The following is a 49,488-nucleotide window of genomic DNA, read 5'->3' as shown; positions in this document are numbered from 1 at the left end:
ACCGGCGCCCAGACCCCCTCCGGCATCCCGGTCACCATCACCGCACCCGCATCCGACCGCCCCCGCCGCAGCGCAGCATCCTCCCGCGGCCGACGCAGCCGCCCCGCACAGGAACGCCGGCGTTCGCAGGGCATGGCCGCCTGACCGGGTCCGCCCGCCGTCGCCCCTCCTGTGCCACTCCGCCGTCCCCGCGTACCCCATCCAGTCTGTGAGGCATCATGCGCTTCGTCATCGCCCGATACCCCTTCGACCTCGAGAAGATCGAGGTCGAGCAGTCGATGAAGGGCGTCAAGCCCGAGCCCGTCACGGGGGCGTCCGTGATCATCAGCCGCCGGACCTATCCGGTCAAGCAGGTCGGCGAGGTCATCACCCGGCAGGACCGCCGCGACTTCACCGCCGCCGAGGTCACCCGGGCCCTGACCCGGCTCGGCTTCACCTGCCGCGACCTCTCCGCTCCCGTTCCGGCGCCCGCCCTCACCCCGATGCAGGCCGCCTCGGCGCTCCTCGGGTCCACGACCGGCGCCTGAGAGCCCTTGCTAGAGTCCGTGACCATGTCGATTCCCGATGACCTGCTCGTCGATATCGCCTCCATGGTCGAGGCGGAGCAAACCAATCAGATGTCCCTCACCGTCGTGGTGCACGGTGCCGTGATCACCGGACGCCTCGCGCCCGAGGGCGTCTGGCGCCGGCGCGTGGCCGAGGTCCTGCGGGACTCGGCACGGCTGGGCCCCTTCGCCGACATCTTCGAGTCGCGCGGACCGTCCGCACCGGCAGCCGCCGGTGCGTCCCCGACCCACCTGCACTTCCACGTCGCCCGGATCCTCCAGGGAACCCTGGGAATCCCCGAGACGGGTGGGATGTACCGGATCGCGCTGCAGGACGTCAGCGCGTGGACGGTCGGGGACTTCAGCTACTCGGACAGCTGATCTGCGGCTCGGCGGCGGGACCACCCGGTCCCGCCGCCGGGCCGCGGTCGCATGTGGGGCGGCATGCGCCCCGCGCCGTCCGGTCGGCGCTCCCGGCCCACCACCGGCCCGGCCCGCCACCGGCCCGCCTTGACGGGCTCCGTACGCCCGAAAGCGCGCCCTTCCACGGCTCCCTAACGGCCCTGCTGTTCGAGGAAGCGCCGCTGGTCGTCGAGGAGGCCGGGCGGGAACAGCGCGCGGGGGGCGAACACGGCCGTCAGGGCCAGCCGCCAGGAGGAGCGCTCGACCGGGGTGCGGACCAGCGAGTGGGTGGCGCCCGGGTAGCGGCGCACGGTCAGCGTGCCGGGCGCCAGCAGTTTCCGGTAGACGGCCTCGGTCTCGGCTCCGTCCACGTTGAGGTCGTCGGCTCCCGAGATCAACAGCACCGGGACGGGCGGCATCGCCCGCAGGTCGGCGCTCGCGTCCGCCGTGTGGTTCCGGCTGATGAACGACCACCGCTCCGCCGTGAGTTCCCGGTCCGCGCCCGGACTCGCCCGGTACTCCTCGTACGCCGCTCCGCGCCGCAGCAGCCCGAGGGTGGCCTCGCGGGTGCGCAGGGCGTCCGCCGTGCGCTCGGCGGACGCCCCCTCGGCGCGGAGTCCGGCGCGCAGGTTGAACTCCCCCTGGCGGTGCCAGTTCACGGCGGTGCCGACGGCGATGACGAAGCGGACTCCGGGCGCCGGGGCCCGCGCCACGACCTTGGGCATCACCCAGCCGGCCTGGCTGGCGCCCCACAGCCCGATCCGGGCGGGGTCGACGTCAGGGCGGGCGGCGGCCCAGGCGAGGGCGTCGGCGGTCTCGCGGGCCCGGTCGTCCATCGTCTGGTCCAGCCAGTCGGCGGGCTTGTCCAGGGAGAGCGAGGCGTACCCGGCGCGGGCGAAGGCCTCCCAGTACGGCCGGTAGAAGCCGTCGTGGGTGGCGTCGACCGGGCCGTCGCCGTGCACGAGGACGACGAGCGGGAAGGGGCCGGCGCCCCCGGGGGTGGCGAGTACTCCGGGGAGTCGGCGCCCGGCGGCGGGGACGGTGACGCGCTCCTCGCGCAGGTCGTAGTCGTGCTGCACGAGGACGACGCCGGTGAGGAGCAGGGCGGCGGCCAGAAGGGCCGCGGCGGTGCGCAGGAGCGCGGTGCGGAGCTGTCCGCGGGGGGTGCGGGGGGCGGCGGGCGTGCCGGGTGTGGCGGGCGGTTCGGGAGTGGCGGGCCCCACGATCTCCGCGGGTTTCCCGGGTGTCGTCGGCGGGTGGAGCGGTCGGGCCATGAGGGACTCCTAGCAATCGCTCTAAATTAAAACGATCGTATCCATGATGAGCGTATTAAGCTCGTACTATGACGACAGAGAGCGTGAACGTGCGGCGCGGGGTGCCCGAGGGCGCCGAGGAGCGTGTCGCCGAGCTGTACTGGGAGGCCTTCGGGCGCAAGCTGGGCGCCGCCCTCGGCCCTGAAGGGGACGGGCGGCGCTTCATCGCCGCCCACCTGAACGCGGACCGCGCGGTGAGCGCGGTGTCCGGCGACGGCCGACTGGTGGGCGTGGCCGGCTACCACCTCGCCGGGCGCGGCCTGACCGGCGGCGACGCGGCGGCGGTCAGGGCCGCGTACGGGCAGGTCCGGGGCTTGTACCGGGTGCTCCTGCTGGCCCTGCTGGAGCGCACTCCGGCGCGCGGGGAGCTGCTCATGGACGGCATCGCCGTGGATCCCGCCGAGCGGGGCCGGGGCATCGGCGGACTGCTGCTGCGGGAGGTGGAGGCGGTCGCCGCGGAGCAGGGGTGCCGGCGCGTCCGGCTGGACGTCGTCGCGGAGAACCCGCGGGCGCGCGCCCTGTACGAGCGGCACGGCTTCCACGCGGTGAAGGTGCAGCGGACGCCGTGGCTGCGGGACGTCCTCGGCTTCGGAGCCGTGACGACGATGCACAAGGCGGTGGCGCGGTGAGCGCGGTCGAGCCGCCCGGGTCCGTCCCGACGCGGATGGTGGTGCACGCGCTGGTCCGGGAGGACGGGACGGTCGAGGGCGGCGAGCTGTACCGGGTGGCGGGGCTCCTCGGGATGACCGACCAGCAGGTGCGGCTGTGCGTGAAGCGGCTGGCTGCGGAGGGGCGGTTCACCGTGCAGGGGCGCGGGCGCCGGGCCGTACTGCGACTGTCGGGGGCCGCGGGCGCCGGGCCGGTGCACGTGCCGGAGGTGGATTTCGTCCGGCACGCGTACCGGCAGGACGCCGGCCTGGAGCCCTGGGACGGCACCTGGCACGCCTTCGCCTTCGCCGTGCCCGAATCCGCGCGGGCGGCCCGGGACGCCCTGCGGGACGCCCTGACGGGGCTGGGGGCGGCCCCGGTGCAGGGCGGCCTCTACGTCACGCCGAACGCGATCGGCCCGTACGTACGGGCCCGCGCGGCGGAGCTGGGCGTACCGGAGGCGCTGACCTGCCTGACCACCCGGGACCTGGAGGTCGGCGGCGCCGCGGACCCGGCGGCCGTGGCGGCCCGCCTGTGGCCGCTGCCCGCGATCGCGGCCCGCTACGAGGCCCTGCACGCCCTGGCCGCCGCAGCCGGGGCACCGCCCGCCGGGGCGGCGGGCGCCGGAGGCGTGGGCGCCCGGGACGGGGGCGCCGGGGACCCGGACGGGGCGGTCGCGCTGGCGCGGGCCGTCGCGCTGGCCGCCGCGTTCTCCGACGCGATGCTCCCGGACCCCCTGCTGCCGCCGGAGCTGCTGCCGGCGCCCTGGCCCGGGACCGCGGCCCGGGCCGCAGCGGCCGCGGCCTGGGGCCGGCTGCGGGAAGCCGCCCCGGCCGGAGGGCCACGGCTCTTCCGGCTGTACGCGGAGGCCTCGGAGGCCGCCCCGCGGAGCCCCCGAACTGACCCAGCGCCAAAGTCTGGGTAGGGTATGGGTGGGTTCAGGAGGGTATATCCCCTTGGACAGCGCGACGACGCGCGCCCAGGGCAACCCCCGGGGTCACACCGTCGGAGGAGCGCAGCGCCATGCACCGAACCGAGCTCACAGACGTCGCAACGCACGAGGCCAGAGCCCTCTCCGGGTCCCTGTTCCAACGGCTGGCCACTCTGGACGAGGGGGGCGTGGAGTACTCGTACGTCCGCAACACCCTCGTCGAGCTCAACCTCAGCCTGGTGAAGTACGCCGCCCGCCGGTTCCGCGGCCGGAGCGAGCCCATGGAGGACATCGTCCAGGTCGGCACGATCGGCCTGATCAAGGCCATCAACCGGTTCGACCCGGCGCGCGGCGTTGAGTTCACCTCGTTCGCGATGCCCACCATCAGCGGCGAGATCAAGAGGTTCTTCCGGGACACGAGCTGGGCCGTCAAGGTCCCGCGCCGCCTCCAGGAGCTGCGGATCGACACCGCCAAGGCGCACGACGCCATGGAGCAGGACCTCGGCCGGGAGCCGACCGAGGCCGAGCTGGCCGCCGAGCTGCACGTCACCCCCGAGGAGCTCGCCGAGGGGCGCAAGGCGGCCCACGCGTACTCCGCCCGCTCGCTGGACGCCCCGGTGCAGGACGACGGCGACCGCGACGCCTACGCCGGGCGGCCCGCGCTCGGCGAGGAGGAAGGCTCGTACGACCGGATCGAGTGCATGGAGTCCCTCAAGCCGATCCTGGCCGGCCTCACCGAGCGGGAGCGGACGCTGCTCGCCCTGCGGTTCGGGCAGGAGCTGACGCAGTCCGAGATCGGCGACCGGCTGGGCCTGTCGCAGATGCACGTCTCCCGGCTGCTGAACCGGACCCTCGCCCGGCTGCGCGACGGACTGCTCGTCGACGAGGCCGATGAGGCGGACGGGGGCGACGAGACCCCCGCGGCTTCGGCCACGACGCCGGCTACGGCTGGCGGAGCGGCCCCTCCGCCGGCTCCCCGGGCGCTGCGGACGGCCCGTGAGTCCCGTCAGAGCCGTCAGAGCGCCCCGCCGCAATCTCCAGCCACACCGTCTTGCCGGGCGACGCGTCCGCGAACGGCTGCGCACCCCAGCTCCGCGCGAGCCGTTCCACCACGATCAGCCCGTGCCCTCCCGGCAGCGCCCGGTCTCCGGGCAGCCGCCGCCGGGGAATCTCGGGGCTGCCGTCACTGACCTCCACGCGCAGCCGCTCGTGGTCGTGCCGCAGCACCAGCTCGCGCGGGCCGCCCGCGTGCAGGCAGGCGTTGGTCACCACTTCCGACACCAGGAGCAGCACGTCCTCCGCCGCTTCCGCGCCGCCCGGCCAGGCCCAGTCGGCCAGCGCTCGGCTGGTGAAGTCCCGACAGCGGCTCACCACCCCTGACGTGGCTCCACCCAGGACCAGCCTCCGCGTCTGCTCGGCCACAGGGTCTCCCGTCTCCGCGTCTCTCCCGGCCGCACCTACCCCCGCCACCGGCAGCCAATCCCGATGTCCCGCCCCGTTGCACGCCTCACTAGCACCCCTCCAACACTTCCACATCTCGGAAACTGCATTCCGGCATGCGACAAACGGCGATCCGGTTCGTCACACACACACGCACACAGGATCAAGGACGCGCGGCGGAGGACAACGCCGGGGGCCACCTCACCCCGACCATCGGGGTGCCGTCGCGGACGCTTCCCCCGCCACCGCCGGGCCGTGTCCACCGGAGGAGGCTCCGCGTCCACATCCCGGACAACTACCCTCGATCCATGAACACAGAAGCCGACGCCCTCGCCGCTGTGAAGGAAGCCGACCGGAAGCACGTCTTCCATTCCTGGTCGGCCCAGGAGCTCATCGACCCGCTCGCCGTCGCGGGGGCGGAGGGCTCCTACTTCTGGGACTACCAGGGCAACCGCTTCCTCGACTTCTCCAGCGCCCTCGTCTACACCAACATCGGCTACCAGCACCCCAAGGTGACCGCGGCCATCGCGCGGCAGGCGGCCACCCTGTGCACCGTCGCGCCCGGCTTCGCCGTCGACGTCCGCTCCGAGGCCGCACGCCTCATCGCCGAGCGGACCCCCGGCGACCTGGACAAGATCTTCTTCACCAACGCCGGGGCCGAGGCCGTCGAGAACGCCGTCCGCATGGCCCGGCTGCACACCGGCCGGCCCAAGGTGCTGTCCGCGTACCGCTCGTACCACGGCGCCACCTCGGCCGCGATCAACCTCACCGGTGACGCCCGCCGCTTCGGCAACGACACCGCGACCGCGGGCGTCGTGCACTTCTGGGGCCCCTTCGCCTACCGCTCGCCCTTCTACGCGGCGAACCCGGCCGAGGAGTGCGAGCGGGCCCTGCGCCACCTCGAGGACACCATCGTCTTCGAGGGCCCGCGGTCCATCGCCGCGATCATCCTGGAGACCGTCGGGGGAGCCCCGGGCGTCCTCGTGCACCCCGACGGGTACCTGGCGGGGGTGCGCGAGCTCTGCGACCGCTTCGGCATCGTCTTCATCCTCGACGAGATCATGGTCGGCTTCGGGCGGACGGGCCGGTGGTTCGCCTCCGAGCACTGGGGGGTGACCCCCGACCTCATCTGCTTCGCCAAGGGCGTGACCAGCGGGTACGTCCCGCTCGGCGGTGTCGCCATCTCCGCGGCCATCGCCGAGACCTTCGCCCGTCGGCCCTACCCGGGCGGACTCACGTACTCCGGGCACGTACTGGCCTGCGCGGCCGCCGTCGCCACCATCAACGTCATGGAGGAGGAGGGCACGGTCGAGCAGTCCGCCCGCACGGGCGCCGAGCTGCTCGGCCCCGGTCTGCGCGCCCTCGCCGAGCGGCACCCCTCGGTGGGCGAGGTCCGGGGACTGGGCACCTTCTGGGCGCTGGAACTCGTACGGGACAAGGAGACCCGCGAGCCGCTGGTCCCCTACAACGCCGCCGGAGCGGACAACGCGCCCATGGCCGAATTCGCCGCCGCCTGCAAGAAGGGCGGGCTCTGGCCGCTCACCGCCGGAAACCGCATCCACATCGCCCCGGCCTGCAACATCGCGCCCGAGGACGTCGCCAAGGGGCTGGCCGTCCTCGACGAGGCCCTCGCCGTGGCGGATGCCCACACGGTCTGACCTGCACTTCTGTGGGGTCGCCCAAGCCGTGGGCGCCGGTGTTCGGAGGATCCGTACGGTGGCTCCCGCCCCGTACGCGTGCTGCAATCCGTGCAGGCCCCGTGACGAGGACGGGCCGAAGCACCTACGGACCGGGATGCACGTCAGTCCCGGGGCGGCCCCCCGGGGCCGAACGGCGGGGAGCGGGTGACCGCTGGACGCCGGGCGTACGGGATCCGGACCACCGGACTCCGTGTTCCCGAGTACCCGAGTACCCGAAGGAAGACAGCATGAGCAAGCACGTCCTGGCGCAGAACCAGTACGGCAAGGCCGAGAACCGCATCGTCAAGGTCACCCGCAAGGGCAGCGACGGTTCCTGGCACGAGATCCGCGACCTCAACGTCTCGGTCGCGCTCCGCGGCGAGTTCCGCGACGTCCACCTCACCGGTGACAACGCGAACTGCCTGCCGACCGACACCACCAAGAACACGGTGTACGCCTTCGGCAAGGAGCACGGCATCGCCTCCCCCGAGGCCTTCGGCATCCTGCTCGCCAAGCACTTCGTCTCCTCCCAGCAGCCGATCCGCGAGGCGCAGATCCGCATCGAGGAGTTCGCCTGGGAGCGGCTCCCGGTCCCCACCCGCAAGGAGCAGCACTCCTTCGCCCTCAAGGGCACCGAGGTGCGCACCGCGCAGGTCACCTACAGCGAGACGACCGGACTCCAGGTCCTCTCGGGCCTGAAGGACCTGACGGTGATGAACTCGACGAACTCCGAGTTCCACGGCTACATCAAGGACCGGTACACGACCCTCCAGGAGGCGTACGACCGCATCCTGGCGACCAAGGTCACCGCGCGCTGGGCGCACTCGGCGCTCGCCGCCGACGACGCCGGGTACGACTGGGACCAGTCGTACAAGAAGGTCCGCAAGAACCTGCTGGAGGCCTTCGCGGAGACGTACTCCTACTCGCTCCAGCAGACCCTGAACCAGATGGCCGAGCGCGTGCTCGACAACTGCCCCAAGGTCAACGAGGTGCGCCTCAACCTTCCCAACAAGCACCACTTCCTCGTCGACCTGGAGCCCTTCGGCCTCGAGAACGACAACGAGGTCTACTTCGCGGCGGACCGGATGTACGGCCTCATCGAGGGCACCGTCCACCGCGACGGCGTGCAGCCGGTGATCGCCACGTCCGACTGGATCGTGGCCTGAACGCTGTCCCGCCGGCCATCCGGGCCGCACGGTGGACGACTTTCGGCCTCGTCCCGGACATCTAGCCGAAGGTGCCCTTGTGCCGACCGCTGCCCCCAAGGAGGCTGTGCAGCCGACCGGTTGACGACGAGGGGGCCTGCAGCACATGCCGACGGCGATACGGGAATGGCGGGGCTGGACGGGCGCCGCCCCGCTCTGGCTGAACTCGCTCCTGCTGCTCCTGGCCCCCTTCACCGCCGTCACGCTGTTCGGCCAGATCGGCGTCATCGCCGCGCTGGCCGCCCTGGGGGGCCTCGCCCGCCACCTCTGGTTCGGTGACTACGGCCATCCGGCCGTGCACCTGGCCGCCGCGCTGATGGGCGCCGCGCTCATCGTGGTCTGACCCGCCTCCGCACCGGCCCGACGCCCCAGGCCCGGGGGCGAGGAGGGTGGTCGGCGCCCGGCTCCGCCGCCCCCAACCCGCCCGTACCCGGCTCACCGGGCAGCGCCGCACCCGCTGAGCCGTGGGGGGTGACTTCGTCCCCCGGTCGGGGGCTTCTCGGCCCCGGGACGGGAACCGTCCGGCGCGCCGGGGCAGACCCCTCGCATGATCGGCAGGCGGAGCGCACGGACGGCCCTCGCCGGGGCCCTGACCAGGGCCCTGACGACGCTCTGTGTCGTGCTGCTGTGCGTGTTCGGCGCCGGACCGGCCGGCGCGACGGCCGCCGAATCCCGTCCGGCCACCAGCGCGCCGGCCGAGCCCGTCGAAGGACACTCCGACCCCGCCGCCGACCCCGAGGCGCGGACCGCCGTCCGTGCGGTCGCACGCGGCACGGCCGGGGTACGGCGGCTGCCGCCGGCGGTGTTTCACGTGAAACACCCGGACCCGGGACCGGTCTGCGCCCGCTCCCGGGCCGCGGTCGTGGAACCGGCGGCGTCCCTGCGGGCGGTACGGAGCGTGGTCCTGCGCTGCTGAGGGGGCCGAGCAGCAGCGCGACCGCACACCCCCGAGCACCGTGGAGTTCCGCCATGCCCATCGACCCGTACGCCGCACTGAACGCCATGATCCGCGCCGAGGCGTCCCGCTTCACCCCGCCGGCCCGTCACGCCGAAACCGCCGCGTCACCGAAGGTCCCCGCCGAGACCGCGGCCGTCGAGCACGAGAGCGAACCTCGGCAGCAGGGCGCGCCCGCGGACTCCGCCGCGTAGGGCGGCGCCGGAGCCGTCCGGCCGGACGTACCGCTACTTGCGGTTGTAGAGCCGCATCGTGACGGGCCCGAAGACCAGGACCAACAGCCCGGCCCACCCCAGTGACCAGGCGATCTCGTCGGCCGGCCACTCCCCCGCCATCAGCCCGCGCACGGCGCTGGTGAGGTGGGTGACCGGGCTGTTGTTCACGAACGCCTGGAGCCAGCCGGGCATGGTCTTCGGGTCCACGAAGATGTTGCTGAGGAAGGTCAGCGGGAACAGCACCATCATGCTGACGCCCATGACGGACTTCTCACTGCGCAGCAGCAGCCCGAACATCGTCCAGACCCACGAGAACGCGAACGAGAAGGCGATCAGCAGCGCCACTCCGGCCAGGACGCCCGCCACACCGCCCGCGGGACGGAATCCGATGAGCAGGCCGACGGCCAGCATCACGGCGGAGGCCACGGCGTAGCGCAGCATGTCGCCCAGCAGATAGCCCACCATCGTCGAGGGCCGCCAGATGGGGAGGGTGCGGAAGCGGTCGAAGACGCCCTTCTCGATGTCGGTGTTGACGGAGACCCCCGTGTACATGGTGATCATCACGATCGACATGACGAGGATGCCCGGCAGCAGCGTCTGGATGTACGTCTGCGGGGAGCCGGCCAGCGCACCGCCGAAGAGGTACGTGTACATCAGCACCATCATGATCGGGAACGCGGTGACGTCGAAGAGCTGTTCCGGGACGTGCTTGATCTTCAGGACGGCCCGCCAGCCGAAGGTCAGCGAGGTCGAGAGCGCGCTCGGCCGGGGCGGGCGCCGCCGGGAGACGAGGAGCGCGGCGAGCCGGTCGGTCTGAGGGGCGGTGAACTCCGGCTCCTGCGCGTTGGCCGGGCCGGCGGCCGGGTCGGCGCCCCCCGGCCCGGGCTCCCGGGTGTGGACGCTCATGTCGCCGCCCCCTTGTCGTCGGTGAGCGCGAGGAAGACCTCGTCGAGGCTGGGCTGGCCCAGCGCGAAGGTGTCGACCACGATCCCGGCGCGCGCCAGCTCGGCCAGGGCCTCGGCGGCGCTGCCGGCGTCGTCGACGCGGGCGGTCAGGGCGACGGGGTCCGGATCGGGGGTGACGGTCTCGTCGAGCACGGCGGTCAGCAGGCGCACGGCCTCCGCCCGGCGGTCCGGGTCGCGGAGCCGCACGTGCACGCTGCCCGAGCCGACGGAGGCCTTGAGCTCGCCCTTGGTCCCCTCGGCGATCACCCGGCCGTGGTCGATGACGGCGATCCGCGAGGCCAGCCGGTCGGCCTCGTCGAGGTACTGCGTGGTGAGCAGCACGGTGGTGCCCTGGCTGACGACGGCGCGCACGATCTCCCAGACCTGGTTGCGGCTGCGCGGGTCGAGGCCGGTGGTGGGCTCGTCCAGGAACAGCAGGTCGGGAGTGTTGAGGATGGACGCGGCGATGTCGATGCGGCGCCGCATGCCGCCGGAGTAGTGCTTCACCTGCCGGCCGGCCGCCGCGGACAGCCCGAAGGCGTCCAGCAGTTCGGCGGCGCGCTCTCGGGCGGCGGGCCGCGCGTGCCCGAGGAGCCGCGCGAGCAGCACCAGGTTCTCGGTGCCGGTCAGGTCCTCGTCGACGGAGGCGTACTGGCCGGTGAGGCTGACCCGGCCGCGGACGGCGTCGGCGTCGCGGGTGACGTCCCGGCCGAAGACGCGGGCCTCCCCGCCGTCCGGGCGCAGCAGGGTGGCCAGCATCTTCACCACGGTGGTCTTGCCCGCGCCGTTGGGGCCGAGCAGGCCGTAGACGGTCCCTTCGGGCACCAGCAGATCGACCCCGTCCACGGCCCGGTTGTCCCCGAAGACCTTGACGAGGCCGGCTGTCTCGATCGCGTGGCCGGCGGGAGCCGTGGGACTCAGTCCTCGTGCGTGTAGTACCGGTAGAACGCCACCAGTCCCACGCCCACGCCGACGGCGAGGCCGATCACCGTGGAGCGGAGCACGCTGGCGTCGGTGAGGCTGTGGAGGTAGCCGGCGGCCACGCCGAGGAAGACTCCGTACGCGGTGGCGTAGGCCTCGCGGCGCATCCGGGGGCCGATCCGCGCGAGGGCGAACATGATGCCCGCGAAGATCGCGCCGCACAGAATCCCGTAGAAGACGTTGCCCGCGTCGACCGGGCCCGTCTGGCGCTCGATGAAGGCGGCCCAGACGCCGTAGACGAGTCCGGCGAGCAGGGGCCGCGCATAGGCGCTCCTGCTCGCGTGGTGGGCCGTGTCCGCCGTCCGCCGATGGTGCCGCCCGGAGGCGGTGGGTGCCGCATGTGCCATGACGGGCTCCTCTCTCCCATCATCCAGGGCACACCCGCCGCCCCCGGCCGGCAAGTGGATCAGGCGGTGGGACGATCCGCGCACCGCCCCGACGACGCACGTGCCGGGACGGACGACGCCGACGGGGCACAGGCCGACGGCCTGGAGGGCGGTGCGGAGGGGAGGGGGCCCGCCCCTCCGCGGGGACTCTCCCGGGCCCCGCCACCCGACCGCAGCAACACCGCTCGCGCGCCGGGCCGCGCCCGCATTCCCTGGTGACGTGCGCACCATCCTGTCGGCGGTACTCATCGCGCTCGTGGCCCTGCTGGTGCCCGCGAGCGCCGTCGCGTACTGGGCCGACCACGAGCTGGGCGACGCCGACCGCTATACCGCCGCCATGTCCCCGCTCGCCACGGACCCGGCCGTCCAGGGCGTCGTCGTCTCCCAGGCGACCCGCGCCCTCACCGGACAGATCGACGCCGGCCCCTTCCAGGGCGGGGTGGACGCCCTGCTCGGCGAGGCGGTGCGCTCCTTCGCCGGCACCCCCGCCTACCGGACCGCCTGGGACGCCGCCAACCGCGCCGCGCACGCGGCCTTCCTGAAGGCGCTCACCACCGGCGACGGGGACGCCGTCACCATCGACCTCGCGCCGGTCGTATCCCAGGTCAAGGACGATCTCGTCGCCGACGGCGTGCCCTTCGCCGATCGCATCCCGGTGACCCGCGTCTCCGTCAAGGTCATGGAGTACGACGACCTCGGCGCCCTCCGGAGGGGTTTCCGCATGCTCCAGATCGCCGGTGTCTGGCTCCCCCTGCTGACCCTGGTCCTGGCCGCCGCGGCCATCGCCGTCGCCGTCCGGCGGCGGCGCGCCGTGATCGCCACCGGCCTGGGGCTCGCGGTCGGGGCCGTCCTGCTGTGGATCGCGGTGGACCTGTGCCGCCGGTTCACCCTGGACGACCTGCCCGCCGACATCGACCGGTCCGCCGCCGGGGCCGTCTACGACGCGCTCACCGCGTTCCTGCGCACCACCGCCTGGGTGGTGCTGGCGGCCGGGCTCGCGGCCGCGCTGGCCGCCTGGGTGACGGGCCGGCTGCGCCGCACCCCATAAGCTCGGTAGGTACAGGTACCAACACATGCATTACGGCGCAGAAGCCCCCAGAAGAATCGATTCGCAAGCGGCGGCACGGAAGCGGGAATGAGCACCGAACGCACCGAACGGATACCGTCCCGGACCTCCCGGCACCATCCGCTGGCCCCACCCCACTGGCTGCTCAACGGCCTGCGGCCGAGCCGCGCCGCGATCCCCTGGGCCGCCGCGCTGCGCGCGGCCGTCGCCCTCGCCGTACCGCTGGCCGTCGGCTTCGCGTGCGACGAGCCCGAATACGGGGCGCTCGTCTCCATGGGCGCCCTCTCCGGAGTGATCGGCGACACCGCCGACGCCTACCGGATGCGCGTCCTGAACATCGCCGTTCCACAGTTCTTCGGCGCCGTCGGCGTCGCCCTGGGCACCCTGGTGTTCGGCCACGGCTGGGTGGCCGTCGGCGCCCTCACCCTGATCGCCCTCGTCTCCGGGATGATCTCCTCCATCGGCACGGTGGCCTCCGTGTCCGGGCTGCTCCTGCTGCTGAACGCGGTGGTCGGCGCCGGGCTCCCGATGCCCAGCCCCTGGTGGACGGCCCCCCTGCTGATGAGCGGCGGCGGACTGCTCGTCCTCGTACTCACCCTGCTGGGCTGGCCCCTGCGCGGACGGCAGCCCGAACGCGCCGCCGTCGCCGCCACCTACCGGGCCCTGGCCGACACCCTGGAGGCCGCGGGGGGGCCCGCGTACGAGGAGCGCCGCGTCGAGGTCACGCAGGCCCTCAACCAGGCCTACGACCTCGTCCTGGGCCGGCGGGCCCGGGTGCACGGCCGCAGCCCCTCCCTGGTCCGGATGCTGGCCCAGCTGAACGTGGTCATCCCGCTCGTGGAGGCCGCCCCCGCGGCCCACCTGCGCGGCCGGCCGCTGCCGCCCGAGGTGCCGGCGGCCGTCCGGGAACTGGCCGCCGCCGTCGAGGAGGGCCGCACCGGGACCCCCGACCTCGACCTGCCCGTACCGCACGGCCGGGCCGAGCGGGCGGTCGACGCCGCCCTGCGCCACGCCTCGACCATCGTGCTGCTCGCCGAGCCGGACCCGTACAACGTCGACGACCGCCTGGGCCGGCCCGCCGCCCTGCGGGTCCGCGCCCGGCGCGCGGTGCGCGACATGATGTTCTCCCGGGCCTCCTGGCGGTACGGGCTGCGCCTCGCCGTGTGCATCGGGCTCGCGCAGTCCCTCGTCTCCCTGATCGAGGTCGAGCGGTCCTACTGGGTCGCGCTGACCGTCACCTTCGTGCTCAAGCCCGACTTCGGCTCGGTGTTCTCCCGGGCCGTCCTGCGCGCCCTGGGCACCGCCGTCGGGCTGGTCGTCGCGGCCGCCGTGCTGGCCGAGGTGCCGCGCGGCTGGTGGGCCGTGCCGGTGATGATGGTGCTGGGCGCGCTGATCCCCGCCTTCTCCGTCAAGGGGTACGCCTTCCAGACCGCCGCGATCACCCCGGTGATCCTGCTGCTCTCGGACCAGCTCAACCACCAGGGCTTCGACCTGATCCGCCCCCGTCTGCTCGACAGCCTGATCGGCTGCGCCATCACCCTCGTCGCCGGATACCTGCTGTGGCCCGAGAGCTGGCGCACCCGGATCGGGGACCGGCTCGCCGACACCGTCGACGACGCGGCCCGCTACGTCGAGCGGGCCTTCGCCCCGCTCCCCGACGAGTCCGCGCTCCCCGCCGCCCGGACGGCCCGCCTGCAGGCACGGCGGCGCATCTACCGGGACCTGTCGGGCGTGCGCAGCGAATTCCAGCGGGCCTTGACCGAACCGCCCCCGACCGGGGCGCGGGCCGCCGCGTGGTGGCCGCTGGTGGTCGCCGTCGAGCGCATCGTGGACGCGACCACCGCCGCCCGGGTCCGGGTCAACCACGGGGCGCGGGCGCCCTCGGCCGCCGAGGTCGACCGGATCACGCGGCAGCTGCGGGAACTGGCCGAGGGGGTGCGCCGGAGCCCGGCGCCCACCCGCCGTGACCACGACGCCCCCGAGGACACCGACGGGGCGAGCGTCCTGGCCCCGGTCAGCCAAGAGGTTTCGGCGGCCCGCGCCCTCACGCACCCGTCTCCCTGACCGGTCCCGCCGGGAGGCGGCCCGGAGCCCTGCGGAGCCGGCCACCGGGACGGGCCCGCGGCCGGGCCCGGCAGGGCCCGGCAGGGCCCCTCGGGGGAGCATCGGTAACACGCGGCACCCCTGCACCGCGCCACCGCACTACCGGTCACGGCAGCCGTACGGACGGTGCAGCCGGGTGCGCCGACGTGCAGGGGCTCCGGAACCCGCCCCGGCTCACCGCCCACGGGCTGCTCACGGAAGGGAGTTGCTGTGCGAGGGGTGGTGTTTCACGTGAAACACCGTCCCGTGGCGGGTGTTTCACGTGAAACACCCGCCCCGGGACGGACACGGTCCCTTCACCGGGCCGATCAGACGCCGATGTTGCGGCCGTCCTTGCGCCAGACCGAGACGACGGCCGGACGGACGATCTTGCCGGGCCCGTCGGGCCACACCGACTGCGGCTTCTCGACGGACGCGCCGTCGATCTCGCCCGGGTGCTGGACGGCCACCAGGACGCGCTTGTCCTGGATCAGCGGTCCGCAGGTCTCGGCGCCGCGCGGGACGGTCAGGAACTGCTTCAGCTCACCGCGGCGGTCCCCGGCCGTGGCGACGCCGAACAGGCCGTCGTGGGAGCCGAGCTGGTTGCCGTCCGTGGAGATCCACAGGTTGCCGTGCGGGTCGAAGGCCACGTTGTCCGGGCAGGAGATCGGGCTGACCTTCTCCTTGGGGAAGCCCGCGAAGTAGGTCGCCGGGTCGTTCGGGTCGCCGGCGACCAGGAAGAGCCGCCAGGCGAAGCCGTCGCCGGCCGGGTCGTCGAAGTTCTCGGCGAGCTCCAGGATCTGCCCGTGCTTGTTCAGGTTGCGCGGGTTGGCCTCGTCCGCGCCCGCCTTGCCGGCCTTGCCGCGGTCGGTGTTGTTGGTCAGCGCGACGTAGACGCGACCGGTCCGCGGGGACGGCTCGACGTCCTCGGGGCGGTCCATCTTGGTGGCGCCCACCTTGTCCGCGGCCTGCCGCGTGAAGACGTACACCTCCTCGGCGGTCATGCCCTCGACGTGCGAGACGTTGCCCGTGGCCAGCTTGATCCACACGCCGGAGCCGTCGAACTCGCCGTCGGCGGGGAGCTTGCCCGAGCCGTCGAACTGCTCGACCGGGGAGTCGCCGGTGAGCTTGGCGACGTACAGGGTGCCCTCGTCGAGGAGCGTGAGGTTGTGCTCCTTCGCGGCGCGGCTGTCACCCTTCTTCATCTGCTTGGAGGAGACGAACTTGTAGAAGTAGTCGAAGCGCTCGTCGTCGCCCATGTAGACGACGGGACGGCCGTCCTCGGTCAGGCGCGGCTGCGCCGCCTCGTGCTTGAAGCGGCCCAGCGCGGTGCGCTTGCGCGGGGTGGAGTTCGGGTCGTACGGGTCGAGCTCGACGACCCAGCCGAAGCGGTGCGACTCGTTGGGCTCCTGCGCCACGTCGAAGCGCTTGTCGAACCGCTCCCACTTGCGCTCGGTGGCACCGGCGGTCACGCCGTAGCGCTTGAGGCGGGCGGCCTGGACCGGGTCGGTGACCTGGCCGGCGTTGGCGAAGTACTGGTTGAAGTTCTCCTCGCCGTGCAGGGTCGTGCCCCACGGGGTGGTGCCGCCGGCGCAGTTGTTGAGGGTGCCGAGCACCTTCGTGCCGGTGGCGTCCGCGGAGGTCTTCAGCAGGGCGCTGCCCGCGGCCGGGCCGGTCATCCGGAACTCGCTGGTGGCGGTCAGGCGGCGGTTGAGCTGGTGCCGGGAGACCGCGGTGAGCTTGCCGCTGCGGTGGTCCTCCTGGACGACGACCACCGAGAGGCCGTGCGCGGCCCAGGCGATCTCGACCTGCTCGCGCGTCGGGTTGGCCGGGTCGTACCCCTTGAACATCAGGATCTCGTCCGTGTACTCGTGGTTGGCCACGAGCAGCTGGCGGCGCTCGTAGTCGCCGCCGAGCGGGAGCAGGCTCAGGAAGTCGTTGTTGTAGCCGAACTGGCCGGCCTGGGCCGCGGCGGTCTGCCTGTCGGCGTTGAAGCCCGGCGCCCCCTTGAGGATCGGCTCGCCCCAGCGGATGACCACGTTCTGCTCGTAGCCCGCCGGGACGGTGACCTTGTCGTCGGTGTTCGGCGCGACGGCCGGGAAGCGCAGGCCGCGGGCGGCCTCGCCGGCCTTGCCGACACCCTTGGCGGCGTCGGCGGCGGGGCTGGCCTCGGCGGTGCCGCCACCGGTGCCGCCGAGCGTGACGGCCGTGCCGGCGGCGGTGGCGACCGTGACGACGGCGGCCGAGCGCAGCATGGAGCGGCGGGAGTAGGCGCGGGCTATGACGTCGCCGGCGTACTCGTTGTCGCTGGTGTTCGGCACCTCGTGGAAGCATGCGTCGCCGCAGCGGTAGCGGCAGGTGAGAGCGGAACGGCCGCTCCCATGCGGGTTGCCGATGAGCGGCAGGAGCTTGCGCACGAGTATCCTCCGAGGCTGCGTGGGCGCCGACAACGTGTCGGAATCAATCCAGCCGTGACGCTAGGCGCGGGTTGCGCCGATGCGGCGGCGGCGGGATGAACGGCCGGTGAACCCGGCACGGCGGGCGGGCAGTTCGGCTGCGGGACGGAAGATCCTCGGGAGTCGGGCGCCACGAAAGGCGCCCCTGCCGAAGTTCCAGCCGAGCGGCCGATAACCTTACGTGTCCACTCTGGGCAGGGATCATCCGCGCAGCACGGACAAATGACTCACGCACTCATGCGAAAGGCCTGGCCCATGGGTATTCGGAGCTTGTTGCGCAAGGTGTTCGGACGGTCCACGGAACCGCTTCCGGAGACGTCGGATTCCGCTTCCGCTGCCTTCCCGAGCCAGGCGGAACGCACCCCCCTGGACGCGGCGGCCGACTTGGTGGCGGCGTCCTTCGACAACCCCACCGTTCCCCCTCAGTCCGCTCCGCGGGACCGCGAGCAGGGCACCCTCCTCACGGCGACCGCCGTGGACCCCACGGTCCCGGAGGCCCGCCGCCCGTCGACCCCGGCGGTACCGCAGGACCCGGGGCCTTCCCCCGAGCCGGTCACGACCCCCGCCCCGGCGGTACCGGAGGCGGCCGAGGCCGAGCCGGCGACCGCCGAAACCGCACCGCCGGCCGATCCGGAGCCGGTCGCCCCCGCGGCCGACACCATCACGGCAGAGCCGGTCGCCCCCGCGGCCGACACCACAGAGCCGGCACCGGCCGAGCCGGTGGCCGCGGCGGCCGAGGCGGAGGCGACGCCCGCAGCCGCGGAGCCGGTCGCCGCCGAGCCCGCGGCCGTAGCCGCCGAGCCCGTCGCCGCGGAGCCGGAGCCGAAGCCCGTCGCAGAGCCCGCGCCCGTCGCGGAACCGGAGGCCTCGGAGCCCGTCGCCCCGGCCGTCGAGCCGGAGCCGGAGCCGGAGCCGACCGTGGAGCCTGAAGCCGCAGGGCCCGCGCCCATCGCTCCCGCCGTCGAGGCGGAACCCGTCGCGGAGCCTGAAGCCGCCGAACCCGTCGCCGCAACCGCCACCGCGGAACCGGAGACGAAGCCCGTCGCAGAGCCCGCGCCCGTCGTGGAGCCGGAGGCTTCGAAGCCCGTCGCCCCCGCCGTCGAGGCGGAGCCCGGCGTGGAGTTCGCAGCCTCCGAGCCCGAGCCCGTCGCCGCGCCCGAGCCCGTCGTGTTCCAGCCCGTCGCCGAGCCCGAGACCCTCGCCGCCGCGCCGGCCGTCGCGCCGCTCGACATCCCCGCCCCCGAGGCGCCGGTGGAGGCCGACGTCCCGCCCCCGGCCGTCGTGGCCGTACCCGGGGCCGGGACGCCCGCGCACGCGGCAGCAGCCGTGCGGCGGCGGGCGCCCGGAGTGGCCGGGGCGTACAAGGCCGCCGGCCAGGTGCTGCGCACCAAGGGCAGGACCGGCGCACGCGCCAAGGTGTACCTCGTCCTGGACCGGTCCGGTTCCATGCGCCCGTTCTACAAGGACGGCAGCGCCCAGCACCTCGCCGACCACGCCCTGGCACTGGCCGCGCACCTGGACGACGCGGCGACCGTCCACACGGTGTTCTTCTCCACCGAGGTGGACGGCACCGCCGACCTCACCCTCGACGCGCACAGCGCGAGCTGGGTCCAGGCCCGCCACGGCGAGCTCGGCCGGATGGGCCGCACCAGCTACCACGCGGCCGTCCAGGCCGTCGTCGAGCACTACCAGAAGGACGGCGGCGAGGGCCCGGCCCTCGTCCTCTTCCAGATCGACGGCGCCCCCGACAACCGCCAGCCCGCCCGGCAGGCCCTCGCCGAAGCGGCCGCCACGGCTCCCGGCATCCGCTGGCAGTTCGTCGCGTTCGGCGACCACGACGCCAAGGGCTTCGACTTCGCGCGCAGGCTGGACGCCGTGAACGCCGGCTTCTTCCACGCGGGCCCGGCCCCCGCCGAGCTGCCCTCGGCCGCCCTCCTCAAGGGCGTCCTGGACGGCTTCTAGCGCCACCGGACCGGCCCGGCCCGCCACCGGACCGGCCCACGACAGAAGGCGGCGCCCCCTCCATCGGGAGGGGGCGCCGCCTTCCGCGTACCGCGGGCCCACGTCGGGCCGGGCGTCAGCCGCGCGGCGAACCGGCGTCCGGAGCCACCGCGTCGGAGACCGGGCGCTCGGCGGACTTCGTCTCCACCGGCTTGCGCAGCGCGATGTTCAGCTCGCGCAGGCGGGCCTCCTCCAGCACCGTCGGCGCGCCCATCATCAGGTCCTGGGCGTTGCCGTTCAGCGGGAAGGCGATGGTCTCGCGGATGTTCGGCTCGTCGGCCAGCAGCATCACGATGCGGTCCACGCCCGGGGCGATGCCGCCGTGCGGCGGGGCGCCGAGGCGGAAGGCGCGCAGCATGCCCGCGAACTCGCGCTCGACGGTCTCGGCCTCGTAACCGGCGATCTCGAAGGCCTTCAGCATGACCTCGGGCTCGTGGTTGCGGATGGCGCCGGAGGACAGCTCGATGCCGTTGCAGACGATGTCGTACTGCCACGCCAGGATGTCGAGCGGGTCCTTCTCCTCCAGGTCCTTCATGCCGCCCTGGGGCATGGAGAAGGGGTTGTGCGAGAAGTCGATCCTCCCGGTCTCCTCGTCCTTCTCGTACATCGGGAAGTCGACGATCCAGCAGAAGCGGAAGACGTTCTCCTCGAACTGGCCCGCGCGCTTGGCCGCCTCGACGCGGACGCCCGCCATGATCTTGGAGACCTCGTCGAACTCGCCGGCGCCGAAGAACACCGCGTGGCCGGCCGCGAGGCCCAGGCGCTCGGTGAGGACCTTGACGTTCTCCTCGGTGAGGAACTTGGCGATCGGGCCGGTCAGGGCGCCGTCCTCGCCGACGCGGACCCAGGCCAGGCCCTTGGCGCCCAGCGAGACCGCGTACTCGCCGAGGCCGTCGAAGAACTTGCGCGGCTGCCCCGCGGTGTCCGGAACGGCCAGCGCGCGCACGTGCTTTCCGGCGAACGCCTTGAACTCCGAGCCCTCGAACACGTCCGTGATGTCGACGAGCTCCAGCTTGGCGCGCAGGTCGGGCTTGTCGTTGCCGTACTTCAGCATCGACTCGCGGAACGGGATCCGCGGGAAGGGCGAGGTGACCTCGCGTCCGTTGCCGAACTCCGTGAAGATCTCGGTCATCAGGCGCTCGATCGGCTGGAAGACGTCCTCCTGCTCGACGAAGGACATCTCCACGTCGAGCTGGTAGAACTCGCCCGGCGAGCGGTCGGCGCGGGCGTCCTCGTCGCGGAAGCAGGGCGCGATCTGGAAGTACCGGTCGAAGCCGGAGATCATCAGCAGCTGCTTGAACTGCTGCGGAGCCTGCGGCAGGGCGTAGAACTTGCCCGGGTTCAGGCGGGACGGGACGACGAAGTCGCGGGCGCCCTCGGGAGAGGTCGCCGTGAGGATCGGGGTCGCCATCTCGTTGAAGCCGAGCGCCACCATCTTCGAGCGGATCGAGGCGATGACGGCCGACCGCAGCATGATGTTGCGGTGCATGCGCTCGCGGCGCAGGTCGAGGAAGCGGTACTCCAGGCGCCGCTCCTCGTTCACACCGTCGTTGGTGTTGATGGTGAAGGGCAGCGGGGCGGACGCGCCGAGCACCTCGACCTCGGAGACCTCGACCTCGACGTCGCCGGTGGGCAGCTCGGGGTTGACGTTGTCCGCGCCGCGCGAGACGACCTTGCCGTCGATGCGGACGACGGTCTCCTTCGAGACGCTGCTGAGCGCCTCGTTCGCCGCGGTGCCGGGGCGGGCGACGAGCTGCGTGATGCCGTAGTGGTCACGCAGGTCGATGAAGAGGATGCCGCCCAGGTCTCGACGATTGTGGAGCCAGCCGCTCAGCCGGACGTCGGAGGCGACGTCGGAGGCACGGAGCTCGCCGCACGTGTGGGACCTGTACCGATGCATCAGTCATCCAGTTCTACGGGATACCAGGGTGGATTCAACCGTCCCAAGGTTACCGTCCGGACGGGACCCCGCGCGGGCACCTCCGGAGGGGGTGGTGAACAGGCACGTCAGCGGGATGACCTGTAAAGATGACCGGGTGCGCACCGAGGACGTCCTGGCCGCCATCGCGACCGGCCTGTGGCGATGGGACAACGCCTCCGGAACGGTCGCCCTGGACAGCGAGGCCGCCCGGCTCCTCGGGCTGCCCGCGCAGCCGGTCGTCCTGCCGGAGGTGGCCGTGCGCTCCCGGTTCCACCCGGTGGACTGGAACGAGATCAACGGCATCGTGAACCTGGCCGTCGCCGAGGGCACGCTCGCCGAGGCCCGGCTGCGGATCATGGACGAGGACGGCCGGGTCCTGCGGACCGTGCGCAGCCGCTCCAAACCGGTGGAGAACCGCTCGTCCGACGGCCGCGTCGACTACGAGCTCATCGGCACCATCCAGGAGATCGCCGAGCCGCAGCCTGGCACCACCGCCGCCCACACCCCGATCACGGGTGACTGGCGGCGCTCCCGCGAGGCCTTCCTGCTGGACGCCGGCCGGGCGCTCGCCGAGGCCAGGTCCACGGCCGAGGTGCTGCGGGTGGCCGCCTCGCTGTCCATGCCGGGTTTCAGCCCGGACGGGCTGGCGGTCTTCGGCGTGGTCGGCGACCGGCTGTCGGTCATCGGGCACCACGGGCACGGACCCGGGGCGGAGGGCCCCTTCGCGGACATGGGACTGGACACGGACTACCCGGCCGCGGAGGTCGTCCGTACCGGCCGGGCGATCTACCTGCCCTCACCCGAGGAGTACAAGCGGCGCTTCCCGGCCACCTGGCCGCTCGCCCAGCGGTTCGGCCGCGTCTCCTGGGCCTTCCTGCCGCTGATCGTGGCCGGGCGCACGATGGGGGCCTGGATGGCCGCCTTCAAACACCCCGTGTCCTTCTCCCCCGACGAGCGCTCGGTCCTGACGACCGTGGCCCGGATGCTGGCCCAGGCGCTCCAACGCGCCGGCGTGGCCGAATCCGAGCGGGAGCTCACCACCGGCCTCCAGCGGTCGATGATGCCGCACCTCGGCCCGGAGATCCCGGGCATGGCCATCGCCGCCCGCTACGTCCCCACGGGCGGCGGCCTCCAGGTCGGCGGCGACTGGTACGACATGATCCCGCTCCCCTCCGGACGGTTCGCTCTGGTCATCGGCGACGTGCAGGGCCACGACGTCCGCGCGGCCGGCCTGATGGGCCAGCTGCGGATCGCCGTACGGGCGTACGCCTCCGAGGGCCACCGGCCCGACGCGGTGCTCTCCCGGGCCTCCCGCTTCCTCGCCGGCCTGGGCTCCTCCCAGGGAGCCGGCGCGGGCTCCGACCCGGACTCCGGACCCGGCGCCTCCCCGCACGGGGAGGACCCCGACTTCCTGAGCCCGCGCTTCGCGACCTGCCTGTACGTGGAGTGCGACCCGGAGACCGGCGTGCTGGAGGTGGCCCGCGCCGGCCACCCCGACCCCGCGGTCCGGATGGCCGACGGCACGGTCCTGATGCGCCCCACCGCGGGCGGCCTGCCCCTCGGGATCGTCCCCGACACCGACTACCCCACCACCCGGTTCACCCTGGAGCCGGGCGAGACGATGATGCTGTGCACCGACGGGCTCATCGAGACCGGCGGCCACGACCTGGACACCGGCTGGGCCCGGCTGCGCGCCATCCTGGAGTCCGAGCCCCCGGCGCCCGCCGAGCCCGACGACGGGCGGTCCGGAGCGGGCCGGGACCGCGTGGGGCACCTGGAGAGACTGGCCGACCTGCTGGTGCAGGCCGTGCACGGGCCGTCCTCGCACCACACGACGGGCCCGTTGGCCGACCGCCGCGAGGACGACATAGCCGTGGTGCTGCTGTGCCGCGAGGGCGCGGACTGCGGGTGCGGCAGCGCGCCGGCCCACCCGGCCCGCCCCGCCCGGCGCACGATGCTGACCGTCGCCCAGGCCGAGCCGGAGCGGATCGCGGGCGCCCGCCGGCAGATCCGGGAGCTGCTGCACGACTGGGCGGACTCCGACCAGGTGGACTCGGCCGTGCTCATGGTCTCCGAGATGGTGACGAACGTCCTGATGCACACGGACGGGGACGCACTGCTGGTGGCGGAGGCCGTCGGCGAGCTGGGGGCGCGCCGGCTGCGCCTCGAGGTGGCCGACTCCAGTGACGAGCTGCCCCACAGGCGGCAGCCCGGCGAGATGGCGTCCAGCGGCCGCGGGGTGCTGCTGCTGGAGATGCTCGCCGACACCTGGGGCGTGGACCCGCGCGGCGAGGGCAAGTCGATCTGGTTCGAGCTGTACGAGCGGTCCAAGCCCGACCCCGACCCGCTGGACTGACTCCGGGGGCGGGGCGCCGCCCCCGCGGCGTGAAGCGGTGCGGGAGCGGGCGGGCCCCCGGCACGGCCCCCGGCACGGCTCCGGGCCCGGAGCGCCGGTGCGGCGCCCGGGCCCGGGCCGTCACGGAGGGGCGGCGGCTGCTGCTACCGGGTGCGCGCCGTGGTGGGGACGGTGCCCAGCCGGCCGGCCTGGAAGTCGTCGAAGGCCTGCTGGAGCTCGTGCTTGCTGTTCATCACGAACGGTCCGTAGTGCGCCATCGGCTCCCGGATCGGACGCCCGCCGAGGATGACGACCTCCAGGTCCGGGGCGTTGGAGTCCTGGGACTCGTCCGCCCGCACCGTGAGGGAGCCGCCCTCGCCGAAGACGGCGGTCTGCCCGACCTGGACGGGGCGCCGGTCCTCGCCGACCGATCCGCGCCCGGCCATGACGTAGGCGAGCGCGTTGAAGTCCTCGCGCCACGGCAGGGTGATCTGCGCACCCGGCGTGACGGTCGCGTGGATCATCGTGATCGGGGTGTGGGTGATGCCCGGGCCCTGGTGGCCGTCCAGCTCGCCGGCGATCACGCGGAGCAGGGAGCCGCCGTCCGGGGTGGACAGCAGCTGGACCTGGCCGCCGCCGATGTCCTGGTAGCGCGGGGGCATCATCTTGTCGGAGGCCGGGAGGTTCACCCACAGCTGGAGGCCGTGGAAGAGCCCGCCGGACACGACGAGGGACTCCGGCGGGGCCTCGATGTGCAGGAGGCCGGCCCCGGCGGTCATCCACTGCGTGTCGCCGCCGTTGATGACGCCGCCGCCGCCGTTGCTGTCCTGGTGGACGAAGGTTCCGTCGATCAGGTACGTGACGGTCTCGAAGCCGCGGTGCGGGTGCCAGGGGGTGCCCTTGGGCTCGCCCGGCGCGTACTCCACCTCGCCCATCTGGTCCATCATGATGAACGGGTCGAGGTACTGGTAGTTGATCCCCGCGAACGCGCGGCGCACCGGGAACCCCTCACCCTCGAACCCGGCCGGGGCCGTGGTCACGGCCAGCACCTTGCGCGGGACGGCGCCCTGGGGCTCGGCCACTCGCGGGAGGGTCAACGGGTTCTCAACAGTCACTGCGGGCATGGTCAGGACCTCCTTCTGCGTCGAGTTTAGTTGAAACTCGAACTTTCTGCCACACCCGACAGAACAGAGGGAGCCCCGGGGGAATTCCCCCCGGGGCTCCACGGCACCTGAGACCGCCTAGCCGTACATGCGGCGCATCGCGAAGTCGACCATCTGCTCGACCGCCTTCGCGTCGAAGACCATCCGGTGGTCGCCCTCCATGTCCAGGACGAAGCCGTAGCCGGTCGGCAGCAGGTCGATCACCTCGGCTCCGGTGATCACGAAGTACTTGGACTCCTTGCCGGCGTACCGGCGCAGCTCCTTGAGCGTGGTGAACATCGGGATGACCGGCTGCTGCGTGTTGTGCAGCGCCAGGAAGCCCGGGGTGTCCCCGCGCGGGCAGTAGACCTTGGAGGTGGCGAAGATCTGCTGGAAGTCCTCGGCGGAGAGCGATCCGGTCGTGAAGGCCCGCACCGCGTCGGCGAGCGACGGCGGCGAGGGCTCGGGGTACAGCGGCTGCTGCTGCGCGTAGCCCTGCTGGGGCGGCGCCTGTTGCGCGTAGCCCTGCTGCTGGGCGCCCGGAGTCTGGTCGTAGCCGTACATGCGGCCCACCCTACCGAGCGGTTGCCGCCGTACCGGCCGGTATCGCCCGGCTCTCGCGACGACCTCCGGGGGCGTGGACTTCCGGCGGCACTCCGGGCATCCCGGCTTGATGCTGGTCACAGTCACCGGTGGAGGGTTGTTCTTATTACCGGTGGGTAGCATGATGAGGTTACCGATTGGTATGTACGAGGAACCTGTCTCCCCGAGCCTTAACGGAGCCGTCGCCATGGGGCACTACAAGTCGAATCTCCGCGACATCGAGTTCAACCTCTTCGAGGTGCTCGGCCGCGACAAGCTGTACGGCACCGGTCCGTTCGAGGAGATGGACACCGAGACCGCCAAGAGCGTCCTGTCCGAGCTGACCCGCCTCGCCGAGAACGAGCTGGCCGCCTCCTTCGAGGACGCCGACCGCAACCCGCCGGTCTTCGACCCGGCCACCAACACCGCGCCGGTCCCGGCCTCCTTCAAGAAGAGCTACGACGCCTTCATGGACTCGGAGTACTGGCGCCTGGGCCTGCCCGAGGAGATCGGCGGCACCACCTCGCCCCGCTCCCTCATCTGGGCCTACGCGGAGCTGCTGCTCGGCGCGAACCCGGCCGTCTGGATGTACTCCTCCGGCCCGGCCTTCGCCGGCATCCTCTTCGAGGAGGGCAACGAGGCGCAGAAGAAGGTCGCCGAGATCGCCGTCGAGAAGCGCTGGGGCTCCACCATGGTCCTCACCGAGCCGGACGCCGGCTCGGACGTCGGCGCCGGCCGCACCAAGGCCGTGCAGCAGGCCGACGGCTCCTGGCACATCGAGGGCGTCAAGCGCTTCATCACCTCCGGCGAGCACGACATGGAGGAGAACATCCTCCACTACGTCCTCGCGCGCCCCGAGGGCCACGGCCCCGGCACCAAGGGCCTGTCCCTCTTCCTCGTCCCGAAGTTCCACTTCGACTGGGAGACCGGCGAGCTGGGCGAGCGCAACGGCGTCTACGCCACGAACGTCGAGCACAAGATGGGCCTGAAGGCCTCCAACACGTGCGAGATGACCTTCGGCGACCAGCACCCCGCCAAGGGCTGGCTGATCGGCGACAAGCACGACGGCATCCGCCAGATGTTCATGATCATCGAGTTCGCCCGGATGATGGTCGGCACGAAGGCCATCGCCACCCTCTCCACCGGCTACCTCAACGCGCTGGAGTACGCCAAGGAGCGCGTGCAGGGTCCGGACCTGGCCAACTTCATGGACAAGACCGCACCCAAGGTCACCATCACGCACCACCCCGACGTGCGCCGCTCCCTCATGACGCAGAAGGCGTACGCCGAGGGCATGCGCGCCCTCGTGCTCTACACCGCCTCCGTCCAGGACGCCATCCAGGTCAAGCAGGCCGCGGGCGAGGACGCCTCCGCCGAGATCGGCCTCAACGACCTGCTCCTGCCCATCGTGAAGGGCTACGGCTCGGAGAAGTCCTACGAGCTGCTCGCCCAGTCCCTGCAGACCTTCGGCGGCTCCGGCTACCTGCAGGAGTACCCGATCGAGCAGTACATCCGCGACGCCAAGATCGACACCCTCTACGAGGGCACCACGGCCATCCAGGGCCAGGACTTCTTCTTCCGGAAGATCGTCCGCGACCAGGGCGCCTCCCTGAACGTCCTCTCCGAGACGATCAAGAAGTTCCTGGCCGAGGCCGTCGGCGGCGAGGAGCTGGCCGGCGCCCGCGACGCGCTCGCCAAGGCCGCCGTGGACCTGGAGGCCATCGTCGGCCAGATGATCGTCGACCTCACCGCCACCGGCGAGGACGTCAAGAACATCTACAAGGTCGGCCAGAACACCACCCGCCTGCTGATGGCCTCCGGCGACGTCGTCGTCGGATACCTCCTGCTCAAGGGCGCGGCCGTGGCCGCCGAGAAGCTCGCCACCGCCTCCGCCAAGGACGTGCCGTTCTACACCGGCAAGATCGCCGCCGCGAAGTTCTTCGCGGCCCAGGTCCTGCCGGGCGTCTCCGTCCAGCGCCAGCTGGCCGAGGCCGTCGACAACTCCCTCATGGAGCTCGACGAGGCCGCCTTCTAGGCCCACCCCGCACACGCGGTGCACGCACAGCGGCCGGGTCCTCCGCACGGGGGCCCGGCCGCCGGTGTGATCCCGGACGCGGCTTTCCCCGTTGTCGGTCGTTCATGGGACGCTCGTAGACATGAGTCCACAGGATCAGCACGGCAGCAGGGGGTACTCCGTCCCCACCGGGCGGCCGTACGCCCTCAAGGAGCTGCAGGCGAGCCTGGGCAGCCTCGGGGACCACCTGCGCGAGCTGTACGACGGCGCGCACCCCGCCGAGTACGACGGCATCGCCGACGCCCTGTACGTGGCCTTCCGGACCGCCGCCGGGCTGGCCCCCGCCAAGAGCTACACCGGCTGCCCCGAGCATGCCAACGGCGCCCTGGACCCCGAGGCCCCCGAAGGCTGGGGCCGCTGCCTCCTCTGCAACGACCGGCGGCGCCTGGGCCTGCGCGGCCACGGCGCCCGCCCCGGCGGCTCCGCCCCGCCCGCCGGCGAGCAGCGCCGGCTCGGCTACCCCGTGCCGGGCCCCCCCTACACCCTCCAGGCACTGCGCGACGCCCTGCGGACCGTCGAGGACCAGCGCTTCCACCTGGGCCTGTCCTCCCCCGCCGAGGACTTCGTCCGCATCGCCGACGACCTGCACCGCGCCTTCATCGTGGCGCGCGAACTGTCCCGGCCCCGCAATGCCTCGGGCTGCTCCGAGCACCCCGGAGCGCCCATCGACCCGGACGCCCCTCCGGGCGAGGCATGTATCTTCTGCGCCGGACGCAAGAGACGCGCGCAGCGCTCCGCGCAGACCCCGGAGATGCTCCCGCGCATCCGCCGGGGCGAGCGCAGGCAGCTGCAGCGCCGATTCGAGCGCCCGCCGGGCTGAGAACCGAAGGGACCGCAGACCACGCGCCGCGCGGACCCCGGCCTCCCGGCTATCCGCCGCAGTCCGGCCATGGCGAACACGACCGTCGTTAAGGTGAACCACATGAGCTCTCCCGCCCGCTTCGACCGCGGCCACACCGACGATCTGATGACCTTCCTGACGGCCAGTCCGTCGCCGTACCACGCCGTGGCCAACGCGGCCGAGCGGCTGGAAAAGGCAGGCTTCAGGCAGTTGTCGGAAACGGACGCCTGGGATGCGGGCTCCGGGGGCAGGTTCGTGCTCCGCGGCGGCGCGCTCATCGCCTGGTACGTCCCCGAAGGCGCGGCCGCGCACACCCCGTTCCGGATCGTCGGCGCGCACACCGACTCCCCCAACCTGCGGGTCAAGCCACTGCCCGACACCGGCTCCCAGGGCTGGCGGCAAATCGCCGTCGAGATCTACGGCGGCACCCTGCTCAACACCTGGCTGGACCGGGACCTCGGCCTGGCCGGGCGGTTGACCCTGCGCGACGGCAGCGAGCGCCTGGTGAACGTGGACCGCGCGCTGCTGCGCGTGCCCCAACTCGCCGTGCACCTGGACCGGTCGGCGAACACCGAGGGCCTCAAGCTGGACAAGCAGCGGCACATGCAGCCGATCTGGGGCCTCGGCGAGGTCCAGGAGGGCGACCTGATCGCCTTCCTGGAGGAGGAGGAAGGGCTGCCGCAGGGCTCGGTGGCCGGCTGGGACCTGATGGTCCATTCGATCGAGCCGCCCGCCTACCTCGGCCGCGACCGCGAACTGCTGGCCGGCCCCCGCATGGACAACCTGCTCTCGGTGCACGCGGGGGTCGCCGCGCTGGCCGCCGTCTCCGCCTCGGACAGGCTCGACCACATCCCGGTGCTGGCCGCCTTCGACCACGAGGAGAACGGCTCCCAGTCCGACACCGGCGCCGACGGCCCGCTGCTGGGGAACGTGCTGGAACGTTCAGTCTTCTCCCGCGGAGGCTCCTACGAGGACCGCGCGCGGGCCTTCGCCGGCACCATCTGCCTCTCCTCGGACACCGGTCACGCCGTGCACCCCAACTACGCGGAACGGCACGACCCCTCGCACCACCCGCGCGCCAACGGCGGCCCGATCCTGAAGGTCAACGTCAACCAGCGCTACGCGACCGACGGCAGCGGGCGCGCGGTGTTCGCGAGCGCCTGCGAGCGGGCCGGCGTGCCGTGGCAGAGCTTCGTCTCCAACAACTCCATGCCGTGCGGGACGACGATCGGCCCGATCACCGCCGCCCGGCACGGAATCCAGACGGTGGACATCGGCGTCGCGATCCTCTCGATGCACAGCGCCCGCGAACTGTGCGGCGCCGACGACCCGTTCCTCCTGGCCAACGCCCTGGTGTCCTTCCTGGAGGGCTGACACCGTCCGCGTACGGCCGCCCCGCGCACGACCGTCCGTCCCCGCGTACGGCCGTCCCGCGCACGACCGTTCCCCGTCCCGGGCCTCACGTCAGGGGGCGGGGAACGGTCGCACACGGACCGCCGTACGGGCCGGGTGCGACGGTCCGTACGGCGGCTACTCGGCGTCGAGGCCGGCGAGGACGAGCGGGAGCCGCGTCGCCCCGCCCGCGGTGACGGTCACCGGAACACCCCAGTCCTGCTGGTGGACGTGACAGGCCGGGTACTCGTTCGCCGGGTCGTCGTCGCACGACGCGGCCATCGCGGACACGTGCAGCACGCCCCCGGCGACCCCGGGGTTCAGCGCCAGCTCCCGGAAGAGGTCCGTCCCGGCCCCCTCTCCGCCCGCCAGCAGCTCGGGCGGGGTAGAGGAGACCAGCAGGCGCGTGGAGGGCCCGTACCGGGTGTCGAGCTTCTGGCCGGTGGGCGCCCGGAACACCACGTCGAGGCGGAGCGTGCCCGGCGCCACCTCGGTCGCGGCCCGCTGCGTGCGGTGGGCGACGGCGTCGACCCGTACGGCCTCCTCCGGGAGCCGCAGCCGCGTCAGCCGGTGCCGCGCCGACTCCACGACCACGATGTCCCCGCCGACCAGGACGGCGTCGCTCGGCTCGCGCAGATCGGTGGCCAGCGTCGACACCTCGCCGGTGGCGGGGTCGTAGCGGCGCAGCGCGTGGTTGTACGTGTCGCACACCGCGACCGAACCGTCGGGCAGGGCGGTGACCCCGAGCGGGTGCTGGAGCAGCGCCTGGGCGGCGTCGCCGTCGCGGTGCCCGAAGTCGAACAGGCCGGTCCCGACGGCGGACGTGACGACGTACCCCTCGTCGGTGCGGTGGACGTACCGCAGGGCGCTGGTCTCGGAGTCGGCGATCCACAGCCGGTCCCCGGCGGCCTCCAGGCCGGACGGCTGGGCGAACCAGGCCTCGGCGGCGGGCCCGTCGAGCAGTCCCTCGTTGGTCGTGCCGGCCGCGACCTCGACCGTCCCGGTCTCCGGGTCCCAGGTCCACAGCTGGTGGACGCCGGCCATGGCGATCCACACCCGGCCCTGCCACCAGGCCACGTCCCACGGCGAGGACAGGTCCACCTCCAGGGCCGGACCGGACGTCGGCGAGCCCTGCCACCACTGGCGCCCGGTGCCCGCGACGGTCTCCACGGCACCGGTGGCCGGGTCGAAGCGGCGCAGCGCGTGGTTGACGGTGTCGGCGACGACGACGCTCCCGTCGGGCAGCAGCGCCATGCCCTGCGGCTCGTTGAAGGCGTCGGGGGCCAGGCCGCGCTTCCCGCTGCCGATGCGCCGCACGACGCTCTCCCCGTCGGCGGCGAGCTCGACCAGCTGGTTCCGGGTCGAGTCGGACACCAGGAAGTGCCCGGAGGGAAGCAGCAGCGCCTTCCCGGGGAACCGCAGATCGCCGGCGACCGGCTCGGGCGCCACGTACGGCCCGTCGCCGCGCCGCAGCGTCCCCTTGGCCGCGTGCTCGGCCTCCAGCTCCTCGACGAGCCGGGCGATGGCGTGCGCGTGCCCCTCACCGGCGTGCTGGGCGACGACGTAGCCCTCGGGGTCGACCACGACGAGGGTGGGCCAGGCCCGGACGGCGTACTGCTTCCAGGTGGCGAGCTCGGGGTCGTCGAGCACGGGATGGTGCACCCCGTACCGCTCGACGGCGTCGACGACGGCCGCGTGCTCGGCCTCGTGCACGAACTTCGGCGAGTGCACGCCGACGATCACGACGGTGTCGCGGTGCTTCTCCTCCAGTTCGCGCAGTTCGTCGAGGACGTGCAGGCAGTTGATGCAGCAGAACGTCCAAAAATCGAGGATCAACGTGCGACCTCGGAAGTCGGCGAGCTTCAGGTCCTTCCCGCCGGTATTGATCCAGCCGCCCTTGCCGATCAGCTCGGGGGCACGGACACGGGCACGGCGGGGCGCGGGCGCGGGGGTGGGCGCCGGGGCAGCATCGTTCATCCTTCAAGCTTGCCATCCGGGCGTGAACGCCGGATCACACGCTCACGGCAGCGCCAGTACACCCGCAGGGGGGACGACGTCCGGCCGCGCCCCGTGGGAGCCTGGCCGCAGGCAGTGGAGGAGGCGCCCGGCATGAACAGCACCGCACGTGACTACGGCGAGGGCATCGATCCCGAGCGGGCCCTGAAGTACGCGATCCAGCACCACCGCGGGGAGCGAACCGAGATCGTCGAGGGGGTCATCGACAACGTGACACCGAGTTGGGACCACGAGAACGCGGCCGAGGAGATCCGGGACCAGATCAGGCCTCGCGTCAAGGAGCTGGACTGCGTCACCGGGTCGGGCAACCTCGATCTCCCCGGTTCACCGAACTGGTACGTCCCGGACCTCGCCGTGGCCCCCAGGGAATTGACCAAGGGCGGCGGGGCGCTCCTCCCCGACCAGACCTTGCTGGTCGTCGAGATCACCTCCGAGTTCAGCGCCGAGACCGACCGCGTCGTCAAGCGCAAGCGGTACGCCGAGTACGGGGCTCCGCTGTACCTGCTGGTCGACCGGGTGGAGAAGACCGTCACGCTGTTCGCCGAACCGGGGCGGCTCGGGTACACCAAGGTCGACGGGCCGCACCCGTTCGGGACGGCCGTGCGGCTGCCGGAGCCGTTCGGGATCGAGCTGGACACCAGCGGGCTCTAGGCGCGCCGCCGGCCGGGCGTCAGGCGCCGAAGGCGTGGAGGGAGCGGGCGAAGGCCTCCACGAAGGAGTCGCGGACCGGTTCGGGGAGCAGGTCCAGCGAGAGGTACGGGTTCAGGTCCTCCAGCTCCACCAGCAGCAGCTCGCCCGACGGCGCCCGGCAGGCGTCCACCCGCTGGATGCCGTGGTCGAGGGTGTTCCAGTCGATGAAGGTGCGGGCGAAGGCCAGGTCCGCCGGGGTCGGCTCGTAGGGCGTCAGCTCCCAGCGGCGGGCCGGGTCGGGGGCGTGGAGGGCGTACTGGAAGGCGTCGTCGACGAAGTAGAAGGACACCTCGTACGCGAAGTCGATCCGGGGCTGGATGAGGAACTCGCCCGCCGGGCCCTGCGGGGTGGCGGTGAAGGTGAGGCCGATGGAGTCCGCGCCCCGCTTGGGCTTGACGGCGTACGAGGGGACCTGCGGCAGCTCCGACAGCCGGGCCGGGTCGTCGACCGTCGGGATGACCGGGTAGCCGGCCGCGGTCAGGTCGAGGAGGTACTGCTTGCCTGCCATGTCGCCGCGGCCGGTGAGCGGGTTGTAGACCGGGGTCCCGGCGGCGAGCGCGGCGGTGCGGAAGGCGTCGTAGGCCTCCTGGTAGTGCAGGACCGGTCCGCTGTTGCGGACGACCACCGCGTCGAAGCCGGGCATCAGGGCCCGGGCGTCGCCCGGGTGGCACAGGGCCACGTCGAAGTGGGCCCGCAGCCGGGAGGTGAGGAATATGTCCTCGTCGCAGTAGCGGCGGCCGCGCGCCGGGTACGCCAGGTCGGTCACATAGAGCAGAGGCATGACGTCAACCTATCGCGGGCACGGATCAGCGCATGAAATACCTCGTACGGGACAAATTGCTCGCTCTCGGTGACGACTACTGGATCGAGGACGAGGACGGCCGCCACGCCTTCCTTGTCGACGGCAAGGCGCTGCGGTTCCGGGACACGCTCGAACTCAAGGACCCGGACGGACACGTCCTGATCACCCTGCGGGAGAAGCTGTCCGGTCTGCTGGGCTTCCGCGACGCGATGACGCTGGAGCGGGACGAGCGGCGGCTCGCGGTGATCCGCCGCAAGCGGTTCTCGCTGTTGCGCAACCACTTCCGGGTGACCCTGGTGGAGGGCACGGAGCTGGACGTCAGCGGGCGCCTGCTGGACCGGGAGTTCAAGGTCGAGTACGACGGCGAGCTGCTCGCGCTGGTCTCCCGCCAGTGGTACCGGGTGCGCGAGACGTACGCGGTCGACGTGGTCCGGGAGGACGCCGACGCCGCGCTGCTGATCGCGGTGGCGGTGTGCGCGATCCGGATGGCGGAGAGGGAGCGGGAGGACGGGGCGGAGGCCGCCCCGTAGCCCCGTAGCCCCGTCGCCCCGTCGCCCGCGCGAGGGGTCCCGCGCGGCGCGGTGGCGGTGCGCTCAGCGGCCCAGGCGGCGGTCCTTGAGTGCTGGGAACTGCTCGCGGGTCTCGGCGACCTTCCCCGGGTCCAGATCCACCGTCAGGACGCCCTCCCCCGGCCCCGCCTCCGCCAGCACCTCGCCCCAGGGGTCCACCACCAGGCTGTGCCCGGCCTGTTCGACGCCCGCGTGCGTGCCCGCCAGGCCGCAGGCCAGGACGTAGCACTGGTCCTCCACCGCGCGGGCCCGGTTGAGCAGCGTCCAGTGCGACCGGCGGCGCGCGGGCCAGCCCGCCACCACCGCCATCGTGGTGGCCCCGGCGTCGACCAGCCCCCGGAACAGCTCCGGGAAGCGCAGGTCGTAGCAGGTGGCGATGCCGAGGGTCTGCTCCGGCAGGGTCACGGTCGTCAGGGAGTCGCCGGCCGCCATCAGCACCGCCTCGCCCTGGTCGAAGCCGAAGCGGTGGATCTTGCGGTACGTGGCGGCCAGCTCGCCCGTCGGGGAGAGGACGAGCGCGGTGTTGTAGAGCGTGCCGTCGCCCGCGCGCTCGACGACCGAGCCCGCGTGCAGCCACACGCCGGCGTCGCCCGCCGCCTTGGACATGGCCTCGAAGGTCGGCCCGTCCAGCGGCTCGGCCTCCGTCTCGAACTGCTCGTAGGCGAAGGCCCCGACCGTCCACAGCTCGGGCAGCACGACGAGGTCGCAACCCTCCTGCTCGCGTACGAGGTCGGCCGCACGGGAGCGTCGGGAGGACACCGACTCACCGTCGTGCACCGCGATTTGGATCAGCGAGGCGCGCACACTACCACCGTCCTGGCAATCAAGCCGTCAACTCGGGCCTACGATCGTCACACGAAAGCACTGCCGGGGTGCTCACCGGCAGCGTAGTTTTGGAAACCAAGCCCACAGCTTCCGGAACGCGCCACTGAACAGCACCGCGAGGGGTCCCGTTGACCGTCCATCCCAGCCTTCAGCCCTATGCCGACGCGTGGACGCATTCCATCGAGGCGATATCCGAGCTGGTCCTCCCCCTGCCGGAGGGCGAGTGGAACCGGGCCACGCCGTGCCCGGGATGGTCGGTCCGTGACGTCGTGTCACACATCATCGGCATCGAATGCGAGCAGCTCGGGGACCCGCGGCCGATCCACACCGTGGCGCGGGACCTGCGGCACGTGGTGGACGAGTTCACCCGGTACATGGAGGTGCAGGTCGACGTGCGGCGCCACCACACCGCGCCGGAGATGACCTCGGAGCTGGAGTACACGGTCATCCGCCGCATGCGGCAGCTGCGGAACGAGAAGCGCGATCCGGCCACCATGGTGCGCGGTCCGCTCGGCGAGCAGGTGACCCTGGAGCAGGCGCTGCGGCTGCGCGCCTTCGACGTGTGGATCCACGAGCAGGACCTGCGCCACGCGCTGGGCGTGCCGGGGAACTGGGACGCCCCGGGCGCCTTCGTGGCGCGGGACGTGCTGCTGGAGGGCCTCCCGAAGGTGGTCGCGAAGAAGGCCGGCGCGCCCGCGAACTCGGCGGTGGTGCTCGACGTGCACGGTCCGGTGGAGTTCATGCGGACCGTACGGGTCGACGCGCAGGGCCGGGGCACGCTGGACAAGGCGCCCTCGCTGGGTCCGGCCGTGACGCTGGCCCTGGACTGGGAGACGTACGTGCGGCTGGCGGCGGGCCGGGTGCGGGCGCGCACGGTCGCCGACCGGGTGAAGGTGGAGGGCGATCCGGAGCTGGCGGAGGCGATCCTGACGCAGTTCGCCGTGACGCCGTGACGCCGTGACCCCTTGATCCGGCCCCGTGACCGAACCGGACCCGTGACCGACCGGCCCCGTGACCCCGCGGTGCGACGCCCCGGACCGGCCCCCGGCCCCGGCCTCGCCGCAACTAGGTCCGAGCCGGTTCCGGGGCCGGGGTGGTGGGGCCGGGCCGGGCGGGGGCGGCCGTGCGCAGCTCCCGCTCGCGGGACAGGGCGGGGCGGCGGAGCCGGAGGATCTGGGTGACGCCCAGCGCTTGGAGGACGAACACCGTCGAGAAGGCGATCCGGTAGTCGTCGCCGGTGGCGTCCAGCAGGACGCCCACCGCCAGCAGGGTGGTCATCGAGGCGACGAAGCCGCCCATGTTGGTGATGCCGGAGGCGGTGCCCTGGCGTTCGGCCGGATTGGCCGGGCGGGCGAAGTCGAAGCCGATCATCGAGGCCGGTCCACAGGTGCCCAGCACCAGGCACAGCGCGACGAGCAGTCCCATCGGCGCCCGGTCTCCCGGGTGGACGAGGACGGCGAGCCACAGGCCGGCGGTGAGGCCGACCGTGCCGAGGGCCAGCGGAATCCGCGCGGACCGGAGGCGGCCGACGATCTGCCCGTAGACCAGCCCGAGCGCCATGTTCGAGGCGACCACCAGGGTCAGCAGCCCGCCCGCGGTGCTCCGCGACAGGCCCTGCGCCTCGATGAGGAACGGCATCCCCCACAGCAGCAGGAACACCATCGCCGGGAACTGCGTGGTGAAGTGCACCCACAGGCCGAGCCGGGTGCCGGGCTCCCGCCAGGACTCGGCGATCTGGCGGCGGACGTACCCGCCGGCCGCCCCGGCCGCCCCGGCCGCGCCCCGCGCGGGCACCGCCGCCGGCGGCCCGTGCCCCTGCGGCTGGTCGCGCAGGAACAGCACCAGCGGGACGAGGACGATCAGCCCGGCCACCGCGCTGCCCGCGAAGGCCGGCACCCAGCCGACCCCGTGCAGCACGGGCGCCAGCACCAGCGTGGAGACGAGGTTGCCCGCCATGCCGACCAGGCCGGCGAGCTGCGCCACCAGCGGCCCGCGCCGGGCCGGGAACCAGCGGGTGCCCAGCCGCAGCACGGAGATGAAGGTCATGGCGTCCCCGCAGCCGAGCAGGGCGCGGGCAGCCAGTGCCGTCCCGTACGAGGGGGACAGCGCGAAGCCGAGCTGGCCGGCCGTGAAGAGGACGGCGCCGAGCGTCAGGACCTTCTTGGTGCCGAGCCGGTCGACCATCAGCCCGACGGGTATCTGCATGCCCGCGTAGACCAGCAGCTGGAGGAGGGAGAAGGTGGCCAGCGCCGAGGCGTTGACGTGGAAGCGGTCGGCGGCGTCGAGTCCGGCCACACCCAGGCTGGTGCGGAAGATCACCGCCACGAAGTAGACGGAGACGCCGATGGACCAGACGGCGACGGCCCTGCGCCCGCCGGGCGGGTCCTGGACGGGCAGCGGGGAGGGGGCGCTCATCGGCCGGCCCCCCGGACGAGCGCCTCGACGCGGCCGATGTGGGCGCGCACCGCGGCGGCGGCCGTGTCGGCGTCGCCCGCGCGCAGCGCGTCCAGGATCTCGGCGTGCTCGGCCAGGGTCCGCTCCACCCGGTCGGGGTGGGCGTGCAGCAGGGCCACGCCCATCCGCAGCTGCCGGTCGCGGAGCTGGTCGTAGAGGCGGCACAGGATCTGGTTGCCCGCGCTGCGGACGATCTCGGCGTGGAAGCCACGGTCGGCGGCCGTCAGGGCGGTGAGGTCGCCCGCGGCGGCGTGCCAGCGGTGCTCCTCGAGGAGGGCGGCGAGCCGGTCCAGCAGGCCGGGCGGCGCCGGCACCGCCCTGCGCACGGTGAACTCCTCGACCAGCAGCCGGGTTTCGAGCACGTCGGTGATCTCCTGCACGGAGACCGGCAGGACCAGTGCGCCCTTCTTCGGGTAGAGCCGGAGCAGCCCCTCGGTCTCGAGCCGCAGCAGGGCCTCGCGGACCGGGGTGCGGGACACCCCGACGGCTTCGGCGAGTTCGCCCTCGGTGAGGAGGGTGCCGCCCTCGTAGCGCCGGTCGAGCACCCCGTGCTTGACGTGCCGGTAGACGCGGTCGGCGGCGGTCGGAGTACTGCTGGGGGCCGGCATGGGCACAGCATAGATACAACAGGGGTGCGAGCCGGGGCCCCGTCCGGGATGTGGAACGGGACCGGTAGGCCGCCCGGACCTGTGCGAAGCGGATGCGGGCCCGGCCGCCGGGCGCGAGGCCCCGTACGGCGTACCTGCGCTCCACGGCGGCCCCGGGCGGCGGACCGCCCGGCCCGGCGCCGACCTCCATCAGGCTCCTCCGCGCCGCACGGCCGCTCGGACCGGACCGATCACCGCACCCTCGTGCCAGCCCGAGCCGTCCCGCCAGTGGTGCTGGAGCACCCGGTCGGTGCGCAGGACGACGACTTCCAGGTTGAACCCGAAACTGCCCTGGAGCATCCCGGTGACCGCGAGCACGTCGTGACCGAAGACGGCGCTGCGGCGCCAGGCGGAGCCGGAGGCGTTGCCGCGCCACCAGTGCTCGACGCGGCCGCCCGCCACCGCCACGCACAGCTCGTAGTTCCCGGCGGTGTCCTCGTCGCAGGCCCCGTACTGCCCCTCGATCAGGCAGGGTGCGCAGACCGCCCCGGCGCCGAAGACCTCGCCGGGGTGCCAGGTGAGGCCGTGCCCGTCGTCGCGCCACCACACCTGCATCCGGCCGTCCGTGCGGGTGGCGACCAGGTCCAGGCGGCGGGAGCGGGTCTGGACCAGGGCGGGGCCGTAGTGGGCGATGTCGGAGCCGAAGCGGCCGCCGTCGTTCCAGGTCCAGGGGGCGCCGTTGATCCGCCACCAGTGGTGGAGCCGTCCGTCGGCGGTGCGGACCACCGCCTCGAAGTTGCCGGGTTTGCCGTGGTCGCTCTGGATGAGCGCCGGGGTCGAGCCGACGGCCGCGTCGCCCGGGCCGAAGGCGCCGCCGTCGCGCCAGACGCGGGCGGTCTGCTCGTAGTACCAGTGCCGCAGCCGGCCGCCGGTGGTGACGTGCAGGGACTCCATGTTGCGGTTGTAGGTGCTGCCGGTGAAGGCCGGCAGGCCGGAGGCGTCGCTCGCGAAGGAGGCGGCGCGGGACCACGCGAAGGGCGCGTCGCCCTCGCGCCACCAGTGCTGGAGGCGGTCCCCGGCGGCGGTGGCCAGCAGTTCGAAGTTGCGGTGGGCGCGGCCGTTGCCGCTCTCGTAGACGTTGCCGGCGTGCAGGCGGCGCTTGCTCCACGGGTCGACGTTGGTACCGAGCAGGCCGTACTTGGCCCAGTGGTCGATGCCGGCCTCGCCGTATGCGATGCGGCCGTATCCGCCGACGTGGTGGGCCGTCCCCCAGGAGTTGCGGAACAGCCAGCACCCGGCCGCGTCGTCGTAGCCCACGATCAGCACGCAGTGGCCGCCCGCGACGCGGTCGCTGGTGCGGTGGTAGACCCCGGCGCCGAGCCCGAAGAAGTCGTCGTACACGGTGAAGCAGGCGGTCAGCGGGCCGACCGTGTCCAGCCACACCTTCTGCTGTTCGACGTCGCCGAGCCGGACGTGCTCGGTGATCCGCACCGTCCTGCCGGACCGGTCCCAGCTGGGCGTGTACTCGGCCCGCCAGGCGTCGCGGCGGGCGGCGGGCAGGCCCGCGGGCGGGGCGGTGTACGGCCAGCAGCCCGGGTCCGCGAGACCGCCGTTGGTCCTGATCCAGTCCAGCGCGGTCTCGGGGTCGCCGCCCTGGCCGCAGGCGCACTTGAGCCCGTCGTGCACGTCCCCCTCGGAGCGCTCGGCCCATACGCAGTGCTCGATCCGGGCCATGGACTCCACCAGCCCGACCGCGCCGAAGGCCCAGGAGGAGGCGCAGGGGTTCTGGTCCTTCACCGCCGTGATCCAGGACCACCCCCAGCGGTTGCGCCAGTCCACGGCGGTGGGCCGGGCCGCGGCCGTCCCCGCCGCCACGGCGGCGGGTGGGACGGCCCGGGAGCCGATCTCTCCCGGCGCGGCGGCGAGCAGCCCGTGCGCGGCGCGGCGCCGGGTGAGGTGCGGGTTGCCGCTCTCCTGCCCGACCAGCGCCCGCAGGTCGATGCGCCCCGCCTCCTCGGCGGTGGTCAGGGCGGCCCCGGGCTCCAGACCGAGCGAGGGCCTCGGTACGGGCTCCTCGTCGGCCAGGTGCTCAAGGACCGACCACCGCGCCCCGTACGCCGCGAGCCGCGCCCGCAGCTCCCCCGCCGTCTCGACGGACTCCTCCGGCATGGCGGCCCCCCAGCTGCAACCGTTCGATCCGAGACCCGGGAGCGTGCCGCCCGCGCCGGAGGGCGTCAAGGGGGTCCGTGCGGTCGCGCGGAGGCACGGGGGGCGTCCGCGGGCCGCCCGGTCGCCTCAGTCGCCGCCGCGCCTCGCCCGGCCCGCGCCGCACCTCGGCCGCCTCCGGCGGGCGGGCGGCCGTGCGCGCGCCGCGGCCGGACTCCGCAGGCCCGCTCCTCCCCGGACGCGCGCCGTGCCGACGGCGCCGATCGGTCCCGGCCGCCCCCGGACGCTACGGCAGCCGCGGGCGGACCGCCGACCAGGCGTCCGCCGCGCGGGCCAGCGGGTCCGCGTCCGCGAGGTGGGGGCGGGCCGGCGCCAGCCGCGGGATGAGGCTCTTGATCAGGCGCAGCCGCTGGATCCGCGGGCGCGGCAGCTCCCGCCAGGCGCGGGCCTCCGCGAGCGCGGCTTCCGGGGTGGTGCCCATCAGCGCCAGCACCTCCCGGCACAGGACCTCGGGCTCTGCGCCGCGGTGCGGGCCGAACCGCTGGAGGAGGTAGCTCCGTACGGTCACCAGCTCGATGCCCAGCGCCTCGTCGGAGGCGCCCTCCGCCCGGGCGCAGCGGCGTACCGCGGCCAGCGCCACCCGGCCCCAGCGCATCCGGACCTCGTCGGGCAGCGCCTCGTCGCGCATCCAGCCCAGGGCGAGGCCGCGCAGGCTCCGCGGCTGCGGCTCGTCCTGGAGCGGCGGCCCGGTGGCCAGCCAGTCCTCCAACTCCTCCAGCGAGTGCCCGTCGGGCGGCACCGAGGTCAGCACCTGGCCCCGGCTGAGCAGGGCGACCACGGCGCCCGTGAGGTGGACCCGGGCGACGTGCCCGGCGTCGAAGGAGCCGGCGGGCACGCCGTACCGCTCTATCCGGCGCAGCCCCAGCCTCAGCTCCCCCACCGCGTAGACCTGGCCGGTGCGCGCGGTCCCGCCGACGCACCGGACCACGCACACGCCGCCCGTGACGTCGGCCTCCTCCACGGAGTACACCTGCAACTCGGCGATCGGCACCTGCGGGCCCCCTCTCCCCGGCGGGGAGGCTACCGCCCCGGCCGGACGCGCGCGTGCCCCCTCGCGGCCCGGAGGCCGGGAGGGGGCACGTGTGCGGCGTCGGTCAGGACCAGGTGACGAGGCGGCGGGGGTGCTCCAGGACCGCCGCGATGTCGGCCAGGAAGCGGGAGCCGAGCTCCCCGTCCACCAGCCGGTGGTCGAACGACAGCGCCAGCGTGGTGACCTGGCGCGGCTTCACCTTGCCCTTGTGGACCCACGGCTGGAGCTTGATCGCGCCGACCGCGAGGATCGCGGACTCGCCGGGGTTCAGGATGGGCGTACCGGTGTCGACGCCGAAGACGCCGACGTTGGTGATGGTGATGGTGCCGTTCTGCATGTCGGCCGGGGAGGTCTTGCCGTCGCGGGCCGTGGCGACCAGCGAGGACAGCGACTCCGACAGCTCGCCCAGGGTCTTGGCGTGCGCGTCCTTGATGTTCGGGACGATCAGCCCGCGGGGGGTGGCCGCCGCGATGCCCAGGTTGACGTAGTGCTTGAGCACGATCTCCTGGGCCGCCTCGTCCCAGGACGCGTTGACCTCCGGGTTGCGGCGGACGGCCACCAGGACGGCCTTCGCGATGAGGAGCAGCGGGTTGATGCGCAGCCCCGCGAGGTCCGGGTCGGCCTTGAGCTCGGCGACCAGCTTCATCGTCCGGGTCACGTCGAGCGTGATGAACTCGGTGACGTGCGGTGCGGTGAAGGCCGAGCCGACCATGGCCTGGGCGGTGACCTTGCGGACGCCCTTGACCGGGATGCGGGTCTCCCGCGCCGCCGGGCCGTCGGCCGCGACCGCAGCCGCTACCGCGGTCGCGGCCGGTGCTGTCCCCGCCGCGGCCGGCACGGGGGCCCCGGCCGCGGTGGCGGCGGAGGCCTGCGGGGCGAGCCCGGCGGCGGCCGCCGCGTGGACGTCCTCCCGGGTCACGACCCCGCCGTCCCCGGTGGGCAGCACCGTCGCCAGGTCGATGCCGAGGTCCTTGGCGAGCTTGCGGACCGGCGGCTTGGCCAGGGGCCGCTCCGCGACGGCGCAGCCGTTCCCGGTGCCGTTCGCGGTGCCGTTCGCCTGCGCCGGGACCGGGACGGCCGGAGCCGCCTGGGCCGCCGGAGCGGGTGCGGCCGGAGCCGCCGTGCCGTTCCGCGCGCCCGTGGCCGCCCCGCCCGCCGGAGCCTTGCGCGGGCGTCGCTTGGTGGAGGCGGTGGAGACCCCGTACCCGACCAGCACGGGCTGGCGGGCCGCCGGGGCCTCCTCCTCGGCGGCGGCCGGGGCCGGAGCCGCGGCGGAAGCGGCCACCGGGGCGGAGGCGGCGACGGCGGCCTCCGGACCGGCGGCGCCGCCCGGGTCCGTCCGGACCGAGATGATCACCTGGCCGACGTCGACCGTGGTGCCCTCCTCGAAGAGGAGGGCGTGTACGACGCCGTCGAACGGGATCGGCAGCTCGACGGCGGCCTTGGCCGTCTCCACCTCGCAGACGACCTGGCCGTCGGTGACGGTGTCACCCGGCTGGACGTACCACTTGAGGATCTCGGCCTCGGTCAGGCCCTCGCCCACGTCGGGCATCTTGAATTCGCTGATCGTCATGAACGTGGCTCCTCAGTACGCCAGCGAGCGGTCGACGGCGTCGAGCACCCTGTCCAGACCCGGCAGGTATTCGTCCTCCAGGCGGGCCGGCGGGTACGGCGCGTGGAAACCGCCCACGCGCAGGACCGGCGCCTCCAGGTGGTAGAAGCACCGCTCCGTGATGCGGGCGGCGATCTCCGAGCCCACGCCGAGGAACACCGGCGCCTCGTGGACGACCACGAGCCGGCGGGTCTTCTCCACCGAGGCCTGCAGGCCGTCGAAGTCCACCGGGGACATCGAGCGCAGGTCGACGACCTCGACCGACTTGCCCTCCTCGGCGGCCGCGGCGGCGGCCTCCAGGCAGACCTTCACCATCGGGCCGTACGCGGCCAGGGTGATGTCCGCGCCCTCGCGCGCCACCCGTGCCTTGTGCAGCTCGCCGGGGATGGCCTCGAAGTCGACCTCGCCCTTGTCCCAGTAGCGCCGCTTCGGCTCGAAGAAGATCACCGGGTCGTCGCTGAGGATGGCCTGCTGGAGCATCCAGTACGCGTCCGAGGCGTTGCTCGGCGAGACCACCTTGAGGCCCGGCACGTGGGCGAAGAGCGCCTCGGGGGACTCGCTGTGGTGCTCGACGGCGCCGATGCCGCCGGCGTACGGGATGCGGATGACGACCGGCATCTTGATCTTGCCCAGGGCGCGCGCGTGCATCTTCGCGAGCTGCGTGACGATCTGGTCGTACGCGGGGAAGACGAAGCCGTCGAACTGGATCTCCACGACCGGGCGGTAGCCGCGCAGCGCGAGGCCGATCGCCGTGCCGACGATGCCCGACTCGGCGAGCGGGGTGTCGATGACCCGCTCCTCGCCGAAGTCCTTCTGCAGGCCGTCGGTGATCCGGAAGACGCCGCCCAGCTTGCCGACGTCCTCACCCATGATCAGGACCTTCGGGTCCGTCTCCAGGGCCTTGCGCAGCGACTCGTTGAGCGCCTTCGCGATTGACATCTTCTCGATGGCCACGGCGGTCACTCCCCACCCTCGAAGGACGCGAGGTAGGCGGCGAACTGCGCGCGCTCCTCGTCGACGAGCGCGTGCCCGTCCGCGTAGACGTTCTCGAAGATCGCCATCGTGTCCGGGTCGGGCATGGCCCGCACGGCCTCGCGCACGCGCTTGCCCAGCGCCTCGCTCTCCGCCTCCAGCTCCGCGAAGAACGCCTCGTCGGCGCCGCCGGTGGCCAGCAGGTGGGTCTTCAGGCGCAGGATCGGGTCCTTGGCCTCCCAGGACTGCGTCTCCTCGTCCCGGCGGTACTTCGTCGGGTCGTCGGAGGTGGTGTGCGCGCCCATCCGGTAGGTGAACGCCTCGACCAGGGTCGGGCCCTCGCCGCGGCGCGCCCGGTCCAGGGCCCAGCGGGTCACGGCCAGGCAGGCCAGCACGTCGTTGCCGTCGACGCGGACGCCCGGGAATCCGAAGCCCTGGGCGCGCTGGTACAGCGGCACGCGCATCTGGCGCTCGGTCGGCTCGGAGATCGCCCACTGGTTGTTCTGGCAGAAGAACACCACGGGGGAGTTGTAGACGGCCGAGAAGGTGAAGGCCTCGGCCACGTCTCCCTGGCTGGACGCGCCGTCGCCGAAGTAGGCGATGACCGCGGAGTCCGCGCCGTCCTTGGCCACACCCATCGCGTAGCCGGTCGCGTGCAGCGTCTGCGAGCCGATGACGATCGTGTAGAGGTGGAAGTTGTTGGTGTTCGGGTCCCAGCCGCCGTGGTTCACGCCGCGGAACATGCCGAGCAGGTTGGTCGGGTCGACCCCCCGGCACCAGGCGACGCCGTGCTCCCGGTAGGTCGGGAAGACGTAGTCCTCGTCGTTCAGCGCCCGCGCGGAGCCGATCTGGGCGGCCTCCTGCCCGAGGAGCGAGGCCCACAGGCCCAGCTCGCCCTGGCGCTGGAGCGCGGTGGCCTCGCCGTCGAAGCGACGGGTGAGGACCATGTCGCGGTAGAGCCCGCGCAGGTCCTCGGTGGTGATGTCGGCGACGAAGGGGGCGAATTCCGCGAGGTCGGGGCTGTTCGAGGCATCGACCCGGTCACCTTCGGGCGTCAGCAGCTGTACGAGCTGAGGTACGGCGTCCTGCGTCTGTGCGGTGGCAGCGGCGGTCTTGCGGGCGCTTGCCGCGCCTGCCGCCCGCTTGGTGCCACTGCTGCGTCGCGGCTTGCGCGCGGCAGTGCTCTCCACGGTCACGTGTGCTCCTCCGTCGGTCCGGCACCCGGGTTCTCCGGGGTCCAGTGCGGCTCACCTGTATCCGTACCCGCGCACGGGGTGGGTGCGCGTCTCGTATGGGATCCAGGCGTGACAGGTGCCCCGGCGAGTGCCCTGCGCAATGCACGTTACCCAGTACGCCGCATAACTGCGAAACCCCATTTGACCTGCGATTTTGCTTGGATTTCCAAGTAAATCCGCGGAAGCGGGAACACGCACTGGTCACAGCCTTGCAGGGGGCCGGAACAACGGCACGTTATCCCGGGTAACCGCGGCAGGGAAGGGGTCAGTGTGTGAAACTGACTTCGTGCGCGAAGACGGAAAAATCAAGGTATTCCTCCTGGACGACCACGAAGTGGTACGCCGCGGCGTTCATGAGCTTTTGTCGGTCGAAGAGGACATCGAGATCGTCGGGGAGGCGGGCACCGCGGCCGACGCCCTGGTCCGTATTCCCGCCACCCGTCCCGACGTGGCGGTCCTCGACGTCCGCCTCCCGGACGGCAGCGGTGTGGAGGTGTGCCGCGAGGTGCGCTCCCAGAACGAGGACATCAAGTGCCTGATGCTCACCTCGTTCGCCGACGACGAAGCGCTGTTCGACGCGATCATGGCCGGCGCCTCGGGCTACGTCCTCAAGGCGATCCGGGGGAACGAGCTGCTCAGCGCCGTGCGCGATGTCGCGGTCGGCAAGTCGCTGCTGGACCCCGTCGCCACCGCCCGGGTGCTGGAGCGGCTGCGCGACGGCAAGAACGGCAAGGGCGACGACCGCCTGTCGAACCTCACCGAGCAGGAGCGCAAGATCCTCGACCTGATCGGCGAGGGCCTGACGAACCGCGTCATCGGCGAGCGCCTGCACCTCGCGGAGAAGACGATCAAGAACTACGTCTCCAGCCTGCTCTCCAAGCTGGGCATGGAGCGGCGCTCCCAGGCCGCCGCCTACGTGGCCCGTCTACAGGCCGAGAAGGGCCGCTGACGGCCCTCCGGCGCGCCGGGGGTCCGGCCCCGCTCCGTTCGGGACCAACGTCCCCGGTCATCGGAGCCGCCTCCTCTTCCCCGGCGGCGTACCGGTACCGGAGAGTGGACGCATGTCAACAGAGCGCATCGAGCCCCCAGTGCGTCACCGTGCACGGGCCCGCCGGCAGTGCCGCCCGGGGTCGGCACTACCAGCACGCGCTCTGAGCCCGTCTCACTGCTCCGGCCCGGGGACCTCGGGATCGGGGGACTTCGGCGGCGGCTGCGACTTCGTCGGCGGCAGGGAAGGCGACTTCGTCACCGGCGGCGGCGACGAACCCGTGGCCGGCGGCGTGGCCGACGGCGTGGGCGACGCGGACGACGCGGTCGGCGTCGGACTGCTGGTCTGCGGCCGGCTGCGGGTCGGCGTGTTGTTCGGCGTCTGGTTGTAGGTGGGCGTGTCGTCCGTGGCGGTGCGCGGCGGCGTGGTCTGCGGCGTCTCGGGCGCGCTCGGCTGCTGGCCGGGGGTGCTCTGGGAGGTCGCCGGCGTGACCGGGGGCTCCTTCTTGTCGCCGCCCATGGTGCTGACGGCGTACGCCACACCGCCGGCGACGGCGATGACCGCGAGGACCGCGAAGAGCCACATCTTCCACCGGCCGCCCCCGCCGTGGCCGTCGTATCCGCCGTCGTATCCGCCGCCCTGGCCGCCGCGGCCGCCGCCCGGGAAGGCGGAGCCGTCGTCCGGGTTGATCGGCGGCACCATCGGCTGGTGGAACTGCGAGGTCGAGGCGTGCGAGGGGTACTGCTGCCGGCTGCCCGAATCGCCCATCGCCATGGCCGTGGTCGCGGCCGGCCCGCGGCCGTTCGGCAGGGCCATGGTGACCGGGCCGGTGTTCCAGGTGCCCGTGTTCGGCCCCTGGTCGTGGAGCATCTGGAGCGCGTACTGGACCAGCGCGCGCATCTCCTCGGCGCTCTGGAACCGGTCGTCCGGGTCCTTGGCGAGGGAGCGCATGACGAGCCCGTCGAGCTCCTGCGGGATCGCGCCGCCCTCGGGCAGCTGCGAGGGCGGGATCGGCGCGTCCTGGACGTGCTGGTAGACCACCGAGAGCGGGGTCTCACCGGTGAAGGGGGGCCGCAGCGCGAGCAGTTCGTACAGCAGGCAGCCGGTCGCGTACAGGTCGGAGCGGCGGTCGACGGCCTTGCCGAGGGCCTGCTCGGGCGACAGGTACTGCGGGGTGCCCATGACCATGCCGGTCTGGGTCATCGTCGACTGGACGCCGTGCAGGGCGCGGGCGATGCCGAAGTCCATCACCTTGACCGCGCCGGTCTCGGTGATGATGACGTTCGCCGGCTTGATGTCGCGGTGCACGATGCCGTGCTGGTGCGAGTACGCGAGGGCTTCGAGCACGCCCGAGACGATGATGAGCGCCTGCTCGGGGCCCGGGGCCTCGGCGCTGATCAGCAGCTCGCGGATGGTGCGGCCCTCGACCAGCTCCATCACGATGTACGGGACGGTGTTCGGGCCGACCCGGTCCTCGCCCGAGTCGTACACGGCCACGACGGCGTGGTGGTTGAGGCCGGCGACGGACTGCGCCTCGCGCGTGAAGCGGGCCTTGGAGACCGGGTCCTCGGCGAGGTCCGCGCGCAGCAGCTTCACGGCGACGGTCCGGCCCAGCCGCACGTCCTCGGCGGCGAACACCTCGGCCATGCCGCCGCGGCCCAGGCGGTGGGTCAGCCGGTAACGGCCGTCTCCCACCAGGCCGCCGGCGCCCCAGTGCTCAGGACCATCGGCCATCCCGGCGCCGTTTCCCTCGGGTTCGGGTGCCATCAGTCCTCGCCGTCGTCTCTCTCGGCCGCCGCTCAGCGGTAGTCCTCGTCTTTGCTGTTCCGGTGAACGCTACAGCCTCGGAACCGCTCGCCGTTCGGACAAAGGCGCCCTGTGCCCGTGTGGTCACGGATCGGGTACCCGGCTTGACGTGTGCTTGCCCTCCGGCAGACTGGGCGCCACATGCGCTCAGCCGGACGCGTAGGGACACATCCCGAGGGGAAGCAACAGTCATGAGCCAGGACGGCACTCAGGGCCAGTACGCGGGCGGCTCTCTTGCCGGTGGCCGTTACCAGCTAAGGGACTTGCTGGGTGAGGGCGGCATGGCGTCCGTATACCTGGCGTACGACTCCGCGCTCGACCGGCAGGTCGCCATCAAGACCCTGCACAGCGACCTCGGCCGCGAGCAGTCGTTCCGCGAGCGCTTCCGGCGCGAGGCTCAGGCTGTAGCCAAACTGTCGCACACGAACATCGTCTCGGTGTTCGACACCGGCGAGGGCGAGCTCGGCGGGGCGGTGATGCCGTACATCGTCATGGAGTACGTGGAGGGCCGGCCGCTCGGCTCGGTGCTCGAAGCGGACATCCGGCAGTACGGGGCGATGCCGGCGGACAAGGCGCTGAAGGTGACCGCCGACGTGCTGGCCGCACTGGAGAGCAGCCACGAGATGGGGCTCGTCCACCGCGACATCAAGCCCGGCAACGTCATGATGACCAAGCGCGGCGTGGTCAAGGTGATGGACTTCGGCATCGCGCGCGCCATGCAGTCGGGGGTCACCTCGATGACGCAGACCGGCATGGTCGTCGGCACCCCGCAGTACCTCTCCCCCGAGCAGGCGCTGGGGCGGGGCGTGGACGCCCGTTCCGACCTCTACTCGGTCGGCATCATGCTCTTCCAGCTGCTGACCGGGCGGATCCCGTTCGACGCGGACTCGCCGCTGGCCATCGCGTACGCGCACGTGCAGGAGGAGCCGGTCGCACCCTCCTCCATCAACCGCTCGGTGACCCCGGCGATGGACGCGCTGGTGGCGCGGGCCCTGAGGAAGAACCCGAACGAGCGCTTCCCCACGGCTGCCGCCATGGGCGACGAGGTCGCGCGGATCATGGGCGCGGGGCAGACCGGGGCCCCGGTCATCGTCCAGGGCGTCCCCGCGGGCGGCAGCGGCGCGGGGGTCTCCTCGGCCGTGTTCCCGCCGGTCGACTCCGCCGTCTCGGCGCCGCCGCAGCACGCGGTGCAGCAGCCCTACCAGCCGCACCACGCGACCCCCTCCCCGTACGCGCCGGCGCCCGCCCCCCAGGCGCACGGCGGGTACCCCGGTGCGGCCGGCGGCTCCGCCGCCGGAGGGGGCTACGCCGCGCCCTTCTCCGCGCACACGCCGCCGCCGCACCAGTACGCCTCGCAGACCCCGCCCCCGTACACGATCTCGCCCGGCGCGCAGGGCGGGACGGGCGGCGACAGGCGGAACACGTCCGTGGTCGTGGGCGCGGTCGCGGTGGCGCTGCTGGCCATCGGCGGTCTCGTCGCGGCGATCGCGATGAGCGGCGGCGACAAGGACAAGCCGGGCGCGGACACGCCCGGTAGCTCGGCCTCCGCCCAGGCCTCGGGCTCCGCCAAGGCCGGCTACAAGGGGCCGGACCTGACGCGCACGCTCGACCCGTCCAAGTGCAAGGAACCGGTCAAGCACTACAGCGAGGCCGGCAAGTACATGGCGCCGGACCTGCGGTACAAGAACCTGCTCTCCGTGAAGGAGTGCATCCAGGCCTCGGGCGGCAAGTACAACATCATCTGGAAGGACGAGGCGGTGTTCGGCAAGGACACCGTGCTCGACCAGTCCCCGGCCGCGGACGCGAAGATCGGCAAGGAGGGCACGGAGTACACGCTGACCGTGTCCACCGGCTATCCGGAGTAGCCGGAGGCGCCTGCTCCACCCCCGCCGAGCCGCTGAATCTGACACACCGGCATCCCGGGCACCCCGATGGGGCGCCCGGGATGCCGCTTTTGCCCCACTATGTAAATCTGAGCGAGACATCTCGGTCGCTCGGGACGGGAGGGGCTCCCCGTGATCCAAGGCTTCCGCCCGGGGCGCCGCCCGGCGCACCGGCCGACGCTCCGGTTGACGCCGCGGCCGGCCCGGCGGCCGACACCCGGGCCCGCGCGGGCCGAAGGGGCCGCACAGGCCGAAGG

41 protein-coding genes and 1 pseudogene are annotated in these 49,488 nt (G+C 73.0%); 22 read left to right on the top strand and 20 right to left on the bottom strand.

The window, feature by feature from the left end; translation table 11 throughout:
- The first annotated feature begins 218 nt into the window (after positions 1-218).
- Positions 219-527, top strand: a complete 309-nt coding sequence (locus ACFWU6_RS24900; protein WP_383811399.1) for an SCO5918 family protein — start codon at positions 219-221, stop codon at positions 525-527.
- A 24-nt stretch (positions 528-551) separates the two neighbouring features.
- Complete coding sequence (locus tag ACFWU6_RS24895) at positions 552-926, top strand: hypothetical protein (protein ID WP_383983110.1); 375 nt, start codon at positions 552-554, stop codon at positions 924-926.
- Between the two features lie 173 nt (positions 927-1,099).
- On the opposite strand, the gene ACFWU6_RS24890 is transcribed toward ACFWU6_RS24895, so the two are convergent.
- Complete coding sequence (locus tag ACFWU6_RS24890) at positions 1,100-2,221, bottom strand: alpha/beta hydrolase family protein (protein WP_383983108.1); 1,122 nt, start codon at positions 2,219-2,221, stop codon at positions 1,100-1,102.
- Between the two features lie 68 nt (positions 2,222-2,289).
- On the opposite strand from ACFWU6_RS24890, the gene ACFWU6_RS24885 reads away from it, so the two are divergent.
- The 3 genes and pseudogenes from ACFWU6_RS24885 to ACFWU6_RS24875 form a co-directional block, all read left to right on the top strand.
- On the top strand, positions 2,290-2,889 hold the full coding sequence (locus ACFWU6_RS24885) for a GNAT family N-acetyltransferase (protein ID WP_383811392.1): 600 nt from the start codon (positions 2,290-2,292) through the stop codon (positions 2,887-2,889).
- 35 nt (positions 2,890-2,924) lie between these two features.
- Positions 2,925-3,833 carry a PaaX family transcriptional regulator C-terminal domain-containing protein gene (locus tag ACFWU6_RS24880; protein WP_383983118.1) on the top strand — a complete coding sequence of 303 codons (909 nt, stop codon included), beginning with the start codon at positions 2,925-2,927 and terminating at the stop codon, positions 3,831-3,833.
- Positions 3,834-3,856: 23 nt separating this feature from the next.
- Positions 3,857-4,726, top strand: a pseudogene (locus tag ACFWU6_RS24875) (SigB/SigF/SigG family RNA polymerase sigma factor); the annotation flags it as partial.
- Between the two features lie 55 nt (positions 4,727-4,781).
- Here ACFWU6_RS24875 and ACFWU6_RS24870 read toward each other — a convergent pair.
- Complete coding sequence (locus ACFWU6_RS24870; RefSeq protein WP_383983106.1) at positions 4,782-5,375, bottom strand: ATP-binding protein; 594 nt, start codon at positions 5,373-5,375, stop codon at positions 4,782-4,784.
- Between the two features lie 212 nt (positions 5,376-5,587).
- Between ACFWU6_RS24870 and ACFWU6_RS24865 the strand changes: the two genes are divergently transcribed.
- The 5 genes from ACFWU6_RS24865 (at position 5,588) to ACFWU6_RS24845 (ending at position 9,312) form a co-directional block, all read left to right on the top strand.
- Positions 5,588-6,937, top strand: coding sequence for an aspartate aminotransferase family protein (locus ACFWU6_RS24865; protein WP_383811387.1), 1,350 nt, complete (start codon positions 5,588-5,590; stop codon positions 6,935-6,937).
- Between the two features lie 269 nt (positions 6,938-7,206).
- Positions 7,207-8,124, top strand: coding sequence for a factor-independent urate hydroxylase (gene pucL, locus ACFWU6_RS24860; RefSeq protein ID WP_383983105.1), 918 nt, complete (start codon positions 7,207-7,209; stop codon positions 8,122-8,124).
- 145 nt (positions 8,125-8,269) lie between these two features.
- On the top strand, positions 8,270-8,506 hold the full coding sequence (locus ACFWU6_RS24855; protein ID WP_383811382.1) for a hypothetical protein: 237 nt from the start codon (positions 8,270-8,272) through the stop codon (positions 8,504-8,506).
- A 204-nt stretch (positions 8,507-8,710) separates the two neighbouring features.
- Positions 8,711-9,079 (top strand): hypothetical protein, encoded by a 369-nt coding sequence (locus tag ACFWU6_RS24850; protein ID WP_383811378.1) that lies wholly within the window; start codon positions 8,711-8,713, stop codon positions 9,077-9,079.
- Positions 9,080-9,132: 53 nt separating this feature from the next.
- Positions 9,133-9,312: a hypothetical protein gene (locus tag ACFWU6_RS24845; protein ID WP_383983103.1), complete on the top strand. Its 180-nt coding sequence runs from the start codon at positions 9,133-9,135 to the stop codon at positions 9,310-9,312.
- 33 nt (positions 9,313-9,345) lie between these two features.
- Here ACFWU6_RS24845 and ACFWU6_RS24840 read toward each other — a convergent pair whose 3' ends face one another.
- Genes ACFWU6_RS24840 through ACFWU6_RS24830 form a run of 3 tightly spaced genes read right to left on the bottom strand, consistent with a single transcriptional unit; the run spans position 9,346 to position 11,605 of the window.
- Positions 9,346-10,239 carry an ABC transporter permease gene (locus ACFWU6_RS24840; RefSeq protein ID WP_383983101.1) on the bottom strand — a complete coding sequence of 298 codons (894 nt, stop codon included), beginning with the start codon at positions 10,237-10,239 and terminating at the stop codon, positions 9,346-9,348.
- Positions 10,236-11,198: an ATP-binding cassette domain-containing protein gene (locus ACFWU6_RS24835; RefSeq protein ID WP_383983116.1), complete on the bottom strand. Its 963-nt coding sequence runs from the start codon at positions 11,196-11,198 to the stop codon at positions 10,236-10,238. The genes ACFWU6_RS24840 and ACFWU6_RS24835 overlap by 4 nt, the downstream gene beginning before the upstream one ends.
- Complete coding sequence (locus ACFWU6_RS24830) at positions 11,195-11,605, bottom strand: hypothetical protein (RefSeq protein ID WP_383983099.1); 411 nt, start codon at positions 11,603-11,605, stop codon at positions 11,195-11,197. The genes ACFWU6_RS24835 and ACFWU6_RS24830 overlap by 4 nt, the downstream gene beginning before the upstream one ends.
- Positions 11,606-11,864: 259 nt before the next feature.
- Here ACFWU6_RS24830 and ACFWU6_RS24825 point away from each other — a divergent pair, with 259 nt between their 5' ends.
- Together ACFWU6_RS24825 and ACFWU6_RS24820 are read left to right on the top strand one after the other, a co-directional pair.
- Entirely contained in the window at positions 11,865-12,692 is an 828-nt protein-coding gene (locus ACFWU6_RS24825; RefSeq protein WP_383811366.1) for a hypothetical protein, read from the top strand.
- Between the two features lie 87 nt (positions 12,693-12,779).
- A complete protein-coding gene (locus ACFWU6_RS24820) occupies positions 12,780-14,774 on the top strand; it encodes an FUSC family protein (protein WP_383983097.1) in 1,995 nt (664 codons plus the stop codon).
- Positions 14,775-15,121: 347 nt separating this feature from the next.
- On the opposite strand, the gene ACFWU6_RS24815 is transcribed toward ACFWU6_RS24820, so the two are convergent.
- On the bottom strand, positions 15,122-17,209 hold the full coding sequence (locus tag ACFWU6_RS24815) for a PhoX family protein (protein WP_383811360.1): 2,088 nt from the start codon (positions 17,207-17,209) through the stop codon (positions 15,122-15,124).
- 294 nt (positions 17,210-17,503) lie between these two features.
- Here ACFWU6_RS24815 and ACFWU6_RS24810 point away from each other — a divergent pair, with 294 nt between their 5' ends.
- Positions 17,504-19,210 (top strand): VWA domain-containing protein, encoded by a 1,707-nt coding sequence (locus tag ACFWU6_RS24810; protein WP_383983095.1) that lies wholly within the window; start codon positions 17,504-17,506, stop codon positions 19,208-19,210.
- A gap of 115 nt (positions 19,211-19,325) precedes the next feature.
- Here ACFWU6_RS24810 and aspS read toward each other — a convergent pair whose 3' ends face one another.
- The gene (aspS, locus tag ACFWU6_RS24805) at positions 19,326-21,149 is read right to left on the bottom strand and encodes an aspartate--tRNA ligase (protein ID WP_383983093.1); all 1,824 of its coding nucleotides are present in this window, start codon (positions 21,147-21,149) and stop codon (positions 19,326-19,328) included.
- 136 nt (positions 21,150-21,285) lie between these two features.
- Here aspS and ACFWU6_RS24800 point away from each other — a divergent pair, with 136 nt between their 5' ends.
- Positions 21,286-23,526, top strand: coding sequence for a SpoIIE family protein phosphatase (locus ACFWU6_RS24800; protein ID WP_383983114.1), 2,241 nt, complete (start codon positions 21,286-21,288; stop codon positions 23,524-23,526).
- A 143-nt stretch (positions 23,527-23,669) separates the two neighbouring features.
- Here ACFWU6_RS24800 and ACFWU6_RS24795 read toward each other — a convergent pair whose 3' ends face one another.
- Together ACFWU6_RS24795 and ACFWU6_RS24790 are read right to left on the bottom strand one after the other, a co-directional pair.
- Positions 23,670-24,629 carry a pirin family protein gene (locus ACFWU6_RS24795; RefSeq protein ID WP_383802323.1) on the bottom strand — a complete coding sequence of 320 codons (960 nt, stop codon included), beginning with the start codon at positions 24,627-24,629 and terminating at the stop codon, positions 23,670-23,672.
- A gap of 117 nt (positions 24,630-24,746) precedes the next feature.
- Entirely contained in the window at positions 24,747-25,211 is a 465-nt protein-coding gene (locus ACFWU6_RS24790; RefSeq protein ID WP_383802325.1) for an SseB family protein, read from the bottom strand.
- Positions 25,212-25,437: 226 nt separating this feature from the next.
- On the opposite strand from ACFWU6_RS24790, the gene ACFWU6_RS24785 reads away from it, so the two are divergent.
- The 3 genes from ACFWU6_RS24785 to ACFWU6_RS24775 all read left to right on the top strand — a co-directional run bounded on the left by ACFWU6_RS24785 (position 25,438) and on the right by ACFWU6_RS24775 (position 29,518).
- The gene (locus ACFWU6_RS24785) at positions 25,438-27,264 is read left to right on the top strand and encodes an acyl-CoA dehydrogenase (RefSeq protein ID WP_383983112.1); all 1,827 of its coding nucleotides are present in this window, start codon (positions 25,438-25,440) and stop codon (positions 27,262-27,264) included.
- 121 nt (positions 27,265-27,385) lie between these two features.
- A complete protein-coding gene (locus tag ACFWU6_RS24780; RefSeq protein WP_383983091.1) occupies positions 27,386-28,123 on the top strand; it encodes a hypothetical protein in 738 nt (245 codons plus the stop codon).
- Between the two features lie 102 nt (positions 28,124-28,225).
- Complete coding sequence (locus tag ACFWU6_RS24775; protein WP_383802330.1) at positions 28,226-29,518, top strand: M18 family aminopeptidase; 1,293 nt, start codon at positions 28,226-28,228, stop codon at positions 29,516-29,518.
- Between the two features lie 156 nt (positions 29,519-29,674).
- Here ACFWU6_RS24775 and ACFWU6_RS24770 read toward each other — a convergent pair whose 3' ends face one another.
- A complete protein-coding gene (locus ACFWU6_RS24770; RefSeq protein ID WP_383983089.1) occupies positions 29,675-31,513 on the bottom strand; it encodes an NHL domain-containing thioredoxin family protein in 1,839 nt (612 codons plus the stop codon).
- Between the two features lie 132 nt (positions 31,514-31,645).
- Between ACFWU6_RS24770 and ACFWU6_RS24765 the strand changes: the two genes are divergently transcribed.
- Positions 31,646-32,203 (top strand): Uma2 family endonuclease, encoded by a 558-nt coding sequence (locus tag ACFWU6_RS24765; RefSeq protein ID WP_383983087.1) that lies wholly within the window; start codon positions 31,646-31,648, stop codon positions 32,201-32,203.
- A 19-nt stretch (positions 32,204-32,222) separates the two neighbouring features.
- Here the strand turns inward: ACFWU6_RS24765 and ACFWU6_RS24760 are convergent, their stop codons facing one another.
- Entirely contained in the window at positions 32,223-33,023 is an 801-nt protein-coding gene (locus ACFWU6_RS24760; protein WP_383983085.1) for a hypothetical protein, read from the bottom strand.
- Between the two features lie 32 nt (positions 33,024-33,055).
- On the opposite strand from ACFWU6_RS24760, the gene ACFWU6_RS24755 reads away from it, so the two are divergent.
- Positions 33,056-33,574: an LURP-one-related/scramblase family protein gene (locus tag ACFWU6_RS24755; RefSeq protein ID WP_383802341.1), complete on the top strand. Its 519-nt coding sequence runs from the start codon at positions 33,056-33,058 to the stop codon at positions 33,572-33,574.
- 63 nt (positions 33,575-33,637) lie between these two features.
- Here ACFWU6_RS24755 and ACFWU6_RS24750 read toward each other — a convergent pair whose 3' ends face one another.
- Positions 33,638-34,417, bottom strand: a complete 780-nt coding sequence (locus ACFWU6_RS24750; RefSeq protein WP_383983083.1) for a carbon-nitrogen family hydrolase — start codon at positions 34,415-34,417, stop codon at positions 33,638-33,640.
- A 149-nt stretch (positions 34,418-34,566) separates the two neighbouring features.
- On the opposite strand from ACFWU6_RS24750, the gene ACFWU6_RS24745 reads away from it, so the two are divergent.
- Positions 34,567-35,391, top strand: coding sequence for a maleylpyruvate isomerase family mycothiol-dependent enzyme (locus tag ACFWU6_RS24745; protein ID WP_383802346.1), 825 nt, complete (start codon positions 34,567-34,569; stop codon positions 35,389-35,391).
- 112 nt (positions 35,392-35,503) lie between these two features.
- Here the strand turns inward: ACFWU6_RS24745 and ACFWU6_RS24740 are convergent, their stop codons facing one another.
- The 7 genes from ACFWU6_RS24740 to pdhA form a co-directional block, all read right to left on the bottom strand.
- On the bottom strand, positions 35,504-36,853 hold the full coding sequence (locus ACFWU6_RS24740) for a nitrate/nitrite transporter (protein ID WP_383983081.1): 1,350 nt from the start codon (positions 36,851-36,853) through the stop codon (positions 35,504-35,506).
- Positions 36,850-37,500: a GntR family transcriptional regulator gene (locus tag ACFWU6_RS24735; RefSeq protein WP_383983079.1), complete on the bottom strand. Its 651-nt coding sequence runs from the start codon at positions 37,498-37,500 to the stop codon at positions 36,850-36,852. Before ACFWU6_RS24735 ends, ACFWU6_RS24740 begins: the two co-directional genes overlap by 4 nt.
- 189 nt (positions 37,501-37,689) lie before the next feature.
- A complete protein-coding gene (locus ACFWU6_RS24730) occupies positions 37,690-39,648 on the bottom strand; it encodes a C1 family peptidase (RefSeq protein ID WP_383983077.1) in 1,959 nt (652 codons plus the stop codon).
- A 283-nt stretch (positions 39,649-39,931) separates the two neighbouring features.
- Positions 39,932-40,696: a hypothetical protein gene (locus tag ACFWU6_RS24725; RefSeq protein ID WP_383802358.1), complete on the bottom strand. Its 765-nt coding sequence runs from the start codon at positions 40,694-40,696 to the stop codon at positions 39,932-39,934.
- Positions 40,697-40,799: 103 nt separating this feature from the next.
- Complete coding sequence (locus ACFWU6_RS24720; RefSeq protein ID WP_383802360.1) at positions 40,800-42,308, bottom strand: dihydrolipoamide acetyltransferase family protein; 1,509 nt, start codon at positions 42,306-42,308, stop codon at positions 40,800-40,802.
- A gap of 12 nt (positions 42,309-42,320) precedes the next feature.
- Positions 42,321-43,301 carry an alpha-ketoacid dehydrogenase subunit beta gene (locus ACFWU6_RS24715; RefSeq protein WP_383802363.1) on the bottom strand — a complete coding sequence of 327 codons (981 nt, stop codon included), beginning with the start codon at positions 43,299-43,301 and terminating at the stop codon, positions 42,321-42,323.
- A gap of 5 nt (positions 43,302-43,306) precedes the next feature.
- Positions 43,307-44,515, bottom strand: coding sequence for a pyruvate dehydrogenase (acetyl-transferring) E1 component subunit alpha (pdhA, locus tag ACFWU6_RS24710; protein ID WP_383802366.1), 1,209 nt, complete (start codon positions 44,513-44,515; stop codon positions 43,307-43,309).
- 325 nt (positions 44,516-44,840) lie between these two features.
- Here pdhA and ACFWU6_RS24705 point away from each other — a divergent pair, with 325 nt between their 5' ends.
- A complete protein-coding gene (locus ACFWU6_RS24705; protein WP_383802369.1) occupies positions 44,841-45,503 on the top strand; it encodes a response regulator in 663 nt (220 codons plus the stop codon).
- Positions 45,504-45,716: 213 nt separating this feature from the next.
- Here the strand turns inward: ACFWU6_RS24705 and ACFWU6_RS24700 are convergent, their stop codons facing one another.
- On the bottom strand, positions 45,717-47,309 hold the full coding sequence (locus ACFWU6_RS24700) for a protein kinase (RefSeq protein WP_383802372.1): 1,593 nt from the start codon (positions 47,307-47,309) through the stop codon (positions 45,717-45,719).
- Positions 47,310-47,539: 230 nt separating this feature from the next.
- Here ACFWU6_RS24700 and ACFWU6_RS24695 point away from each other — a divergent pair, with 230 nt between their 5' ends.
- Complete coding sequence (locus ACFWU6_RS24695; RefSeq protein WP_383983075.1) at positions 47,540-49,213, top strand: protein kinase; 1,674 nt, start codon at positions 47,540-47,542, stop codon at positions 49,211-49,213.
- Positions 49,214-49,488: the final 275 nt, after the last annotated feature.

This window comes from Streptomyces sp. NPDC058674, assembly GCF_042716505.1.
Lineage (GTDB): Bacteria > Actinomycetota > Actinomycetes > Streptomycetales > Streptomycetaceae > Streptomyces.
This window is presented reverse-complemented; position numbering and strand designations above follow the sequence as displayed.

Excerpts from the sequence above, each read along its gene's own strand:
- ACFWU6_RS24740 (WP_383983081.1), bottom strand. The coding sequence starts at position 36,853 with ATGAGCGCCCCCTCCCCGCTGCCCGTCCAGGACCCGCCCGGCGGGCGC.
- ACFWU6_RS24900 (WP_383811399.1), top strand. The coding sequence starts at position 219 with ATGCGCTTCGTCATCGCCCGATACCCCTTCGACCTCGAGAAGATCGAG.
- ACFWU6_RS24870 (WP_383983106.1), bottom strand. The coding sequence starts at position 5,375 with ATGTGGAAGTGTTGGAGGGGTGCTAGTGAGGCGTGCAACGGGGCGGGA.
- ACFWU6_RS24760 (WP_383983085.1), bottom strand. The coding sequence starts at position 33,023 with ATGCCTCTGCTCTATGTGACCGACCTGGCGTACCCGGCGCGCGGCCGC.
- ACFWU6_RS24830 (WP_383983099.1), bottom strand. The coding sequence starts at position 11,605 with ATGGCACATGCGGCACCCACCGCCTCCGGGCGGCACCATCGGCGGACG.
- ACFWU6_RS24885 (WP_383811392.1), top strand. The coding sequence starts at position 2,290 with ATGACGACAGAGAGCGTGAACGTGCGGCGCGGGGTGCCCGAGGGCGCC.
- ACFWU6_RS24840 (WP_383983101.1), bottom strand. The coding sequence starts at position 10,239 with ATGAGCGTCCACACCCGGGAGCCCGGGCCGGGGGGCGCCGACCCGGCC.
- pucL (WP_383983105.1), top strand. The coding sequence starts at position 7,207 with ATGAGCAAGCACGTCCTGGCGCAGAACCAGTACGGCAAGGCCGAGAAC.
- ACFWU6_RS24890 (WP_383983108.1), bottom strand. The coding sequence starts at position 2,221 with ATGGCCCGACCGCTCCACCCGCCGACGACACCCGGGAAACCCGCGGAG.
- ACFWU6_RS24780 (WP_383983091.1), top strand. The coding sequence starts at position 27,386 with ATGAGTCCACAGGATCAGCACGGCAGCAGGGGGTACTCCGTCCCCACC.
- ACFWU6_RS24770 (WP_383983089.1), bottom strand. The coding sequence starts at position 31,513 with ATGAACGATGCTGCCCCGGCGCCCACCCCCGCGCCCGCGCCCCGCCGT.
- ACFWU6_RS24845 (WP_383983103.1), top strand. The coding sequence starts at position 9,133 with ATGCCCATCGACCCGTACGCCGCACTGAACGCCATGATCCGCGCCGAG.
- ACFWU6_RS24765 (WP_383983087.1), top strand. The coding sequence starts at position 31,646 with ATGAACAGCACCGCACGTGACTACGGCGAGGGCATCGATCCCGAGCGG.
- ACFWU6_RS24895 (WP_383983110.1), top strand. The coding sequence starts at position 552 with ATGTCGATTCCCGATGACCTGCTCGTCGATATCGCCTCCATGGTCGAG.
- ACFWU6_RS24730 (WP_383983077.1), bottom strand. The coding sequence starts at position 39,648 with ATGCCGGAGGAGTCCGTCGAGACGGCGGGGGAGCTGCGGGCGCGGCTC.
- ACFWU6_RS24790 (WP_383802325.1), bottom strand. The coding sequence starts at position 25,211 with ATGTACGGCTACGACCAGACTCCGGGCGCCCAGCAGCAGGGCTACGCG.
- ACFWU6_RS24720 (WP_383802360.1), bottom strand. The coding sequence starts at position 42,308 with ATGACGATCAGCGAATTCAAGATGCCCGACGTGGGCGAGGGCCTGACC.
- aspS (WP_383983093.1), bottom strand. The coding sequence starts at position 21,149 with ATGCATCGGTACAGGTCCCACACGTGCGGCGAGCTCCGTGCCTCCGAC.
- ACFWU6_RS24785 (WP_383983112.1), top strand. The coding sequence starts at position 25,438 with ATGGGGCACTACAAGTCGAATCTCCGCGACATCGAGTTCAACCTCTTC.
- ACFWU6_RS24735 (WP_383983079.1), bottom strand. The coding sequence starts at position 37,500 with ATGCCGGCCCCCAGCAGTACTCCGACCGCCGCCGACCGCGTCTACCGG.
- ACFWU6_RS24755 (WP_383802341.1), top strand. The coding sequence starts at position 33,056 with ATGAAATACCTCGTACGGGACAAATTGCTCGCTCTCGGTGACGACTAC.
- ACFWU6_RS24695 (WP_383983075.1), top strand. The coding sequence starts at position 47,540 with ATGAGCCAGGACGGCACTCAGGGCCAGTACGCGGGCGGCTCTCTTGCC.
- ACFWU6_RS24855 (WP_383811382.1), top strand. The coding sequence starts at position 8,270 with ATGCCGACGGCGATACGGGAATGGCGGGGCTGGACGGGCGCCGCCCCG.
- ACFWU6_RS24810 (WP_383983095.1), top strand. The coding sequence starts at position 17,504 with ATGGGTATTCGGAGCTTGTTGCGCAAGGTGTTCGGACGGTCCACGGAA.
- ACFWU6_RS24850 (WP_383811378.1), top strand. The coding sequence starts at position 8,711 with ATGATCGGCAGGCGGAGCGCACGGACGGCCCTCGCCGGGGCCCTGACC.
- ACFWU6_RS24700 (WP_383802372.1), bottom strand. The coding sequence starts at position 47,309 with ATGGCACCCGAACCCGAGGGAAACGGCGCCGGGATGGCCGATGGTCCT.
- ACFWU6_RS24820 (WP_383983097.1), top strand. The coding sequence starts at position 12,780 with ATGAGCACCGAACGCACCGAACGGATACCGTCCCGGACCTCCCGGCAC.
- ACFWU6_RS24865 (WP_383811387.1), top strand. The coding sequence starts at position 5,588 with ATGAACACAGAAGCCGACGCCCTCGCCGCTGTGAAGGAAGCCGACCGG.
- ACFWU6_RS24775 (WP_383802330.1), top strand. The coding sequence starts at position 28,226 with ATGAGCTCTCCCGCCCGCTTCGACCGCGGCCACACCGACGATCTGATG.
- ACFWU6_RS24880 (WP_383983118.1), top strand. The coding sequence starts at position 2,925 with ATGGTGGTGCACGCGCTGGTCCGGGAGGACGGGACGGTCGAGGGCGGC.
- ACFWU6_RS24795 (WP_383802323.1), bottom strand. The coding sequence starts at position 24,629 with ATGCCCGCAGTGACTGTTGAGAACCCGTTGACCCTCCCGCGAGTGGCC.